The sequence below is a fragment of the Variovorax boronicumulans genome (assembly GCF_040544675.1).
Classification (GTDB): Bacteria; Pseudomonadota; Gammaproteobacteria; order Burkholderiales; family Burkholderiaceae_C; genus Variovorax; species Variovorax boronicumulans_D.
Map to the genome: position 1 here is coordinate 223,883 of NZ_JBEPKK010000001.1, position 54,872 is coordinate 278,754.

Below are 54,872 nucleotides of genomic sequence, written 5' to 3' on the forward strand. Positions count from 1 at the left end.
CGGTCAGGGCCGCGAGCAAGGCCAGGCCCAGCGACAGCCGGGCCGCATGCGCGAGGCGCGCGAGCACGCTGCGGCCCAGCACATCGGTGCCCAGCCAGTGCGCGGCACCGGGCGGCTGCAGCGTGTCGGCGAGCGTCTGGCGGGCGGGGTCGATGCCGATGAGCTCGGGGCCGAACAGCGAAAACACCGCGACCAGCGCGAGGATGCCAAGGCCTGCACGGCGGCGGTTGGCCGTGCGGCGCGCGCCGCGTTCGGCGAGGCTGGGCATGTCGATGAGGCTGCCGTTCATGCGCTGGCTCCCATGCGCCGACGCGGGTCGAGCGCGAGGCAGGCCGCGTCCACCAGCAGGTTGAACGCCACGAACAACACGCCCATGCACAAGGCCGCGCCCTGGATCATCGGCACGTCGCGCCCGAACACCGCATGCACCAGCGCATGGCCGATGCCGGGCCACGCGAACAGGGTTTCGACCACCACCGCGCCTTCGACCAGAAACACCGCATGCACGCCGAGGTAGGCCACCACCGGCGTGGCCGCCTGGCGCAGGCCGTGGCGGATCAGCGCCTGCCGGTCGCTCAGTCCCTTGGTGCGGGCGAATTCGAAAGAAGCCGAAGCCGCCGCCTCGCGCATGGCCGAGCGGGCCACGCGCGCCAGGCCCGCGGCCAGCCCCAGGCCCAGCGTCAGCGCAGGCAGGAGCAGGCTGCCGCCGTGGTCGTCGCCCGCCACCGGCACGGCCCCGAGCCGCACCGCGACCACCACCATCAGCAGCACGGCGAGCAGAAAGGGCGGCACCGCGCGCAGCACCACGGCCAGCGCCAGCGTGAGGCGGTCGATCCATCCGCCCGCATGCAGGCCCGACCAGATGCCCAGCGGAAGGCCGACGACCGCCGCGACGAACACCGACGCCACCGCCAGTTCGATGGTGGCGCCCAGCTGATGCGCCACCTCCAGCCACACCGCATGGCCGGTGACCAGCGAGGTGCCCAGGTCGAGCCGCGCGATTTCTCCCCACCAGTGCAGCAGTGCGAGCCACAGGGGCCGGTCGAGTCCGAGTTCGAGGCGCACGGCATCGGCCGCCGCGTTGTTCACCAGGTCGTAGCCGTAGCGCCCCGCGGCGATGCGGGTGGCCATGTCGCCCGGAAGCGACCGGGCCATGAAGAAGCACACGGTGCCCACCAGGAGGCCCAGCGCGACGATCTGGAAGGCGCGGCGCAGCAGCATGGCGGTCCAGGCGGTGCGTTGGCGGGAGGCTTGGGGGTTCATGTTGTCGATGCTGTCGTTCATGTGCGCCACCTCACGGCGGTGAGGCGGTAGGAGCGTTCCAGCGGATCGAGGCTGACGTCCTCGATGCGCCGGCCCACGGCCACTTGCTGGCGGTACCAGGTGACGGGAATCACCGGCAGCTCGGCCTGGAGCACCGTGGTCACTTGCGTTCGCAGTACCGCGGCGCGTTCGGCCGACGAAGCGCCGCGCGACAGCTCGGCCAGCGCGCGGGCGACCGCATCGCTGCGCCAGCCCATGGCGCCCCAGTCGCCGCCCGACGTGCCGAAGTCCTGCATCAGCGTGCCGGTGGGATCGGGCACGGTCGCGTAGTTGCGCGCGGCCAGGCCCAGTTGCAGGCTGCCGTCGCGGTGGCCCAGCGGAATGTCGCCAGAGTTGCCGATGCTGACCTGCACCGCGATGCCGGCCTGCCGCCATTGCTCCTGCAGCGCCGACGCGATGAGCGGCAGCTCGGGCCGGTCGGGAAAGGTGCGCAGCGCAAGGCGCAGCGGCTGTCCGGACGCGTCGCGCAGGCCGTCGGAGGCGCGCCGCCAGCCGGCTTCGGCCAGGAGCCTCGCGGCGGCTTCGGGGTCTTGCCGCAACGGCGGCAACGCGCCGTTGTGCCAGGTTTTCATGGTGGGCGGAAAGAGCTGCGTGGCCGCCAGCTCGGGGTCGCGCAGCAGCGCCTTGGCGATGCCGGCCCGGTCGATCGCGAGGCTCAGCGCCTGACGCACGCGCAGGTCCGCGAGCGCGGGCAGCCCGGCGTTGACCTTGAGGATCACGGTGCGCGGCAGCGTGACGGTGTCTACCCGTACCTGGCCGCGCTTGCGCAGCCGCACCAGGCTCGCCGGGTCCAGGCCGTAGGCCAGGTCGGCTTGCCCGCCTTCGGCCATCAGCGCGCGGGTTTCGGAGCGGCCGGCCGCCAGATACCGGACGCGTTCGATGGCGGGCCTGGGCCCGTCATAACCCTCGAAGATGGCCGCCTCCACATGCTGCGGCGGCGTCATCGACACCACGCGGTACGGCCCGCTGCCGACGATGCTGCGCACGGCGCCGTCCGGCCCATAGCTTGCGGGCGCGAGCACCATCGTGCTGCTGTGCGCGAGCAGTGCGGGCAGCGCGGCGTAGGGCGTGGTCAGGCGGATCACGACCACGCCCGTGCCCTCGGCCTCCACCGAGCGGATCGGCGCTTGGCTCAGCAGGGCAGGCGCCACGCGCGCGGCCTGCAGGCAGCGCACCACGGTGGCAGCCGTGACGGCCGTGCCCTCATGAAAGCGCGCGGCCGGGCGCAGCGTGAAGTGCCACACGAGCCCGTCGTCCGACACCCGCCAGCGCGCGGCCAGGCCGGGCAGCGGCATGCCGTCGTCGCTGGCGTTCATCAGCGTTTCGGCGATCTGCATGCGCGTGAACACATGGCCGCTGCTGGCGGGGGAAAGGCCGGCAATCTCCCAGGGGCCGACGATTTGCAGCGGCGCGCGCGGCTGCGCACGCAAGGCCGTCGATGCTGCAGCGGCGGGGCCGGCGGCGGCCAGCAGCTGGAGCGCGCGGCGGCGCGTGAAGTCCGGGGGCAATGTCATTTCAGAACTTGGCCTGCAGGCCGACGGTGATGCTGCGCGGGCTTCCGGGCGTGACCCACACGCGGCTGTATGAGCTGGTGTAGTAGGTCTTGTCGAACAGGTTGTCGACGTCCAGGGTCAGGCGCAGCGTGGGGTTGATTCGCCAGTAGGCGACCAGCTTGGCGGTGGTGTAGGCCGGCAGGTCGAACGCGGGCGTGCCGGCCTTGGCCTCGGCCTGCGTGCGGGCCTCGCCCAGGCGCTTGCCCATGTGCGTGAGCCCGCCGCCGATGCCGTAGCGCTGGCCGTTGGCCAAGCCGTCTTCGTACACCGCCAGCACGCTGCCGTTGACGCGCGGCACATTGAGCAGCCGGCCGCCGACTTCGAGCGTGTTGTCTTTGGCGATCTCCACATCGTTGAGCACCAGGCTGGCGGTCAGGCGCCAGTGCTTCGACAGCTGCCCCGAGAAGTCGAACTCCAGGCCCCGGCTGCGTATTTCTCCAGCCGCCACCGAGTAGCCCGCGTTGGCGGGGTCGGAGGTGAGCACGTTGCGCTTGCGGATGTCGAACAGCGCGGCGGTGGCGCCCATGCGCTGGTCGGCGCTCTCCCACTTGGTGCCCAGCTCCAGCGCACGGCCGGTCTCCGGCGCGAAGCCGTTGGAGGCCACGTCGGTGCCGGTGTTCGGCCTGAACGAGCGGCCCGCGTTGGCGTACACCGTCCACTGCGGCGTCGGCAGCCAGCTCACGCCGATGCGCGGCGAGGTGGACGAGGGCTCCTGGCGGGCCGTGGTGCCGTTTCTGCGGTTCAGCAGCGACTGGCTGTAGTTGTCGGCACGCACGCCCGCCACCAGGCGCCACTCGGGCGAGAGCTTGATCGCGTCCTGCACATAGAACGCGGTGTTCTTCTGGTGCTCCAGCGTGTCGGTGTTGGCGGTGGGCACCGGTTGGCGCTGGCCGTAGACCGGGTTGTAGATGTTGATGGCGTAGGGCCGTGCCGCGGTCGGGCTGGCGCGCAGCATCACGGTGTCCATGTCGAAGCGGAAGCTCTCCACGCCGAACAGCAGTTCGTGTTCGACGGCGCCGGTCTTCACGTTGCCCTGCAACTCGGCCTGCAGCGCGATGTCGTCGGAGTTGAAGTCGCGATAGCGCCGCTGCCGCGTGAGGCTGCTGTCGGCCCGCAAGGCGGTGGGTTCGGTGGAGAAACCGTTCACCGAGGTCTCGCGGTACGACACGCCCACGCGGCTGCGCCAGGCGGAGTTCCATTCGTGCGACAGGATGAACTGGTGCGTCTGGTTCTTCACCGTCACGTCGCTGTCGGCCGGCTCGCCGAGAAAGCGTTCGCGCGGCACCGCGCCCAGGCGGTTGTTGACGGCCACCACGCCGCGGTCCAGCGGCGTGGCATGGCGCAGGTACTCGCCCGAATACTCCAGCACCGTGTCGCGGCCCAGCTTCCAGGTGAAGGCGGGCGCCACCACTTCGCGCCGGGCGCCCACGTGGTCGCGAAAGCTGTCGCGGTCTTCCACCGCCACGTTCAGGCGATAGGCGAAGTTCTCGCCGATCGGCCCGGTGCTGTCGAGCGCGCCGCGCTTGAGGCCCTGGCTGCCGGCATAGGCCTCCACGGCGTGGGCCGATTTCCACAGCGGCCGCTTGGACACGATGTTCAGCGTGCCGCCGGGTTCGCTGCTGCCGTAGAGCGCGGCGGCCGAGCCCTTGAGGAACTCGATGCGCTCCACGCCCGCCAGGTCGCGCGGCGCATTGAAGCCGCGGTTCGACGAGAAGCCGTTGAGCAGCGTCGCCATGCCGGTGTTCTCGTTGCCCGGAAGCCCGCGGATGGCGATGTTGTCCCAGAGCCCGCCGAAGTTGTTCTGGCGCGAGACGCCGCCCACGTAGTCGAGCACATCGTCCAGCTTGGTGGCGCCCAGGTCGTCGATGGCCTGGCGCGTGACGATGCGCACCGACTGCGGCAGCTCGCGCAGCGGGAGGTCGGTCTTGGCGCCGGCGGCTTCGTCCGCGTGGTAGGCGCCAGACTCGGTGCGGCCGACCACTTCGACGGTGGTGAGTTGCGCTTGTGCTGTGGCGGTAGGTGCGGCAGATGCTGGGGGCGCATCGTCCGCCTGGGCCATGGCTTGCCCGGCAAAGAGCGCCGAGGCGGCCAGCGCGAGCGGAAGGCGGTGAAACAGGGGAGCGCGGTTGTCCGCGCTTGGGAGGGAAATGCGGGTCATGAATGGCAATCGACTGCGCGCTGTTGCCGCCGTCCATTCGAAGAGGCCGGCCGCAGCGCAAGAACAAAACAAGCGGAATGTCGTCAGGTCGATGCGTTCGGAGGATCGCGCGAGGCGAAGGGCCAGCGGCCCGCGGAGGGCACGAAGGCGGGGCCGGGCGGCGCGCGTGGCAGCGCCGTGCCCTGCACCACTTCGAGCGCGGCCAAAAGCCGCGCTGGCGCTGCGGCGAAATGCACATGGGCCAGGCACCATTCGCATGCGCCGTGGGCTTCGTGGGCGTCATGCGCCGGGGAGACTGCGTCCGCAGCGCCTTCAGAGGCCGCGTCGGCGACGGCGTCCAGGGCAGCCGCCTGCGCCGCGCCTTCCACAGCCTCCCGCAAATGGCCGGCTTCGTGCAAAGGCATGCCGACGGCCGCGTTGAAGAACACGGCCAGCAGCAGGAGACGGATAAGGCGTTGGAGCCGGAGGGGGCGAAGCGGCATGGGGAGGGGCGGAATGATACCGGCCCCGTCTTCGTCGGAAGCGAGTGAAGAGGCGCGTATGCAGGCGCGCCTTGTTTGGTTTTGTCGGACGTGTCGCAGTCTGGCTACGACAACACCAACAAATCCAAATCTCGCATTCGCTCAGGAACGGATGGCGCAAGTGCCATCACACTGCGGCCAAGCACGCCTCACCGCTGCGGCATGTCCTTCACCGAATACCCCAGACTCACCGCCGCATCCTCCGGAATCGCCGGCATCGTCGCATTCCACGTCAGCCAGTCCGCACGCATCGCGGCGAGCCGCTCGGGCTCCTTCTTGCCGAGGTTCGCGCGCTCGCGTTCATCGGCCGGAATGTTGAACAGGTACTCGTTGCCGTCCACTTGCAGGTACTTCCAGTCGCCGTCGCGCAGCGCCTGCTGGCCGCGGTGGTTCATGCGCCAGTGCAGCGGGCGGCGGAAGCTGTGCCTGGCGTCCTTCAGCACGGGCATGAGCGAGACGCCGTCCAGCGGATAGGCCGCATCGGCCTGCACACCGGCGGCTTCGAGCATGGTGGCGGACCAGTCCATCGTCATGCACAGCTGCGCGCTCTCGCCGCCCTTGGCGATCACCGCGGGCCAGTGTGCGATCCATGGCACGCGGATGCCGCCTTCGGTCAGGTCCATCTTGCCGCCCACCAGCGGCCAGTTGTCCGAGAAGCGCTCGCCGCCGTTGTCGCTGGTGAACACCACCAGCGTGTTGTCGGCCATGCCGTGCTTTTCGAGCGCGGCCATGATCCAGCCGATGCCTTCGTCCATGTGATGGATCATGCGGCGGTAGACATGGATGTTGCCGCCGGCCAGGTCGAAGAGGTTGTCCTTGATGGCCGGCGCCTTCTCGGCGTCGTCGCGGGTTTCCCAGGGCCAGTGCGGGGCGGTGTAGTGCAGGCTCATGAAGAAGGGCGCCTCTTCTTCTTTCTTCTGCAGTTCGGCCATGCGCTCCACGTAGTCCACGGCGCGTCTGGAGAGGATGTCGGTGAGGTAGCCGTCTTCCTTCTTGTCTTCCTCGCCGAACCACAGGTCGTGCTGGCCGGCGGAGTCGCAGTGGGTGAAGTAGTCCACGCCGCCCGACATGGGCCCGAAGAATTCGTCGTAGCCCGAGCGCAGCGGGCCGAAGCTGGGCGGGTAGCCCAGGTGCCATTTGCCGATGAGCGCGGTCTGGTAGCCGCTGGCCTTCAGCAGCGAGGGCAGGGTGGGGTGGTCGGTCGGAAGGCCCAGCGTGGTGCTGCCGCGGCTGCTGCTTCTGATCGGCTCTTCGGCCGCGCCGCGCAGGCGGTACTGGTAGCGCGCGGTGATCATCGCAAAGCGCGTGGGCGAACACACGGGCGAGTTCGCGTAGCCCTGGGTGAGCTTCAGGCCGTTGGCGGCCAGGCCGTCGAGCACGGGCGACACGGGGCCGAAGGCGGCGTCGCGCCCGCCGTAGCAGCCGAGGTCGGCATAGCCGAGGTCGTCGGCGACGATGAAGATGATGTTGGGTCTGCGGGTCATGTCTTTGCGGAGGCTCAAGGCTGGTAGCCGGACTTCTGCACCACGGGCGCCCACTGCGTCTTGTACGCCTTGAGCATCGCCATGGTCTGCGCCTGGGTGCTGACCACCGGCGTCATGCCGGAGTCCTTGAACTTGCGCTGGGTGTCCGGGTCCTGCATGACTTCGCGGATCGCCGTGGCCAGGCGATCGACCCTGTCCTTGGGCATGCTGGCCGGCGCAAAGAAGGTGTTCCAGCCGGTGGCCGAAAGGTCCAGGCCCGCTTCCTTGAAGGTCGGGATGTTCGGCGCGAAGGGCGAGCGCTTGTCGCCCGACAGCGCCAGGATGCGCAGCTTGCCGGCGTTGTGCTGCGGCAGCACCACGTCTTCGGTGTCGATGGCAATGGGCACCTGTCCGCCGATGAGGTCGTTCAGGAGCGGCGCCGAGCCGCGATAACCGATGACCTGCGTCTGCACCTTGGCCTTCTCGCCGACCATCAGGCCGAAAAAGTGCGGCAGGCTGCCGGTGGCCGGCACGCCCACGTTGGCCTGCTGCGGGTTGGCGCGCATCCAGGCGAGCAGGTGGTTCAGCTCGCGCACCGGCAGGTGGGGCGAGACCGACAGCGCAAAGTCGTAGGCGTTGACGTGCGACACGGGCACGAAGTCGCGCTCGGGGTCGTAGTTGTTGTCCTTGAAGACCAGGGGCGCGACCACCATCACGGCGGGGTTGGCGAGCATCAGCACGTTCTGGTTGGCGGGCGTGAGCTTGACCTGCTGCGCCGCCAGGCGTCCGCCCGCGCCGGGCTTGTTGTCGACGATGACCGGCACGCCCAGCTTGGTGCCCAGCTTCTCGCCGACGATGCGCGCCACGCGGTCGGTGGCGCCGCCGGGGGCGTAGCCGACGACGATGTGCAGGGGCGTCTCGAGCTTGATCTGCGCGTTGGCGGCGGTGGGCAGCGTGGCGATCGACGCCATGAGCCCGGCGGCGGCGAGCAGGCCGGCAAGGCGGCGGGTGATGGGGCGGTTCGGGTTCGGCATGGTGTGGGTTCCTCCTCGTTCAGTTGTTCAGTCGTTGGCCTGGAAATTCACGGCTTTCATGATGCCGGCCCAGCGCGCCGTATCGTCGCGCATGGTCTTCAAAAGGGCTTGGCTGTCGTCGGCCACGGGGTACATGCCGTTCTGCAGCAGCTGCTGGCGCACCTCGCGGGTGTTCACGGCGCGGGTGAGCTCGGCGCGCAGCTTGTCGACGGTGGCCTGCGGGGTCTTCAGCGGCGCGTAGTACGCGAACCAGGCGGTGGCGACCACGTCCTTGTAGCCGGCTTCCACGAAGCACGGCAGCGCGGGCATGAGCGGCGAGCGCTTCTCGCCGCTGGTGGCCAGCACCTTCACGCGGCCCGAGGGCAGCATCTGCTGCGCGCCGCCGACGGTGTCGAAGTACACGGGAATGGTGCCGCCCATCACGTCCTGCCGCGCGGGCGTGGAGCCGCGGTAGGGCACATGCACCATCTTCAGGCCGGCCGCGCGGTTGAGCATTTCGCCCAGAAAGTGCGAGGGCGTGCCCGCGCCGTAGGACCCGAAGCTCAGCTTGTCGCCCTGCGCCTTGGCCCAGGTGATGAACTCGGGCAGCGTGTTGGCGGGCACGTCCTTGTGCACGGTCAGCGCCAGCTCGAAGCGGGCGGCGTTGACGAGGGGAATGAAGTCCTTCACCGGGTCGTACGAGAGGTTGCGGTAAGCGCTCGGAAACATGGTCATCATGCTGGCCGTGCCCAGCAGCAGGGTGTGGCCGTCGGGCGGCGCGGTCTTCACCGCCTCGACCGCGATGCGGCCCGCCGCGCCGGAGCGGTTGTCCACGATGAGCGGTCCGAGCGAGTCGCGCACTTCCTGGGCGATGGCGCGCGTCAGCACATCCTGCGTGCCGCCGGCGGGCACGCCGATGAGCACCTTGATGGGCTGGCCGGGCACAAAGGCCTGCTGGGCGCGCGCGAGCGGAGCCCATGCAAGGCCGGCCAGGGACCCGAGGGCTGCGATGGCATGGCGGCGGTCGAAGGCGAGGCGGTCGGGCATGGGGGGCTCCTGGGTTCTCGTTCGGTGTATCGAACGATTCTGTAGACGCTACAGTCGATTGATCTAATCAACCATCCCCCGGACTAACCCCAGATGACCGCCGCGCCACACCGCCCGCTGGACGACCTGCTGTTGTACCGGCTGTCGCGCCTGCTGTCGGTCGCCGGGGGCATGGTGATCCGGCTGTGCGAGGGGCGTTTCGGCATCACGCGGCGCGAATGGCGCCTGATCGCGGTGCTGGCCAGCCGCGGGGAGCTCGGGTCTTCGGCGCTGGCCGAGCATGCGCAGCTGGACCGCGCCCGAACCTCCAAGGCGGTGGGGTCGCTGGTCGCAAAGCAGTTGATCTCGCGGGTGGCGCGGGCGGGCGACCGGCGGCAGGTGCAGCTGCGCCTTACCGCGGCGGGGCAAGCGTTGTACGAAGAGCTCTTTCCGCTGGTCACGCAAATCAATGCCGAGCTGCTGCACGCACTGGATGCCGGCGATGCAGGCAATGCGTCGCGCTTCGATGCCTCGCTGAACCTGCTGCAGGCCAAGGCCGAGCGCATGGTCGAGGAAGCGGTGCTGCCCAAGGCAGACAGGGGCCGCCGCGGCGCGGGCGGCAGCGTCAATCCGCCTTCTTCCCGGTCGCCCTGACGAGGCGGCCCCGGTGCGGCAGCAACCCGCTGCGCGGCAGGTCGCGCATGAAGGGCGGGACCGACAGCGCCAGCAGCAGCGCCGCCAGCGGCACCACGCACACGAAGCCCACGTACTTGAAACCCAGCGCACCCACGACCCCGCCGAGCACGAACATGCCGATGAGCCCGGCGGCCCTGTGCATGCGGCTGCGGTCGTGGCGCACCGCGGGGGCCGGCGCGGCGCCGGCGGCCGCGCTGCGGTTCCAGTACAGCAGCTTGCCGATCTCCATGCCCAGGTCGGTGATGTTGCCGGTCATGTGCGTGGTGCGGATGCTGCCGCCGGAGGTCTTGGAGGCGACCGCGTTCTGCAGGCCCATGATGAAAGACAGCAGCAGCACCGTGAGCGGCACGGCGAACGGCGTGGCCCAGGTGAGCGTCACGGCGCCCATCAGGCCGAAGGGCAGCATGAGCGCGGCTTCCAGCAGCAGCGGCAGCGCATAGACGCTGTGCAGCCGGCGTTGGCGGCCCCAGTTCACCAGCACCGCGCACACGGCCGCGCCACAGAGAAACGCCAGCACGGCCCCCAGCGCATTGAGCAGCAACCGGCTGTTGCCCAGCACCAGCCCGTCGGCCAGCTGCGACGCGAAGCCGGTCATGTGCGAGGTGTACATGTGCAGCACCAGAAACCCGCCCGCATTCACTGCGCCGGCGTTGAAAGCCAGCAGCAGGCCCAGCGCCCGGTTGGTGGAGGGCGCGCGGTGCCGGCTGGTGAGAAAGCGCAGTCTTCGCATGATGGAGTGGAGGTTCGCGTGACCGAGGGGGCCATTGTCTGCCTGGCTGTCCTTGCGGGGCCGCGGCCTCTGCTGTGCGACGGGCCGTGCGCGCCCATGGACTACGTGCGGGGCACTGTGCGGGTGCTAGAAGTTGACGATCCGTTCCATCAATCAACCCAACATCCATTCATGCAGGCGCGCACACGCACATCAGTGTGGGTGCGCGCGCGGCGGCCGAGAAAGTCGGCAAGTCGGCTGGCGGCGCTCAGCCGCGCTGCTTGGCCGCGGACTGCCCTTTGGCGGTGACCCGCATGACCGTCGCCTGCCCCGCATGGACGTTGCGCCCCCGTTGGTGAAAAACAGGTGGCATGTCGGCCTCGATCAGCTCGGCGGCAAGAAGCACTTCGCATTTTTCGATGTCCAGTGGCTCGCTCAGCTGGATGGGGAGGCGCGCGCAGCACAGGGCGACCAGCAGCTTCATCGGCATTCAGTGGTCCTCCGGGCTGGGGCCGTCTGCGGCCGTGGCCGCCAACGCAGTCATGGCCTGTGCCTGGCCCCCAAGCGAGATCGAGACCGCGTGGTTGTCGATGTCGTTCGTCAGCGTGTCGTCGAGCAGGAGCAGCTTGCCGCTGGAAACCCGCCGCTCGACCGCCCACACGATGGCGCGATACAGCAGGTCGGGCATCGTCCGCCCGCACAGGTACGCCTGCACGGCGGCTTCGGCTGCGAGCTCGGACGGGCCGTTCGGCGGATGCATGGTGTTTCGTTGGTGAAAAAGGAGGTTTGGAACCACGCTACCGGCAAATCGCCGGGGCTACCGTGCGCCAGCGCACGGAGGCAAGAAGAAAGAAAGTCCCCACCCTGTGTGCGGCAGCGCACAGACGCCGGGGCATCGGTCGCAGAATGATCCGAACTTTGAAATCCGATTGCGTCATGGCAGCGTCCCCCCCTCTTTTCTCTTCGCGCACGGGCGTGCAGGGGCCGCGCAACAGCCTTCTGGAAGTCATGCCGCCCAGGGTGCTGGAAGGCCTGATGCCGCTGCTCGAGCATGTGCCGCTCAAGCTGGGCGAGGTGCTTTATGAATCGGGCGTGGTGCAGCAGTTTGTGTACTTTCCGACCGACTGCATCGTTTCGCTGCTCTACGTGCTGGAGAACGGCCAGTCGGCCGAGATCGCCGTCGTGGGGTTGGAGGGCATGGTCGGCGTGTCGCTGCTCATGGGCGGCGGCAGCACGCCCAACCGCGCGGTGGTGCAGAGCGCGGGCCACGCCTTTCGCCTGAGCGCGGGCCACATCAAGCAACTGACCGACAACGGCGGACCGCTGCTGCACCTGCTGCTGCGCTACACGCAATCGCTCATCACGCAAATGTCGCAGACGGCGGTATGCAACCGGCACCATTCGCTGGAGCAGCAACTGTGCCGCTGGCTGCTGCTGAGCCTGGACCGCCTGCCCGGCAACGAGCTGGTGATGACCCAGGAGCTGATCGCCAACATGCTGGGCGTGCGGCGCGAAGGCGTGACGGAAGCCGCCGGCAAGCTGCAGCGCCTGAACCTCATCAGATATTCGCGCGGCCGCATCACGGTGCTGGACCGGCCGGGCCTGGAGCAGCAGGTGTGCGAGTGCTACGAGGTGGTCAAGCGCGAGACGGACCGGCTGCTGCCGCGCGAAGTCGCGACCTGAGCCGGCCCTGGTAGTGCCGCCCTCGGTGCGGCTGCGCACAGACCGGAGCGTGACGGCGGGCAACAATGCGCCCGGTTGCGCATTTCCGCGCTGGTTCTCTCCAACAGGCGGATCCGTGACACCCCACCCGACCCGCCCCGTTCTCAATCGCTTGCTCGAAGCGCTGCCCCCCGCGGACAAGGCCCATCTGCTCGAACGCTGCGATAGCGTTCGGCTGGAGCCGGCGCAGATCCTCTACGAGCCGGGCGACGTGATTCACCACATTCACTTTCCCACGAGCGCATTCGTCTCGCTGGTGTCGACCGCGGACGGCCACGACGGCCTGCAGACGGGCCTGGTGGGCAACGAGGGCGCACTGGGCTACGAGCTCTCGCTGGACGTGCAGAGCGCGCCGCTGCGGGCGCTGGTGCAGGGGGCGGGCATGGCCTGGCGACTGACGGCGCAATCGTTCACCCAGGAGCTGGCGCAGAACTCGACGCTCAAGTGCATTCTCAACCGCTATGTGTGCGTGCTCCTGATCGAGTTCGGCCGCTCGGGCATGTGCAACCGCTTCCACATGATCGAGGAGCGCCTCGCGCGCTGGCTGCTGACCACACAGGACTGCGCACATTCGACGCACCTGGCGCTCACGCACGAGGTTCTGGGCCGCATGCTGGGGGTGCGCCGGGTCGGCATTACCAATGCGGCGACGGCGCTGCACACGCGCAAGCTCATCGACTACCGCCGCGGCGTCATCACCATCACCGACCGCGAAGGGCTGGAGAACGCGGCCTGCGATTGCTACCGCGCCAACCGGCGCAGCTACGCGCATCTGATCGCGTAGCGGGCTATTGCCCTGGGGGTTTTTTCAGGCGGGCGTGCGCAGGTCGTTCTCGCGCAGCATCACCGGCTCGGTCGAGCCGCCTGCCACGCGGCGGCGGACGGCGGCGTCCATGTCGTCGGTGTGCAGGCCGAAGGTGTTGAGCGGGTCGGCGTCTTCGGCGGTGCGGTAGTGGTAGCGCAGTATTTCGCGGCCGATGCTTGCGCCTACGGGCTGCCCCTCCACCGTGACTGAAAACCGTACCGTGCCTGAAGCGTCGTGAAAGAAGGGTGTGTCAGCCATGGCGCAGTCTGGGCCATGGCGCGGCGCGTGTCTGTGCGCTGGCGTACCTTGGGGCGGCGGGCTTCCGCCAGACGTTCGCCCTGAACCTTGTCAGGCCGCCACCGCGCCCTGGTGCGGATTGCCCGAAGCCATCGCCGGATCGGCCTCGATGCGCATCTTCGGCAGGAACTGCGGGTATTCGCGCTGCATGAAGTCGATGACGCCTTCGCGCACGCTGCAGCGCAGGTCGAAGGCCAGGCCCGAGGTGGCCGCGGTGCAGAGCACGCGGACCTGCATGGCGCGCTCGGTGGCGTCGGTCACGCGCATGTTGAAGAAGCGGCCGTCCCACTCGGGCGCGGCCTTCACGATGCGCTCCACCTCTTCGCGCAGCGGCGCGAGCGGCATGCCGTAGTCGACGTACACGAACACCGAGCCCAGCAGCTGCGCCGAGTGGCGCGTCCAGTTCTGGAACGGCTTCTCGATGAAGTAGGTGAGCGGCAAGATCAGGCGCCGGTCGTCCCAGATGCGCACCACCACGAAGGTGCCGGTGATCTCTTCGACGCGGCCCCATTCGCCCTCGACCACCAGCACGTCGTCGATGCGGATCGGCTGGGCCAGCGCAATCTGCAGCCCCGCGATGAGGTTGCTGAAGACCGGCTTGGCCGCAAGACCCGCCACGATGCCGATCACGCCGGCCGAGGCCAGCAGGCTTGCACCCACCTGGCGCGCGCCGGGAAATGTCATGAGCATCATCGCGCCGCCGGCCACCACCACCACCGACATGGCGGTGCGCGCGAGCACGCGGGTTTGCGTGAGCACGCGGCGGGCCTGCAGGTTGTCGGCCGCGTCGGCGGGGTGCTGCGCCAGCACGCCGTCGGCGAATCCGCTGATGGCCCGCATGATGAGCCAGGTGGCGGCGGCAATGAGCATCAGGCCGTTGAAGTGCCGCACGCTGCCGATGAAGCGCAGGTCGTCGGGCGCCGCCTGGAAGACGAGCAGCAGCGCCACCAGCGGCAGCACCAGCTGCGCGGGCGGCCGGATGTTGAGCACCATCGCATGCACCGCGGGCGCGGGGCGGGTGATGCGCCGCAGGACGAGGCCGCCTATGCGATGAACCAGAAGAGCGAGCGGGACGGCGATGAGAGCGGCAAGCCAGGTGCCGAACCAGGGGTGGGCGAATATCTCTTGGGTCATCAGGCGGTGTTTGTCGGGGCTGTTGTCTCGTTCAGGGGTTGAAGAATGCGCGCCGCGTCGTCGCGCAGCTGCGTGGCAAGCGCCGTGGCCAGGTCGAGCCGGCGCAGCAGCCAGGGGCTGATGTCGTTCTCGAACGGATCGGGCAGGGGAATCGGGCCACCCACGGTGGTGGCGCCGGTGTTCTCGGGATGAGAGGGGCCGGTGGTCGGCGCAGTTCCGATAGCCGCTTCGATGCGTTGCGCGGTGCGCAGCAGCGGCCCTTCGACTTCGCCTGGCGTGAGGCGGTCGCGCCGCAGCACCAGCATCGACTTGACCGCGCTCAACTGCGCGAGCAACTGGTAGCTGTGGGCCTGCAGGTGTTCGAGCGGCTCCAGCGGCGGCTGCACCGCGCGGGGCTCGGAGAGCGCACGTTGCGTGGCCTGCACCAGCGCCGAGAGGCTGTCGTAGGCCTCGCGGCGCGCCAGGCGCCATTCGAGCTCGGGGCTGCTGTCGATGGCCTGCAGCTGGCCCAGGCCCAGCGCCAGCCGCGCATGCCGCGCCTGCGCGGTGAGCACGCGCGCCACCAGCGCCGGGAGCTGCGTGCGTTCCCACGAGGGCAGCACGTAGCAGAAGCCCCAGGCCAGCGCGGCGCCGATCAGCGTGTCGGCGATGCGCTCGAAGAGCGCGAAGATCGGCGCCACGCCCACGTTCAGCATGTGGGCCTGCACCAGGCCGAGCACCGTGGCCGCCACCGCGGTGATGAGGTAGCGCCGCACCGCGAAGCTGTGGGCGATGGCCTGCGAGGCCGTCACCGCCAGCAGCAGCATCAGCGCCGAGGGGTGCGCCGAGAGCAGGCCCACCGCGAGCACGCAGCCCAGCAGCGTGCCGGCGACGCGGGCGTTGCGGCGCTCCAGCGTTTGCGAGAGGCTGCCGCGCAGCACCACCACGATGGTCAGCAGGATCCAGTAGTCGTGCGAACCCCAGGGCATCGACACCGCGATGGCGTAGCCCGCGGCGATGGCCAGCGCGGCGCGGATCGCATGGCGCAGCGGCGGCTGGTCCCAGCGCCACAGCGTGAGGAAGGGACGCCACGACCAGTCGGTCGGGCTCACGAAGAGCTGCCAGTTGGCGCGCACCACGGCCAGGTTGGGCTCGGCATCGCCGCGCGCCATGGCCGACAGGCGCAGCACTTCGTCGTTGATGTGGCCGATGCGGCTGGCCAGGCCGCGCGCCAGCATGGCGGCGGTGGGGCCGGCCTGGGCAAGGCCCTCGTCGGTGGAGACGTGGATGGCGGCCAGGCGCGGGCGGCGGTCCAGCACTGCGGCGGGGTGGCGGCCCATCAGGAGCGCGTCGGCCAGGGCGACGGTTTCCTCGGCCAGCTCTTCGAGCACGCGGCGCATTTCGATGAGGGCCTCGGCGTGCGCGGGGTGGGTGCGCAGCGCGTCCAGGTCGAGCTCGCTGGCCAGCAGCTGGTCGCGCATTTCGAGCACGATCACCAGCATCGCGGCCAGGCGCTGGCGGCGCGGGGTGCGGGGCGACTCGAGCACGATGTCGCGCGTGGCCTGCAGCTGGTCGGCCAGCGCGGCCTGTTCACGCAGCAGCCGGCCCAGCAGCGGGGCGGGGGTGTCGCGGATATCGCGCGTCTCGTCCTGCGGCGTGAACTGGCAGGCCTCGGTGCGCATGAGCGCGGCCAGCGAATACAGCACGTCGGCGATCGATTGCGTGCGAAGGCGCCCGTTGAGCGCAAGGTTGGCGAGCGTGGCCCACACCACGTAGAGGCCCGCGCCCAGCCCGAAGTGCCAGGTGCGCTCGACGGCCTCGGCCAGGCTGCCCGGCGCCGGCGTGGCCATCGAGAAGATCATCGAGAACATCACCGCGATCGCGATGGGAATGCCGCGCTTGCCCCAGGCCATGGCCACGAAGGCCATGAAGGTGGCGGGCACCAGCAGCAGGCCCAGCCGTATGGGGGCGCCGTGCAGCAGCTGCACCGCGAAGAACAGCGGCAGGCCGATGAGCGGCGCCGGCAGCATCTGGAAGAACTTGCCGCGGCGCGGGCCGGGCAGGTCGGGGGGCGCGGTGACGATCACGCCCACCGCCGCGGCCGAGGCGGCAACGGTGCCCAGCCACAGGTGCACGCCCCCCGAAATGAAGAGCAGGCCCAGCGCGACGGTCAGCCCGCTCGCGACGTAGTGGCTGAGCGCAATGCGCAGCGCAGCCCTGACCCGTTCGGCGGCGCGGGGCCCCAACATCACTTGGCGGAAGCGTCGCCCTCGGAGGGGCTGCTGGAACCGTTGGCGCCGGGCGCGTCGCGGCGAATGCGCGTGAGCTTGCGCGGTGCCGCCTTGGCGACGGCGGCGGGCGCTTCGCCTTCAGCCGACTCGTCGGCGAAATCGGCGACGGTGCTGCGGGCGTACAGGTCGACCGACGCATCGGCGTTCGGCTTGGTCGAGGCGGACACGGCGCGCACGCGATCGCTGGCGCGCAGCTTGTCGTCCACGTTGGCGAACTTGGAGTACTTGGCCAGCAGCGGCACCAGTTGGCCGTAGATGCGCGGTGCACCGGCCAGGCATTCGCGCTGCTCCAGGAAGTCGGGCTCGCCGGTGAAGTTGCCCATCAGGCCGCCGGCCTCGGTGACCAGCAGCGAACCCGCGGCCACATCCCAGGGGTTGAGGCCGGTTTCGAAGAAGCCGTCGGTGAAGCCCGCGGCCACGTAGGCCAGGTCGAGCGCTGCCGCGCCGGGGCGGCGCAGGCCCGCCATGCGGGGCATCATGTCCGACATGATGGCCAGGTACTGCTTGAAGTTGTCGCCGGTGCGGAACGGAAAGCCCGTGGAAATCAGGCACTCGCTGAGCTTGGTGCGCTTGGAGACGCGGATGCGCCGGTCGTTCATGTAGGCGCCGCGGCCCTTGGTGGCGGTGAACAGGTCGTTGCGGCTCGGGTCGAAGATGACCGCCTGCTCGATCTTGCCGCGCACCGACAGCGCGATGGACACGCAGTACACCGGGAAGCCGTGGATGAAGTTGGTGGTGCCGTCGAGCGGATCGATGATCCAGACGTAATCGGAGTCTTGCGCACCGTGTTCGGTGCCCGATTCTTCGGCCAGGATGCCGTGCCCCGGGTATGCGCCAAGCAAGGTCTCGATGATGACCTTCTCGCTGGCGTGATCGACTTCGGTGACGAAGTCGTTGACCTGCTTTTGCGAGATGCGCACGGCCTCGACGTCGAGGGCGGCGCGGTTGATGATGGCGCCGGCGGCGCGTGCGGCCTTGACGGCCACATTGAGCATGGGATGCAGGTTGGGGGACGACATTCTGGATTGTGAGAAGAACGGTGGGAATGGTCCCCAAGATGCGATCTCTTGGCGACCCTGCGGCCCGGCGATGCGGGCGGCGAGAATCGGGCATTTTACCGGCTCTCGCCCGTTTGTGTCTCCCAACCCGCCATGCGCACCCGTTTCATCCTGATCCAGACCAGCCACGCCGGCAATGTGGGCGCCGCCGCCCGCGCCATGAAAACCATGGGTTTCGACGACCTCGTGCTGGTGGCGCCCCGCTGGGCCAACGTGCTGCGGCGCGAGGAAACCATCCAGCGCGCGAGCGGCGCCCTGGACGTGCTGACCAATGCCCGCATCGTCGAGACGCTGGACGAAGCGCTCGACGGCGTGACGCACCTTTGCGCCACCGCGATGATCCCGCGCGACTTCGGCCCGCCCACGCGCACGCCCCGCGAGCACCTGGCGCCGCTGGGCAAGCAGGGCGACCAGCACGTCGCCTTCCTGTTCGGCTCCGAGCGTTTCGGCATGCGCAACGAAGACGTGTATCGCTGCAACGTGGCGCTGAGCATTCCCACCGACCCGAAATTCGGCTCGCTGAACCTGGGCGCCGCCATCCAGGTGATCGCCTACGAATGGCGCCTGGCCATCGGCGGCTACGAGGTGCGCGACGCCACGCCCCCGCCGCCGGCAGCCGATGCGCAGGCCGTGGCCGGCATGCTCGACCACTGGGAGCGTTCGCTGGTGGACATCGGATTCCTGGACCCGGCCGCGCCCAAGAAGCTGATGCCCCGGCTGCAGCAGCTGTTCAACCGGGCGCAGCCCACGCCCGAGGAAATCCACATCCTGCGCGGCATCGCCAAGGCCATGACCGACGCCACCCGCGCACCCAGGGACGGCTCCGGCGGCTAAGAAACCCCATCGGAAGTACGCGAAGCACCCGGCTTTAGACTGCCCGGCCCCTATCGATATAACGACAACAAAGGCAGCGATGTTCTCTCGACTGCGCGCCGACATCCGGTGCATCCTCGAACGCGACCCGGCCGCCCGCAGTGCCTGGGAGGTGATCACGGTCTACCCCGGGTTCCATGCCGTGGTGCTGCATCGCTGGGCGCACGCCTGCTGGACGCACGGTTTCAAGTGGCCCGCCCGCTTCATCGCGCACTGGGCGCGCTGGATGACCGGCATCGAGATCCATCCCGCGGCCAAGATCGGCGAGCGGGTGTTCTTCGACCATGCGATGGGCGTGGTGGTGGGCGAAACCGCCGAGATCGGCGACGGCTGCACCATCTACCAGGGCGTGACGCTGGGCGGCACCTCGCTCTACAAGGGCACCAAGCGCCATCCGACGCTGGGAAAGAACGTGGTGGTGAGCGCGGGCGCCAAGGTGCTGGGCGGCTTCGTGGTGGGCGACGGCGCCAAGATCGGCAGCAACGCGGTGGTCATCAAGCCGGTGCCGGCGGGCGCCACCGCAGTGGGCATTCCGGCCCGCATCATCCCCTCGAAGGAGGGCGAGAGCGCCGACGTGGCCGCGCCGCAAAAGTTTTCGGCCTACGGCATCACGCAGGACGACGATCCGCTGAGCCAGGCCATGCGCGGGTTGATCGACAACGCATCGAGCCAGGAACACCAGATCGCGCTGCTGTGGCAGGCGATCGAGAAGCTGTCGGCGCACCCGGGCACCAGGGACTGCGTTCCGGGCGATGCGGCGCGCGATGAGTGCTTCGAGGCGGAGAAGCTGACGCAGTTGGTGGGCAAGTAGCGGGGCTTCGGCCAGGCATTCACCTGGCCTTCGAAAATGTGGTTATGGCTGCTTGACGCCCGCGGCGCGCCGCTCGGCAAAAAGCTCGGACAAGACCTGTGACGCCCGAATCGCCTTCGGGAAGCCTGCCGGCACCGTCACCATGTAGATGACTTCCTTCAGTTCATCCTCGCTCACGCCGATGTTCAGCGCGTAGCCGGCGTGGACCTTCATGAACACCGTTTCGCCGATCGCCGCGAATGCGGCAACCGCCGCCAACTGGCGTGTGCGGCTGTCGAGTTCCGTGCGCGACCACACGTCGCCCAAGGCGTAGGCCTCGGTCGCCTCGGCCAGGAACGGGAACTCTCGCCGCATGCGCTCCAGGGTCGATTGCGTCTGCCCGTTGTTCAGGCGTTGGACAGTGGCATCGCCACGCTGCACACGCTCCTGCACCGTCTGGGAGGCAGCCGATGTGGGCAGGGTGGAGAGGGCCAGCGCGGCGATTGCTGCGAACGGGAGGGCGAGGATGCGGATGTTCATGAACAAGCCTTTCAAACAATGGCGGCAGGACACACGGCGATCTCGTTCGTGTCGCCGTCTGCGGTTGTGCGATCAGGTCTCTGGTCATGGCTTCGTCGATGCCGCTGCCGGCAGCGGTGATCCGGATGACTTTGTTTGAATCGATCGGCTGAATCCCTCGGCCGGATGCTAGGCAATGCAGGGAAAAGGGGCGGATCGATTCCTCCACGATCGTTGCCTATTCCTGTCGGGCGGCCTATGCGTGTGTTCCTCACGCTCGGTATCGGCGTGGTCCTGGTCAGCGCGGTGCGTGCGTCGCGCCAGGCCGTGATCCCGCTGTGGTCCGACCACCTGATGCGCGCGCCCTCGATGGCCTCGCTGATCTACGGCCTGGCGGGTGGGATCGACATGCTGGTGTTCGCCGCGACCGGACTGATCGCCTTTGCTGCGGCGCTGACTGAATCATTGACCGACCACCTTAACCCCGCGTTCGAGATAACTGGTTGCGGCAGCATCCCTTGTCGGAAGCACGGTAACATTCTGTAGTCATCCGACACCTCACCCTGGTCGGATCAATACGAGAACGGCGACAACCCAGGGTGTCACCCGAATGGAGCGTCTCAATGTGGAGCATCTTGGTCGATCTGTGCATCGGCTTCTTCGACCTTGTTCTGGATGTCTTGATGTTCAGGCGTCAGCGCAGCAAGCACGGTCGCAATCCCCGCAGCGTTGCCGAAGATACGTTCGAGGTCGCGCGCTTCAGTTTCGTCACGTTAACTTTCATCGGGCTGGCCTGTGCCGGGTTGATGCTGCTCCTGGCCTTCGGGTTTGGGTTGTCGGTCGGCTTGAGCGTCGGGATCGGCATCGCCGTGGGAGCAATCTGGGGACTCTGGCAATACGCCCAATTGGTTCGTGAGCGGTGAGCGCATCGCGGCGCTGACCCTACCCCCGAACTAAGACCGCCTTCGCTGACGGCATATGCATCGTCAGCGAAGTTTCGCAGCTCAAAAAAATCCGTACCACTCCAGCCGAGCAACTTGGCAAGCGGATTGAGGACGAAATTGGATGGCTGCGCGACCAGCTGCAGTGGGCCCGTTGTTGACTTCTGCCTCTCGTCCCCGAAGTCCGCTTTGCGTTAAAAAGCGGCCGCCGTAAGGTACGGCGACCCTCTCGCGGACACCAACCAAGTCACCGAAGGACCATCTGCACAGACGGCTCAGGGCCTGGTCTAGGGGCCGGCCTGATAAAGCGCCATGTCAGAAGCTCAAGCCCAAGCTATCGCCTGAAGCAGTCGCTCGAAAGTGCATCGTGCTCTTCACCCTGGTCGTCGACCAGCTCGATCCTCTATTTACGCGCGTTCGATTTCTTGGCAAAAAGTCGCTCGCACAAACCCCGCAGCCAGCGATTCGCGGGGTCCTGGTTGTAGCGCGCATGCCAGTGCTGCTTGACGGTGAAGGGCGGCACGGGCACCGGGCAATCGAATACCGCGAGCCCGTTGGAGCGGGCCAGCGTCTCGCCAATCTGGCGGGGCACGGTGGCCACGAGGTCGGTGGTCGAGACGATGGCGGCCAGGCCCAGGAAGCCGGGTAGCTCCAGCAAGATACGCCGTTCGACGCGGTGCCGCAGCAGCGCCGCCTCCAGCAATTGCACGCCCGTGCCGCCGACGATGCCGATGTGCGCCTCGGCCCTGTAGTCGCGCAGGCCCATGCCCTTCGAGCCGACGCGCGGATGCCGGGCATTCACCAGGCACACCCAATCCTGCGGATACAACACCTGTTGGTAGAAGCCTGATTCGAGCCAGGGCACCAGTCCGATCGCCAGGTCGGCCTGGCCGGACTGCAGCGCCTGCCCGGTCTGATCGTCGATGCGCGCAGCCTCCAGGCGAATGCCGGGGCCCACCGCGCGCACATGCGCCAGCAGTTGCGGCAGCAGCGTGATGTGGCTGGCATCGGTCATGCAGATACGAAAGCGCCGTGTGGCGCTCGACGGATCGAACACGTCCTGCGGCGCGGCCACGCGGCGCAGCGCCGCCAGTGCCTCTCGCGCCGGAACGATCAGTTCGTCCGCACGCGGCGTCGGCTGCATGCCTGCCGCAGTGCGCACGAACAGCTCGTCGCCCAGGTGCCTGCGCAGTCGGCCCAGCCAGTTGCTCACCGTCGGCTGGCTCTGGCCGAGCTGGTCGGCCGCGCGCGTCACGCTCTGCGTGGTGTAGATCAGGTCGAACAGACGCAGCAGCTTGAGGCTGAGCAGGCCCGTGCCCGCATCGGGGTTGTCGTCGTCGGCGTTCATCTCAAAACGAAATGTAGACCATTCGCCCCATGTCATGGACGAGATGTTCCTCCCAACCTATCTTCAAGGCATTCCTTCGAGACACTCCTTCGAGAGACAGGCATGAAGATCTATTTCCTGGGCGCTGGCGCCCTCGGCTGTGCCATCGGCGGCACGCTCGCCGCCGGCGGGTCGGACGTCACGCTCATCGACCCGTTCCAGGCGCACGTCGACGCCATCCAGCGCGACGGCCTCCTCATGAAGGAAGGCGACTCGGAACGCCGCGTCAAGGTGCGCGCATCGACCGGCGTCGAGGGCCTGCCGCCGGCCGACCTGGTGATCGTGCTGGTCAAGTCCTTCCACACGCGCTCGGCCATCGAAGGCGCGCTGTCGATCGTCGGACCCGACACCGCGCTGATGTCGCTGCAGAACGGGATGGGCCACGAGGAAATCCTGGCCGATGTCGCCGGCCGCAAGCATGTGCTGGCCGGCAAGACCTATGTTGGCGGCGTTCTGCTCGGCCCGGGCCACATCATTGCCGGCACGCGTGGCAAACGCACGGTGATCGGCGAGCTCGACGGTAACCTGAGCGACCGCGCCAAAGCCATCGCAGCCGAGTTCGAGCGTGCTGGGCTGCCTTGCGAGGTCAGCGACAACATCATGGGCGTTATGTGGGACAAGCTGCTCATCAACGTTTCGACCGGCGCACTGAGCGGCATCACCGGCCAGGTGTACGGCAGCCTCTACGCGGTGCCCGAGATCGAGGCCACGGCCATCGCGGCCGTGGCCGAGGCGATGGCCGTCGCGCAGGCCATCGGCGTGAAGCTGTCGATCAAGGCCCCGCGCGATGCATGGGTGATGGCGGCCGAGGGCCTGCCCCATGAATTCAAGACCTCCATGTTGCAGAGCCTGGAGAAAGGCTCCATCACCGAGATCGACTTCATCAACGGCGCGGTGGTGCGCGCCGGGCGCCAGCACAAGGTGCCGACGCCGGTGAACCAGACGCTGGTTGCCGCCATCAAGGGCATCGAACGCCGGCTGGAGGCGAGATGAGCACGCCGCGCGCCTATGTGGAGCATGTCGCCATCTGGGTAAAGGACATCCACTGGCACATCAAGTTCTTCCACGACGTCTGCGGCATGAGGATGCGCGAAGTACAGGGAACGCTCGAAGACCCGGTGCAGTACTGGACCCTCGGCGGCATGCAGTTCATGGCCAAGCCGGACTACGCAGGGCCTGAAGGGCGCCTGGGCCATCTCGGCGTGATGTGCGAAGACCTCGAAGCCGCACTCGCCGCCGCGCAGGCCTTCGGCGTGACCGAAATGCCGCAGGGCCGCAACTGGCTGCGCCTGCCGGACGGCCTGGCCGTCGAATTTATCCAGGCCAGCGCAGGCGCCGTGGCGCGCGCGCTCGCCATCGATCCCCGCGCCTGAAGAACCGCTTCTCTATACAGAGACACGCACCAATGACCGCCTTGACCATCGAAGACAAGTACTGGGACGACGCCGTCGTCGGCCAGGAGTGCATCAGCCCGCCCTATGAAGTGACGGAGGCGCGCGTGATGGCATACGCAGACCTCACCGGCGACCACACCCCCGTACACACCGACGAAGCCTATGCACGCACCACGCCTTTCGGCACCCGCGTGGCGCACGGGCTGTTCGGCCTGTCGGTGGCCGACGGGCTCAAGACGAAGAGCGACATGCGCTTCATGCCGGGCATGTCGCTCGGCTGGGAATGGAGCTTCGTAGCCCCCATCAAGCTCGGCGACACGGTGCGCGTGAAGTTCTACGTCGGCAGCAAGCGCGAATCGAAGAGCAAGCCGGGCTGGGGCATCATCGTGCTGCCGTCCGAACTCATCAACCAGCGCGACGAGGTCGTGCAAAAAGGCGAGCACCGCGTGATGGTGCCGAGGAAGGCGGCATGAGCACGTCACCGAAACAGGCGCTTCCGCTGGCCGGCTTCCGCGTCGTCGACTACAGCCACTTTCTGGCCGGCCCCTATGTCGGCCGCTGCCTTGCCGCGCTCGGTGCGGAAGTCATCAAGGTCGAGCGTCCCGGCACGGGCGACGCGGGGCGTCAGCATGCGTGGTTCGTCGGCGACCACAGCGGCTACTTCCTGCAGCAGAACATGGGCAAGAAGGGGCTCAGCGTGAACACGAAGGACTCACGCGGCCGGGCGCTGATGAAGAAGCTGGTCGACAGTGCCGACGTGTTCGTCGAGAACTACCGTCCCGGTGCGCTCGACAAGCTGGGCCTGGGCTATGCCGAACTCGCGCAGACCAACCCCGGCCTCGTGTACTGCTCCATCTCGGCATACGGCCACACCGGCCCCGACTCGCACCGTGCCGGCTTCGGCCTCATCGCCGAAGCCAAGAGCGGCATCATGCAGATGGTCGGCAACCCGGGCGAAGCACCGCCGCTGCTGCGCATCTCCCTGGGCGACATGTACACCGGCATCCATGCGGTCGCCGCAATCAACGCCGCGCTGCTGGGGCGCGTGAAGTCCGCCCGCGGACAGCACATCGACATGGCGCTGTACGACACGCTGGTGTCCATGCACGAGTACGCGGTGCAGTGCTACACGCTCTCCAACGGGCAAGAGGTGCCGGTGCAGACCGGGCACGACATGCCCAATTCCACGCTCTATGGCGTGTTCCGCGCGCAGGACGGCGACATCGTGATCGCCGCGCAGGTGGACGACGCCTGGAAGCGCTTTGCCGCGCTGGTCGAGCAGAACGGCGGCCCCGCGGGTTTCGGCAGCGACACGCGGCTGCACGCATCGGCCGGGCGCAATGCCCATCGCGCCGAGATCCTCGAAGTGGTGAAGCCTTGGGTTGCGGGGCAGCCGGTCGCACAGGTGCTGAAGATGCTGGACGGCATCGACGTGCCTGCCGCCAAGGTTCAGCGCATCGACGAAGTGCTGGCCGACCCGCAGATCCGCGCGCGCGGCATGGTGATCGAGCAGGAGCATCCGGTCCTCGGAAAGATCCGCCTGCCGAACCTGCCCTTCCACATGTCGGGCTGCGACACCTCGATCACGCAGGTGGCGCCCGAGCTGGGCGAGCACAACGCGGAAATCGCGGCGAGCCTCGGCTTCGACGCCGCACAGATCGCCGACATGCAGGCCGATGGCGTGCTCTACAGCAAGTAAGGAGACAGCGATGACCGACAAGTACGCCGTGATCGGCAACCCGATAGGACACACCAAGTCGCCGATGATCCACGGCAGCTTCGCGCAGGCGACCGGCCAGGACATCGACTACAGCGCGATCGAAGGCTCGCTCGAACGCTTCGCCGACGACGTGCACGCATTTCGCAAGGCAGGCGGGCGAGGAATGAACGTCACTGCGCCCTTCAAGCTGCAGGCCTATGCGCTGGCCACCGAGCGGCTCGAACGCGCCGAACTCGCCGGCGCCACCAATGCGCTCAAGTTCGAGGGCGACCGCATCGTTGCCGACAACTTCGACGGCGTGGGCCTGACCAACGACATCCAGCGCAACCTGAGCTTCTCGCTCAAGGGGGCGCGCATGTTGGTGATCGGCGCAGGCGGTGCGGTGCGTGGCGCACTGTTGCCGTTTCTCGCGCAACAACCGGCCGTGGTGGTGCTGGCGAACCGCACGCAGGCCAAGGCCATCGACCTCGCGAAACAGTTTGCCGGCCACGGCCACGTGCAAGGCTGCGGCTATGGCGATCTGGCAGGCGAGCGATTCGACATCGTCATCAACGGCACCTCGGCGAGCCTCAGGGCCGAGTTGCCGCCACTGCCCGCGCAGGCGCTGCAGGGTGCGCAACTGGCCTACGAGCTCGCCTACGGCAAGGGCCTGACGCCCTTCCTGCGCCTGGCGCAGAACGCCGGCGTGCCGAAGCTGGCCGACGGCGTCGGCATGCTCGTGGAACAGGCGGCGGAAGCCTTCCTGTGGTGGCGCGGCGTGCGGCCCGACACGCGCAGTCTCATCGACCGCATGAGCATTCCCCTGGTCTGACTCGACGACACGCAGGCACTCCCATGAAGATACTCATGCTGCACGGCATCAACCACGACATGTTCGGCAAGCGCGACCCGAAGCAATACGGCACGGTGACGCTGGCCGAGATCGACGCGCAGTTGCAGGCACTCGGCAAGGAGCTCGGCACCGAGGTCGAGAGCTTCCAGACCAATTGCGAAGGCGCGATGTGCGAGCGCATCCACCGCGGCTTCACCGAGGGCGTGGACGCGGTGCTCATCAATGCCGGTGCCTGGACGCACTACAGCCACGGCATTCGCGATGCGCTGGCGATCCTCACCGTGCCTGTGGTCGAGTTGCATATGTCGAACATCCATGCGCGCGAGACGTTTCGCCATCACTCGGTGTTTGCCGAGATCGTGAAAGGACAGATCTGCGGCTTTGGCGTGGACAGCTACCTGCTCGGCCTGCGTGCCGCGGTATCGGCCGCCGCGCACGCGCAATGATGTTCATGTCGGTTGATGCGTCGGCCTTCGTCTGTCACCGTCACGCGGATCCCTCATGAGGAGCCGTCTTTCCAGACGCCCGTCGGGCCGCGAGATTTTCTGCAACACGGGGTGGCCACGTCAGCGGTCGAGGTGCGTGGCTGACGCAGCTTCAACCGACGGCTCAGGTACTCAGATGACTGCTATTGCGCCTGAAACAGGCATAAGGCCGTGGCGACATGAATGGCTGGTCATGGCCGATTGTGTTGAAAAACTCCCTCATGACATTTCAAGCGCGTTTCCAGGGGTACTCGAACCCTTGACCACATCACGATCGTCGATCTTGGAGCGATCTGAGAGGTCGACTTTTCTCGCGAGGAACCGAGCGCAGTAACGGCGGAGTTTTTCAACACAATCGGCCGACTGTAGCCGGTCGCGTCGCCTTCCTGAACGGGGCGCAGAGCAGCCATCCCGAACACATACCCTATCGATCCGGAACGCTATCGCACGGACCGATCGACGATTGAGTCGGCACGATCCCTTGAATCATCTCGCCCTCAACCCGACCGCTTTCCCGCCGTGTTGTGCAACGACCCATGCACATGCCCCGCGTGCCCCGCGGCGGTCTGGTGCGCGAGTGCGGCGGTGTCCAGCTCCTGCAGGATGCCGCAGGCATTCGCCGATTCGGGCCCGCCGCACTGCAGGCGCAGCGCCTTCAATTGCTTTTCGAGCGTCTTCAGTTCGGCGATGCGCGCGGCCACGTGGCCGATGTGGTCGTCCAGCAACTGGTTGACCTCGCCGCAGTCGTCCTGCGGCGCATCGCGGAATTTGAGCAGGCTGCGGATCTCGTCGAGCGTCATGCCCAGCGAGCGGCAACGCCGGATGAAGCCCAGGCGCTGGGCGTGCTCGTCGTCGTAGATGCGGTAGTTGCCATCGGTGCGTGCGGGCTCGGGCAGCAGTTGCTCTCGCTCGTAGTACCGGATGGTTTCGACGGGCGTGTTCGCGGCCTTGGCCAGTTCACCGATTTTCATGATGCGGCAAATCCGTAGTGAAGGAATTCTGCGTTTGACTCTACACCTGCTTCAGGGTTTCCAATGGACTTCATGACGAACCAGAACGCTTTGAAACCGCTGACGCCGGCCCTCGATTCGCACGACCACGACCACGGTCAGGGTCAAGACCACGCGCATGGGCACTCGCACGCGCATGCCCCGGTGGAAACGTCTTGCTGCGGCAGCCCGGTCTGCGGCTCGGCACCCGACGCGGACACCGCCGACATCCCCAAGGGCGCCTTGCTCTTTCGCATTCCGACGATGGATTGCGCCGTCGAGGAATCGGAAATCCGTCGCGCCCTCGAACCGGTCGCGGGTGTCAAAGGGCTGCGCTTTCGCCTCGGCGAGCGCACGATGGCCATCACGGCCGACGACACGGCCTTGCCCCAGGCGCTCGACGCGATCCGCAAGGCTGGCTTCAAGCCCGAGCCACTCGGCGATGCGAGCGCTCCGGCCACCGGCGCAGCAGCAGCTCCCGCACGCATCGCGGGCATGAGCACCGGCCTCGCGCGCCTCATCGCCGCACTGGTGCTGGCCATAGCGGCCGAGTCGATCTCCTTTCTCGCGCTCGAAGGCAAGGGCTTCATGGCCGCCGAGATGGTGCTTGCACTCGCCGCCATCGGCCTGGCGGGCCTGGACACCTACAAGAAGGGCTTCGGCGCACTGGTGCGCGGCCGCCTCAACATCAACGCCCTGATGGCCGTTGCCGTGACGGGCGCCTTCATCATCGGCCAGTGGCCCGAAGCCGCGATGGTGATGGCGCTCTACGCGATTGCCGAACTCATCGAAGCCCGCGCCGTCGACCGTGCCCGCAACGCCATTCAAAGCCTGCTGGCCCTCGCGCCCGAGCAAGCCGAAGTCAGGCAGCCCGACGGCAGCTGGCAGACCGTGATGGCCGATGCGGTGCCGCTGGACACCATCGCACGCATCCGCCCCGGCGCGCGCGTGCCGCTCGACGGCGTGGTCACCGCGGGCCTGAGCGCCATCGACCAAGCGCCGGTCACGGGCGAGAGCATCCCGGTCGACAAGACCATCGGCGACCCGGTCTTCGCGGGCACCATCAACCAGACGTCCGCGCTCGAATTCCGCGTGACGGCGGTGGCGGCCAACACCACGCTCGCGCGCATCATCCATGCGGTCGAAGAGGCGCAGGGCACGCGCGCCCCCACGCAGCGCTTCGTCGACAAGTTCGCATCGATCTACACGCCGGCGGTCTTTGCGATGGCGGTGGCAATCGCGCTGTTCACGCCCCTGTTCATGGATTGGACCTGGCTGCAGGCCCTCTACAAGGCGCTGGTGCTGCTGGTCATCGCGTGCCCGTGCGCGCTGGTCATCTCCACGCCCGTCACGGTGGTGAGCGCGCTCGCATCGGCCGCGCGGCGCGGCATCCTGATCAAGGGCGGCACGTACCTTGAAGAGGCGCGCAAGCTCAAGGCGGTGGCACTCGACAAGACGGGCACCATCACCGAAGGCAAGCCGAAGCTGGTCGAATCCACGCTGCTGGATGCATCGGGCAACGAGTCCGCCGTGTTCGCGATGGCCGCGAGCATCGCGGGGCGCTCGGACCATCCGGTGTCCAAGGCCATCGCCGAAGGACTGAAAGGCGCGCGCGAAGAAGTCGGCGATTTCACCGCGCTGCCCGGACGCGGCGTGCAGGCCACGCTGGCGGGGCAGATCTACATGCTCGGCAACCACCGCCTGATCGAGGAAAAGGGCCTGTGCACCCCCGCGCTCGAAGCCGAACTCAAGCGCCACGAAGAGTCCGGCCGCACCGTGACGCTTCTGGCATCCGAGCGGGCCGTGCTCGCACTCTTCGCCGTGGCCGACACGATCAAGGAATCGTCGCAAGCTGCCGTGGCCGAGCTGCGCGCCCTGGGCGTGGTGCCCGTCATGCTCACCGGCGACAACGCCGCGACGGCCAGGACCATCGGCGCTCACGCCGGCATCGACGATGTGCGCGGCAACCTGCTGCCCGAGGAAAAGCTGGGCGCCATCAAGGCCATGCAGGAGCGCTATGGCGCGGTCGCGATGACCGGCGACGGCATCAACGACGCCCCGGCGCTCGCACAGGCCGACATCGGCTTCGCCATGGGCGGCGCGGGCACCGACACCGCGATGGAAGCCGCCGACGTGGTCATCATGAACGACGACCTGCGCCGCATTCCAGAGACCATCCGCCTCTCGCGCCGCGCACACGCGGTGCTGTGGCAGAACATCACGCTGGCGCTCGGCATCAAGGGCGTGTTCTTCGTGCTCGCGGTGTTCGGCAGCGCAACGATGTGGATGGCGGTGTTCGCGGACATGGGGGCGAGTCTGCTGGTGGTGGCGAATGGGCTGCGGTTGATGCGCGCTGAAAAGCAGGCTTAGCGCACGGCAGATCAGTCGGTGTCGGAGAAGAGCATGTGAAAGATGCGATCCCAAGGCTCCTTGCCGAGGCAGTACTCATAAGGCCTGATGCCTTCAGGGACTCGCTCGCTTGCTTCCTCCGTGGAGATGACACGATAGCCTGCCGCCTCGACGAGCGAGAAGACAGAGCGCTCGAACTCCGATACGAGGTCGCTTGAGGCCAGGAGTTCTTCGGGTTCAAGGCCACTGCGGGCGAACGACGTTGGGGTGATGTGAGCGCTTTTTCGCCCGATCGCCGCGAAAGGACCCAGCAGGCTCATGTTGACCTGCAGGCCTTCGATCTTTCCGTAGTCTCCGCGGCGAGCGTGGACAAAGACGGCGGCGTAGTTGGAGAGGCCGCCGTTGGCAATCACCAGAACCTGAGATAGGGGCGGCGCCTGGAGTTCGGAAATCAGGGGGGCCACGATCCTGTCGAAGAAGTTGGCCTCATGCCCGAATCCCGGAGCGATGGGTTGCCAATCCTGGAGCTTCAGAAGGTCTTCGTGCGAGAACATGGGTTGTGGGGCAATAAAGGCGATGTGGAACGAGCCGCTTTCTAGCACGCACCCTCGCCGCGCCGGCCCGATTGAACCGGAGTCTGCGCAGCACTAACATCGGCGGCTGTCGCCCCATCTGGCCCCGATTCCTATGTCCGTCACCACCCTGCTGCTGCAACTCGTCGTCATCCTCACCACCGCGCGCGTTTGCGGCTGGCTGCTTCGCTACCTCGGCCAGCCCAGCGTGGTGGGCGAAATGGCCGCGGGCCTGATGCTCGGGCCGGCGGTGATGGGGGCGCTGTTCCCGTTGCTGCACGCGCAGCTGTTCGCCAAGGAGCTGCTGCAGGGCCTGTCGTCGCTGTCGACCGTGGGGCTGGTGCTGTTCATGTTCGTCGTGGGCCTGGAGCTGCGCTCCTCGCAGAACATGCGCGCGCAGCTCAAGGCCGCCGGCGCGGTGGGCGTGCTCAGCGTGGTCGTGCCGCTGGCGCTGGGCCTGGCGATTTCGCCGACGCTGTATCCCGCGCTCGCGCCGGCCGGCGTGGCGTTCTGGCCCTTCGCGCTGTTCATGGCGGCGGCGCTGTCGATCACGGCCTTTCCGGTCATGGCCCGCATCCTCAAAGACCGCGGCATGACGCGCACGCCGTTCGGCCAGCTGTCGCTCAGCGCCGCGGCGGTGGTCGATGTGTTCGCCTGGATCCTGCTCGCCTTCGTGGTGGCCATGGTGGGCGCGGGCGAGGGCTACACGGGCCTCATCAAGATCACGGTCGGTGTGGTGGTGATGCTGGCCTTTTTGTTCTTCGGGCTGAAGCCGGCGTTTGCCTGGCTGCTGCGCGTGAAGGCGCCCGACGGCGAGCCCTCGACCACGGTGATGGCCTCGCTGATGATCGGCCTGCTGGTCACCTCGCTGCTGACCGAATGGCTGCACCTGCACGCGGTGTTCGGCGCTTTCCTGTTCGGTGCCTGCCTGCCGCGCGACGACCGCCTGCTGCGCTCGCTGAGCGAGCGCATCGAACCAATCTCCATCGTGGTGCTGATGCCGCTGTTCTTCGCGCTCGCCGGGCTGGGCACCACCGCCAGCGCCTTCAACGGTGCGAGCCTGGGCGCGATGCTGCTGATCATCGGCGTGGCCACCTTTGGCAAGATCGCCGGCGGCGCGGCCGGTGCGCGCATGGCCGGCTACAGCTGGCGCGACAGCATGGCCACCGGCTCGCTGATGAATGCGCGCGGCCTGATGGAGCTGATCGTCATCAAGATCGGCTTCGACGTGGGCCTCATCGGCCCCGAGCTGTTCACGATGCTGCTGGTGATGGCGCTCGCCACCACCGCGATGACCGGGCCGCTGATGACGCTGTGCATCGGCCGCAAGACCAAGCCGGTTGCCGCCGATGTGGCGGCGCTGGTCGATGCCGAGGCGCACGCCAAGCCCTGAGGCCCCTTGCTTCCGTAAAAGGATCCATTCACGCTGAGCTTGTCGAAGCGCGGCGCAAGGCTTCGACAGGCTCAGCCCGAACGGTGGTGACTACCTCGGCCCGAACGGTTGGTGTGGTCTCGCCTCAGCCGTTGCGGCGCACGCTAAATCCGATGCGCGTCTCGCCGCCCTGGCTGTGCGCGAACACCTCGCCGCCGTGCATGCGCGCGATGGCCTCGACGATGGCCAGGCCCAGACCGTGGTGCCGGGTCGAGCCGTCCCGGGCCTCTGCCGCGCGGTAGAAGCGCTCGAACAGGCGGGGCAGGGCGACCGCATCTATCGCCTCGCCGCGGTTCACGACAGAGAGAGTGAAGGCTTCGTTGTCCTCGGCGATGACGATCGCCACGGTCGAGGCTGGCGCCGCAAAGCGGATCGCATTGCCCAGCAGGTTGGAGAGCGCGCGGCGGATCAGCGCGGCATCCACATCGGCCATCGCGTCGCCGGTGACTTCGGCCTTCAGTCCCGCCTCGTCGAGCATCGCGTCGTAGAAATCGACGACGTCGCGCGCCTGCGCCGCAAGGCTCACGACCGAGCGCGAGCGTGTCGAGGTGCCGCGGTCGGCCTTCGACAGAAACAGCATGTCGGTGACGATGCCCGAGAGCCGGGCGATCTCCTCGAGGTTCGATGTCAGCACGCCGTGCAGTTCGTCGTTGGAACGCTGCCGCGTCAGCGCGAGTTCGGTGGAGCCGATGAGGTTGGCCAGCGGCGTGCGCAGCTCGTGCGCCACGTCGGCATTGAAGGATTCGAGCTGCACGTAGGCGCGCTGCACCCGCAGCAGCAGGGCATTGAACTGGGTGATCCAGGGGCGCAGTTCTTCGGCGAAGGCCATCGCATCGATGGGCGGGTTGGCCCTGTCGGGCGCCATGGCCGCCGTCTGCCGGGTCAGCGCCTTCAGCGGCCGCAACCCGCGCCGCACCAGCCACGTGCCCGTGAGCGACACCAGCGCCGTGCCCAGCACCACCGCGCCGAGCAGCGTCCAGGCCAGGCGTTGGAGCAGGCGCGCTTCCTGCGCCATGTTCACGCCCAATTGCACCTGCAGGTCCGTCGTCAGCGCGCCTTGCTGCCAGGGCACGACCAGGTCGCGCCGCATCCAGCGGCCGCCCGTGGTGGGCCGCGATTGAAAGAGCGGCTTGCCCGCATGCGAGATCGACAGGCTCACATCGTCCTGCATCGAGAAGAAGTCGTCGAGCTTGTGCCGCAGAAAGACCAGGTCGCCGCCTTTCTCGGCCTCCTTGAGCAGGTGCTGCACCAGCAGCGACTTGCCGTCGAGTTCGTCCGCCTGCTTCTCGCCGAAGTTCCACGCGGTGACCAGGTAGATGGAAAGGCAGATCACGCTGAGGCCGAACAGCGTCTGTGCGGCGAACCAGAGCGAGAGGCGGCGCTGGATCGAGTTCGAGCGAGGCCGGGGGCTCATGCCCAGGATCGGTCTTCCAGCACGTAGCCCATGCCGCGCACGGTGTGCAGCAGCTTCACTTCGAACGGGTCGTCGATCTTGCTGCGCAGGCGCCGGATGGCCACCTCGACCACGTTGGTGTCGCTGTCGAAGTTCATGTCCCACACCTGCTCGGCCAGCGTGGTGCGCGAGAGGATCTGTCCGCGCCGGCGCAGCAGCACCACCAGCAGCGTGAACTCCTTGGCGGTGAGCTCCAGCCGCTCGCGGTTGCGAAACACCTTGCGGCTGGCCATGTCCAGCTCCAGGTCGGCCAGGCGCAGCACGGTCGAGTCTTGTGCCTGGCCGCGCCGCAGGAGCGCCTGCACGCGTGCCAGTAGTTCGGAGAAAGAGAAGGGCTTGACCAGGTAGTCGTCGGCGCCTTGCTGCAGGCCCTGCACCCGGTCTTCGACCTTGTCGCGCGCGGTGAGCACCAGCACGGGCACGGTCTTCGTGCGCCGTATGGCCTGCAGCACCGCAAAGCCGTCGATGCCGGGGAGCATCACGTCGAGCAGGACCAGTGCGTAATCCCCCTCGGTGGCGAGGTAGCGGCCCTCGATGCCGTCACGCGCTATGTCGACGACATAACCGTTTTCTTCGAGCCCCTTTTTGAGGTAGTCGCCCAGTTTGGGTTCGTCTTCGATGACAAGAATGCGCATCGGCAGATCGTACTCAACCGCTCTTGAAATGCTGGTTACCGTTTGGTAATCCTGTTGACGGACAAGGCGCCGCCTTCAGGTCGTACATTGCGCCGGGCCCTCGATTTGCAGGACTTTGCCGCAGCCGCTTCAAGAGGCCGTCGATATACTTTTTGCACCCATGCGTCGCTGGCTCCTCATTTTTCTGCTGCTCCTGCTTCCGTTCCAGCTCAGCTGGGCGGCGTCGGCGGCGTATTGCGAGCACGAGCGCGACACGCAGCCCGGGCACTGGGGCCATCACGAGGACGAGCCCCACGGCACCGACCGCACGCACACCGGCGATGGTGCCAAGAAGAACACCACCACCCAGCCCAACGCGGCAGTGGGCCATTGCATGGTGGGCCACTTCGGTTGTGCCCAGCATGTGAACGTGGTGCCCGCCAAAGCGGACGCCGCACCGCGGCTGCCGCAGCTTGTGCAAGCCCTGCTGGAAGAGCGTTTCGTTTCCCACGTCTCCGAAGTGCCGGTGCGCCCCGCACGGTCTCTCGCCCTTTGATTCGGCGAGAGAACACCCAAACCCACTGATCCTTTCCATCAGCTGAGCTCTCGCCGAATTCGTCCGTCCGTTGTTTTGCAACCCAGGAGAATTCGATGCGCACGCTCTTCGTGCCGCTGGCCGTGTTGGCCTTGGCGGTACCCCCGGCCCATTCACAGATTGCACAGATTGCGCAGCCGGCACAGTCCACACATACCGATGGCCGGTCCCTGTCTTCTTCATCCCGCCCGGCCGCCAGAACGCTGGAGCCCGCGGGCCCGCTGACCCTGCGCAGCGCCGTTGCAATGGTGCTGCAGTCCAACCCCAGTCTTTCCGCGGCCTCGCGCGAGCAGGACGCCACCGAGGGCGCCGTCGTCCAGGCGGGCGCCTGGCCCAACCCGGTGCTCGACGCGCAGCTGGAAGACTTGCGCCGCGACAACCGCACCACCACGCTACAGCTGAGCCAGCCCATCGAGCTGGGCGGCAAGCGCGCGGCCCGCGTCACCGCCGCCGAGCGCGCGCGGGACCAGGCCGCGTCGGCACTCGTTGCGCGCCGCTCGGAGTTGCGCGCGGCGACCGTCACGCTGTTCCTCGAGGTGCTCACGGCGCAAGAGCGCCTGCGGCTCGCGCAGGATGCCGTGGGGCTCGCGCAGTTGGCGACCAGGGCGGCCACCAACCGCGTGACGGCGGGCAAGGTCTCGCCGTTGGAAGAGACCCGGTCGCGCGTGGCCGAGGCCGGCGTGCGCGTCGAGCTGCTGCAGGCTGAGGGCACGCTGCGCGCGGCGCGCCAGCAATTGGCTGCACTGTGGGGCAACCCCAGCCCGCGCTTCACGCAGGCCGACGGCGCGGTCGACCAGTTGCCGGCGATGGCTTCGGAGCAGGACGTGGCAGGTCGTCTCTTCGCCGCGCCCGTGCTGCGGCAGGCCCGGCTCGAGGTCGAGCGGCGCGAGGCGCTCTCCAGCCTGGAGCAGGCCAAGCGCATCCCCGACATCACCGTGTCGCTGGGCGCCAAGCGTGTGCCGGCTTCCAACGACAGCGAGGGCACGAGCAGCCGCCGCAACCAGGTCGTCGTCGGCCTCTCGGTGCCGCTGCCGATCTTCGACACCAACCGCGGCAACCTCGCGGAAGCCTTGAGCCGCGAAGAGAAGGCGCGCGACGACCTCGCCGCCGCCGAGCTGCAACTGGGCGCCGATGTGGCGCAGGCCACCGAGCGCCTGCGTTCGGCACGCGCCACCGCCCAGATGCTGCAGCGCGACGCGCTCCCCGGCGCCGAGACCGCCTACAGGGCCGCGACCAAGGGCTTCGAACTGGGCAAGTTCAGCTTTCTGGAAGCGCTCGATGCGCAGCGCACGCTGTTCCAGGTGCGCAACCAGTACCTGCTGGCGTTGGCCGATGCGCACCGCGCGGCCGGCGAACTGGCGCGACTGCTCGGCACCGACGGCGAAGAAAGCTGACAAGGACACCTTCACATCATGAACACACAAGAACGCAAGACCGTCGCCGAGCGCATCGGCAAGAAGCAGTGGATGGCCATCGTGGCCGTCCTGGTCGTGGGGCTCGTTGCCGGCGCGCTGATCCTGCGCACCGCGCCGGCCAAGCCCGAAGCGGCGGGCCATTCGGAAGCCGGGGGGCATGCCGACGGCGAGCACCACGAAGAAGGGAAGGCCGAAGACAAGGACCATGGCCATGACCACGGTCATGAAGAGGCCAAGGGCCATGGCGACAAGGAGCACCATGGCGATGAAGCCAAGGAGAAGGGCACTGCTGGTGAAGCGAAGGCCGCGTCAAATGAACACAAGGAGGGGGAGGAAGAAAAGATTCCTTTCACCGACGAGCAGATCAAGTCTGCCGGCCTCACGCTCGAAAGCGCCGGCCCCGCGCGCATCAAGACCTCGCTGCAACTGCCCGGCGAGATCAAGTTCAACGAAGACCGCACGGCCCATGTGGTGCCGCGCGTGGCTGGCGTGGTCGACAGCGTGTCGGCCAACCTGGGCCAGGAGGTCAAGCGCGGACAGGTGCTCGCGGTGCTATCGAGCCCGGGGCTCTCGGAGCAGCGCAGCGCCTTGCAAACGGCGCAGCGTCGGCTGGAGCTGGCCCGCTCCACCTACGAGCGCGAGAAGAAACTGTGGGAAGAAAAGATCTCCCCCCAGCAGGACTACCTGCAGGCCCAGCAGGCCATGCAGGAAGCGCAGATCGCCGTCGCCAACGCCAACCAGAAGCTGCTGGCGCTGGGCGCCACGCCGGGCTCCGCCGCGCTCGGCCGCTACGAGCTGCGCGCGCCCTTCGACGGCATGGTGGTCGAGAAGCACATTTCTCTCGGCGAATCGGTGGGCGAGGCGGTCAACGTGTTCACCATCTCCGATCTCTCGACGGTGTGGGCCGAGATCAGCGTGGCGGCCAACAACCTGAACCTGGTGCGCATCGGCGAGGCGGTGACCATCCGTTCGACCGCGTTCGACCAGACCGCGAGCGGCACCGTGTCGTACGTGGGCTCGCTCATCGGCGCGCAGACGCGCACCGCCACGGCGCGCGTCACGCTGACCAATCCGCAGCGCGTGTGGCGCCCGGGCCTTTTCGTGAACGTGGAGCTGGTGGCGTCCGAGGCGGATGCGCCCGTCACCGTGTCGGCCGAAGCTGTGCAGACGGTGGAGGAGAAACCCACCGTCTTCCTCAAGGTGCCCGGCGGCTTCCTGCCGCAGCATGTGCAGATGGGCCGCAGCGACGGCAAGCGCATCGAGATCGTGGGCGGCCTGAAGCCCGGCGCCCCTTACGCGGCCAGCGGCAGCTTCCTCGTGAAATCGCAGCAGGGCAAGAGCTCTGCCACGCACACCCACTGAGGACGCCGCATGTTCGAACGAATCATCGGGTTCTCCATCGCGCAGCGCTGGCTGGTGCTGCTCGCCGTGCTCGGCATGGCCGCGCTCGGCGTCTTCAGCTACCAGAAGCTGCCCATCGACGCGGTGCCCGACATCACCAACGTGCAGGTGCAGATCAACACCGCCGCGCCCGGCTATTCGCCGCTCGAAGCCGAGCAGCGCGTGACCTATCCCATCGAGACGGTGATGTCGGGCCTGCCGGGCCTGCAGCAGACCCGCTCGCTCTCGCGCTACGGTCTCTCGCAGGTGACGGTGATCTTCGAGGACGGCACCGACATCTACTTCGCGCGGCAACTCGTGAACGAGCGCATCCAGTCGGCGCGCGAGAGCATGCCCAGCGGGATCTCGCCGGTGATCGGGCCGATCTCGACGGGCCTCGGAGAAATCTACCTCTGGACCGTCGAAGCGGAAGAGGGCGCGAAGAAGCCCGACGGCAAGCCCTACACGCCCACCGACCTGCGCGAGATCCAGGACTGGATCATCAAGCCGCAGCTGCGCAACGTGAAGGGCGTGACCGAGATCAACTCCATCGGCGGCTACGCCAAGGAGTTCCAGATCGCGCCCGATCCGGCCAAGCTCCTGGCCCACGGCCTCACGATGACCGACCTGGTCACCGCGCTGGAGCGCAACAACGCCAACGTGGGCGCGGGCTACATCGAGAAGCGCGGCGAGCAGTACCTCATTCGCGCGCCGGGGCAGGTGAAGTCGGTGGAGGACATCGGCAACGTCATTCTTGGCAACGCAGGCGGCATTCCGCTGCGGGTGCAGGACGTGGCGCAAGTCGGCATCGGACAGGAGTTGCGCACGGGTGCCGCTACCGACAACGGCCGCGAGGTGGTGCTGGGCACCGTCTTCATGCTGATCGGCGAGAACAGCCGCACCGTGTCGCAGGCGGTCGACAGGAAGATGCAGGAGGTCAACCGCACGCTGCCCGCGGGCGTGAAGGCGGTGACGGTGTACGACCGCACGGTGCTGGTGGACAAGGCCATCGCCACGGTGAAGAAGAACCTCTTCGAGGGCGCGGTGCTGGTGATTGCGATCCTGTTCCTCTTTCTGGGCAACATCCGCGCGGCGCTGATCACCGCACTGGTGATTCCGCTGTCGATGCTCTTCACCTTCACCGGCATGGTGAACCAGAAGGTCAGCGCCAATCTCATGAGCCTGGGCGCGCTGGACTTCGGCATCATCATCGACGGGGCGGTGGTGATCGTGGAGAACTGCGTGCGGCGTCTCGCGCATGCGCAGGCCAAACATGGCCGTCCGCTCACGCGCAGCGAGCGCTTTCATGAAGTGTTCGCCGCCTCGCAGGAGGCGCGGCGTCCGCTGCTGTTCGGGCAGCTGATCATCATGATCGTGTACCTGCCGATCTTTGCGCTCACGGGCGTGGAGGGAAAGCTCTTCCACCCGATGGCCTTCACCGTGGTGATCGCGCTGCTGGGCGCGATGATCCTGTCGATCACCTTCATTCCCGCGGCCGTGGCGCTTTTCATCGGCAACAAGGTCAGCGAAAAAGAAAACCGCCTGATGGTGTGGGCCAAGCGCGGCTACGAGCCGATGCTGGCGCGCGCGATGGCGGCCAAGCCGCTGGTCATCACGACGGCGGCGGTGGCGGTGCTGCTCTCGGGCCTGCTGGCCACGCGCCTGGGGACCGAGTTCGTGCCCAGCCTCGGCGAAGGCGACTTCGCGGTGCAGGCATTGCGCATTCCGGGCACCAGCCTCACGCAGTCTGTCGAAATGCAGAAGCAGCTCGAGCGCACGCTGAAGGCCAAGTTTCCGGAGATCGAGCGCGTGTTCGCGCGCACCGGCACGGCCGAGATCGCGTCGGACCCGATGCCGCCCAACATCTCCGACGGCTACATCATGTTGAAGCCCGAGAGCGAATGGCCCGCGCCGAAACGCACACGCGCAGAGCTGCTGACGGCGGTGCAGGAAGAGGTCGAGAAACTGCCGGGCAACAACTACGAGTTCTCGCAACCGATCCAGCTGCGCTTCAACGAGCTCATCTCGGGCGTGCGCAGCGACGTGGCCGTGAAGATCTTCGGCGACGACATGGCGGTGCTCGACCGGACGGCGGCCGAGGTGTCGACGGTGCTTTCGGGCATCTCCGGCGCGGCCGAAGTGAAGGTCGAGCAGACCACGGGCCTGCCGATGCTCACGGTGAACATCGACCGCCAGAAGACCGCGCGCTACGGCCTGAACGTGGGCGACGTGCAGGACGCGATTTCCATCGCGGTCGGCGGCCGCGAGGCCGGCACGCTGTTCGACGGCGACCGGCGCTTCGACATCCTCGTGCGCCTGCCCGAGAGCCTGCGCACCGACCTGGAGGCGATCAAGCGCCTGCCGGTGGCCTTGCCCAAGGGGGCTGGCGCCGAAGTGCAACGCACCAGCTTCATTCCGCTGGGCGAAATCGCCACGCTGGAGCTTGCGCCGGGCCCGAACCAGGTGAGCCGTGAGAACGGCAAGCGCCGCATCGTGGTGAGCGCCAACGTGCGCGGCCGCGACCTCGGCTCCTTCGTGGCCGAAGCCGAAGAAGCGATGCGCAAGGTGAGCATTCCGGCGGGCTATTGGACCGTGTGGGGCGGACAGTACGAGAACCTCGCCTCCGCCACCGAGCGGCTGCAGGTGGTGGTGCCGGTGTCGCTGCTGCTGGTGTTCACGCTGCTGTTCGCGATGTTCGGCAACCTGAAGGACGGCCTGCTGGTGTTCACCGGCATCCCATTCGCGCTCACCGGCGGCATCGTCGCGCTGTGGATGCGCGGCATCCCGCTGTCGATCTCGGCGGCGGTGGGTTTCATCGCGCTCTCGGGCGTGGCGGTGCTCAACGGGCTGGTGATGATCTCGTTCATCCGCAACCTGCGCGAGGGCGGACTGCCGCTTGACGAGGCGATCCGCGAAGGCGCGCTCACCCGCCTGCGGCCGGTGCTGATGACGGCGCTGGTGGCGTCGCTGGGCTTCGTGCCGATGGCGATCGCCACCGGCACCGGTGCCGAGGTGCAGCGGCCGCTGGCGACGGTGGTGATCGGCGGGATTCTGTCTTCGACGGCGTTGACTCTGCTGGTGCTGCCGCTGCTGTATCGCATCGCGCATCGGCGGGGTGAAGACGAGGCGCTGGAGGACGCCGGCGAGCGGCAGCACGGCGCATCGCTGGATCCGGCGCAAGGAGTGACGACCCAGGGCACATGAGCCTCGGCCGGCCTGGCGTCCTGGTTCAGGCCAGCGGCGCCGATCCAGAAAATTTCGATCCCGGTGTCACAAACGCCCCCCACTGGACGTCTTGCCTGCATGGACGCCCACGGGGGGCGTTTCTTTTGACTCCCTTACCGAGGAATCGACCATGAAGATCGTCATCATCGGAGGCTCCGGCCTCATCGGCTCCAGGCTCGCCACGCGCCTTCGCGAGGCGGGCCACGAGGTCATCGCCGCCTCGCCCTCCACGGGCGTCGACACGCTCACCGGCGAAGGCCTGCAAGAGGCGCTGGCAGGCGCCCAGGTCGTCGTCGACGTGGCGAACTCGCCTTCGTTCGAGGATGCGGCCGCGCTCCACTTCTTCGACACGGCCGGGCGCAACTTGCTGGCTGCCGAGGCGGAGGCCGGCGTGGCGCACCACATCGCGCTGTCGGTGGTCGGCACCGAGCGCCTGCTGGCCAGTGGCTATTTCCGAGCCAAGCAGCGGCAGGAAGAGCTGATCGAAGCCTCGCCCGTGCCCTGGACCATCGTGCGGGCCACGCAGTTCTTCGAGTTCGTGGCTGGCATCGCCGACGGCAGCATGCGGGACGGCGAAGTGCGGCTGTCGAACGCGCTGATCCAGCCGATGGCGGCGGACGACGTGGCCGCCGCGCTCGCCGCCGTGGTGGCCGAGCCGCCAGCCAAAGGGCGCATCGAGATCGCGGGGCCCGAGGCGCTGCCGCTCGATGCGCTGGTGCGCCGCCTGTTCGCCGCCACCGGCGACAAGCGGTCGGTCGTCACCGATGCAGAGGCCAGCTACTTCGGCGTGCAGCTCGACGATCGCTCGCTGACGCCCGGCACCGCCCCGCGCCTCGGGACCACCCGCTTCGCGGACTGGCTGGCGCAGCGCGCGCGAGCCTGAGCCGCTGCTATCCGGTTCTTTTCATTCACCCAAGGCCCGCGCTGCGGGCCGGAAGGACAACCCATGACCCGTTTCCAGAAGACCTGCATTTCTCTCGGCCTCGCGCTCGGCGTGTTCGCCGCGATGCCCGCCCAGGCGGCACCCGGAGCCGCCGCGACCGTTCTCATGACCAAGGACCTGTCGGACATGCCCGGCAAGGAGGCGGTCTCGTTCATCGTCGATTTTCCGCCGGGCTCCGTCGATCCCGTTCACCGCCACGACGCCCACGCCTTCATCTACGTGCTCGAAGGATCGATCGTGATGGGCGTGAAGGGCGGCAAGGAAGTCACGCTGACCCCGGGCCAGACCTTCTATGAAGGCCCTGGCGACATCCACACGGTCGGGCGCAACGCCAGCAAGATCAGGCCCGCCAAGTTCCTCGTGACCATGGTGAAGGACAAGGGCGCGCCGTTGCTGACGCTGGTCAAGTAGCCAGCGGGAAAGCGCTCAGCGCGCGGGCCGGATCGCCGACTTGGGCCGGAAAGCCTTGCAGACCGCGTCGTCGGTCTCCAGATACGGCCCGCCGATCAGGTCGATGCAGTAGGGCACCGCCGCGAAGATGCCCGGCACCAGCTGGGTACCGTCGGCATCCTTCAACCCTTCGAGCGTTTCCGCGATCGCCTTGGGCTGGCCGGGCAGGTTGATGACGAGGCTCTTGTCGCGGATCACCGCCACCTGGCGCGAGAGTATCGCGGTCGGCACGAAGCGCAGGCTGATCTGGCGCATCTGCTCGCCGAAGCCTGGCATTTCCTTGTGGGCGACGGCCAGCGTGGCTTCGGGCGTCACGTCGCGCAGCGCGGGGCCGGTGCCGCCGGTGGTGAGCACCAGCGAGCAGCCCGCGTCGACCAGTTCGATCAGCGTGGCGCTGATCCGGGCTGTTTCGTCGGGAATCAGCCGGGGCTCGAATTCGATGGGGTTCTTCAGCGCGCGGGACAGCCATTCCTTCAGTGCGGGCAGGCCCTTGTCCTCGTAGGTGCCGCTGGAGGCGCGGTCGCTGACGGAGACGATGCCGATGCGGACGGGGTCGGGTGTGTTCATGGCTTTGGCGTTGCTCATTCCCCCGCTGGGGGAAGGTTGGGATGGGGGCATGCAGAGCGCCCGATGGATCCGCCGCGTGCCCCCACCCCGGCCCTCCCCCAGCGGGGGAGGGAGAAATACAGGGCACTCATGCGTCCTCTTCTCGGTCCTGCACAGCGGCGGCAGCGGCGTGGTCGTCGCCGCCATGTACCGCCAGTTGCTCGCGCACCAGCTGGAAGATCTCGCGGTAGGCCTTGCCCTGGCGGGGTGCCTCGCCGGCGGGGCCGGTCTTCATGTCTTTTCGCGCCTGGCGCACCAGAGCGCGCAGTTGCTGCGAATCGGTGGCGGGGTGCGTTTCGATCCAGCCGCCGAGCGCGTCGTCGTCGGCAATCAGCCGGTCACGCCAGCGCTCGGCCTCGTGCAGCGCGGCGGTTTCGGCGGCTGGCGTGCTGTTCTGTTCGGTCAGGGCGAGCTTGACGGCCTCCAGCACCTCGGGTTCGAGTTTGCGCATCAGCTTGCCGATGAACTGCATCTGGCGGCGCTTGCCCTCGAAATTGGTGATGCGCTTGGCCTCCGCGACGGCGTCGACCAGTTTTTCGTCCAGCGGGAGGGCGTCGAACAGCGCGGCGCGCAGGCCGAGCAGTTCGGTGCCCAGCTTTTGCAACTCATCGCTCTCGCGCTTGAGGTCGGTGCGGCTGGCGTCGTCGGTGCCCTTGAGCTCGCGCTTGAGCTCCAGGTCGAGTTCGCTGCCTTCGGCGACGAATTGGCCACGGACGTAGTAGCCTTTTTTGGGTTTGCGGGACATGGGTGGATTCTGGGCCGCGCCGTGCGGTGTTGCAACGCGTGCAATGCGTGCAGTACGCACTGGGAAGCTGGGGGAAAACGGAAAATGGGGTGCGCAAGTATCATAGCCACCACATGACGACATCTTCCTCGCGCGCCGATTCCGGCTTCGCCTACAGCCGCTCCTTCTTCGAAAACCTGGTCGACACGGCCCTGGCCCACGCCAAAAAGCTCGGAGCCACCGATGCCGGCGCCGAGGCCTCCGAGGGCTGCGGCCTCAGTGTCTCGGTCCGCAAGGGCGAACTCGAGAACGTGGAGCGCAACCGCGACAAGTCGCTGGGCATCACCGTCTACGTGGGCCACCGCCGCGGCAACGCCAGCACCTCCGATTTTTCCGAAGGCGCCATCAAGCAGACGGTGCAGGCCGCCTACGACATCGCCCGCTTCACCGCCGAAGACCCGGTCAGCGGCCTTCCGGACGAGGCGGACATCGCCAAGGAACACCCCGAGCTCGACCTGTTCCACCCCTGGGACGTGACCAGCGAACAGGCCGCCAAGCTGGCCCTGGAGTGCGAAGCGGCAGCCCTGTCGACCGACAAGCGCATCACCAACAGCGAAGGCGCGGGCGTCTCGGCCCAGCAGAGCCACTTCTTCAGTGCCCACACGCACGGGTTCCGCGGCGGCTACGCCAGCTCGCGGCACTCGATTTCGGTGGCGCCCATCGCCGGCAAGGGCGACAACATGCAGCGCGACGCCTGGTACAGCTCCATGCGCTCGGCCGACGAGCTGGCCAGCCCCCAGGCCGTGGGCCGCTACGCCGCCGAACGGGCGCTCAGCCGCCTGAAGTCGCGAAAGATCAAGACCACCGAATGCCCGGTACTGTTCGAGTCGCCGCTGGCCGTCGGCCTCCTGGGCGGGCTGGTGCAGGCAGTGAGCGGCGGGGCGCTCTACCGCAAGAGCACCTTTTTGCTCGATTCGCTGGGCAAGCCGGTGCTGCCCAAGCACATCGACATCGCCGAAGACCCGCATGTGATCCGCGGCAAGGGCAGCTCGCCCTTCGACGACGAAGGCGTGACCACGCGCGCCCGCAAGGTGGTCGATGCCGGCCGGCTCGAAGGCTACTTTCTCTCGACCTACTCGGCCCGCAAGCTCGGCATGAAGACCACCGGCAACGCCGGCGGCTCGCACAACCTGACGCTGAGCTCGCGCCTCACAAAGCACGGCGACGACCTGGACGCCATGCTCGCCAAACTGGGCACCGGCCTCTTCGTGATCGAGCTGATGGGGCAGGGCGTGAACTACGTCACCGGCGACTACTCGCGCGGCGCCAGCGGCTTCTGGGTCGAGAAGGGCCGCATCGCCTTCCCGGTGCAGGAGATCACCATCGCCGGCAACCTGAAAGACATGTTGATGGGCATCGAGGCCATCGGCGCCGATGCCTACACCTTCGGCGCCAAGACCACGGGGTCGATCCTGGTCAACCGGATGAAGGTGGCCGGGGCCTGACAAGGCGCGAAGACAGCCGCCGCTGCCCGACGCCCCGCTCCGAACGATCCCGGCCCAACCTCCAGGGAAACGTCATGAGCAGATCCCACGCCGCGCGCAAGCCCGAACTGGAGCATGAACTGCTGCGCGACCCCCGGCTCGGTTTCGAGCCGGCGGGCGGCAGCTCGGTGCGCTGCCTGCAGCACGGCGTGCCCTGGCCCTTCGACTGCTGGCATTACCACGACGAGTACGAGCTGCAGATCATCAACCGCAGCAGCGGCGATGCCTATGTCGGCAACCACATCGGCCGCTTCGAGTCGGGCTATGTGGCCCTTGTCGGCGGGCGGCTGCCGCACACATGGATCTCCCACGACGTGCCGCCCGAGGGCATCGCCGACCGCAGCATGGTCATCCACTTTCGCGACGAGCCGCTGCGCAAGGCCGTGGACCTGTTTCGCGAACTGGAGGCGGTGCTGCCGATGCTCGAGCGCGCCAGGCTCGGCGTCGAGTTCTTCGGCATTCACGAGCGGATGCGCGAGCGCTTCGTGCGCGTGCAGGCCCAGGAAGGCATGGCCCGGCTTGCCGAATTCATCGGTCTGCTGCACGAGCTGGCAAACTGGAAAGACTGGCGCCAGATCTCCAGCGCGGCCGGGCCGCTGGATGAAGACCCGAGCGCCAACACCCGCATGCGCCGTGTGCTCGACTACCTCGATGCGCACCTGACCGAAGAACTCTCGCTCCCTGCCGTGTGCGCGGTGGCCAACATGGCCGAGAGCAGCTTCTCGCGCTATTTCCACAAGCACATGGGCAGCACATTCACCGACTTCGTCACGCGGCTCCGTATCTCCAAGGCCTGCGAGATGCTGCAGGTGTCGGACCGGCGGGTGAGCGACATCTGCTACGACGTGGGCTTTTCGAACCTCGCGAACTTCAACCGGCGCTTCCTGCAGCTCAAGGGCATGACGCCCTCGGCCTACCGGCACCAGGCGCAAGACCGCTTCGGCCTGCGCACCTAGGCAAAACCCCGAGCCGGCTGGTCATGGAAATACCAGTCCCCCGGTGCGCGTGTACGCGGCGCCGGCCTGCGTCTGAATACGCTTCGTCCCTCGCACAACAAGTACCGAAGGAGACAAGCGATGACGAACCGAACCACTCGCCACGCCCGGGGGCGCATGACGGCCGGCGCGCTGTTGCTGGCCGCGTTGGCCGCCGCAACGGGGCAGGCGCAGGCCCAGGCCTGCAAGGACGATGTGCGCGTGCTGTCCCAGCCGCGCGACGGCCTCACCTTGCTCGAAAAGTACAAGGACGAGTTCAAGGGCCTGAGCGGCGCCTCGTTCACTATCGACAACCTCAACGAGAACGACCGCCGCACCAAGACGCGCGCCGACGCATCGACCGTCGGCAAGTACAACGTGTACTACGTCGACGAGGCCAACGTGCCGCTGTTCGCGCAGTCCAGGTGGATCGTTCCGCTCGCCAGGTACTACCCCGCCGACTACGACTACGCCGACTTCGACCCCGGCCGCCAGAAGGTCGCGACCTTCGCGGGCGAGGCATGGTTCGCGCCACTCACCGGCGGCGGTGACCTGCTGGTCTACCGCAAGGACCTGCTTGAGAAGGCCGGCATCAAGCCGCCGACCACGCTCGAGGAATTCGTAGCCGCCGCGAGCAAGCTCAACGACCCGGCCAAGGGCATCTACGGCGTGGCCCTGCGCGGCCAGCGCGGCTCGGGCGCCAACGTGTGGCGCTGGATGCCCTTCTTCCGCGGCAACGGCGGCCAGTGGTTCGACGGCGACAAGCCTGTCTTCAACTCACCCGCCGCGGTGAAGGCCACGCAGACCTACCTCGACCTCTTCAAGTACTCCGCGCCCGGCACCAAGACCGGCGGCTGGGACGAGGCCACCGGCGCCTTCCTCGCGGGCAAGGTCGCGATGCTGATCGAGTCGACACCGCTGGCAGGCAACGCGCTGGACCCGAAGATGTCCACCGTCATCGGCAAGGTCGCCTACCTGCCGCCGCCTTCGCCGCTCACCGGCGGTGGCTACGGCCATGGCCTGGCCATCGGCGCCAAGGCCAACAAGACCGAAGAGGCGAAGAAGTGCGCGGGCCTCTTCATCGCGTGGGCCACCTCGAAGAAGCAGGAGCAGCGCCGCCTTGCCGAAGGGCAGTTCGGCGAACTCAACCGCACCAGCGTGTTGGGCAGCCCCGAGTTCGCCAAGCGCTACGGCGCCGACCTGGGCAAGGCGCTCGCCGACACCGGCAAGCTCACGGCGGTCAACTTCTGGCAGGACGCGGCATGGCCCGATCTCGGCGACCGCTGGGGGATCATTCTGGAAGAGCTGATCACGGGGTCCCGCACCGACATCCAGGGCGCGCTCGATGAGCTCGATGCCTACGCCAAGCAGCTGATCGCACGGCGCAAGAAGTGACGAAGGCGCGCAGCAACAAGACGAGGCTGCCGCTCGTCTTCATCGGACCGGGCCTCCTGGTACTGGCGGTGCTCGCCCTGGTGCCCACCCTGTTCGCGATCGGCATCTCGATGCAGGACCGCGAGTTGGGCCAGGCCGATTCGGGTTGGGTCTGGTTCAGCAACTATGTGCAGCTGTTCTCCGACCGGCGCTTTCTGAACTCGGTGCGCGTGTCGCTGGTCTGGGAGGTATTGACCGTCACCTCGACGATGGCGGTGGCCGTGCTCCTGGGCGTGCTGCTGTTCCAGAACACCACGCCGCGCTGGCGCAACGTGCTTTCGATGCTGTTCATCGTGCCGGTGCTGTTGCCGCGCGTGTCGGCGGCCTTTGTGTGGAAGTTCGCCTTCCATCCGTTGTTCGGCCTGCTCACCTACCCGTACAAGGCCATCACCGGCGAGCCGCTGGACCTCCTGGCCAACCCGCTCACGGCGCTGCTGACGGTGGCCTTCGTGGACGTGTGGCAATGGGGCCTGTTCTTCGCCGTCATCGTGCTCAAGCTGCTCGAAACCCTGCCGCCCCAGCCCTTCGAAGCCGCACGCATGGACCATGCGAAGACCTGGGAGGTCTACGTCTATGTCGCGCTCCCGATGCTCAAGGCGCCGCTCATCAGCCTGACCTTCGTGAAGATGGTCGAGTCGCTGCGGGCCTTCGACCTCATCTATGTGATGACGCGCGGCGGGCCGGGCATTTCCACCGAAACGCTGGACATGTATGCCTTCTCGCAGGGGTTCATCGAATCGGGGCGCATCTCGTACGCGTCGAGCATGGCGGTGCTGATGATGGTCGCATCGACCGTGGCCTTCACCTACATCTGGAAATGGACGCGGCCCTCGTCATGAAGAAGAACGCCTCTCTCTCCATGGGCACGCTGCTCGCTCGGCTGGTGCTCATCGTCGCCGGGCTCTCGGCCCTGGTGCCCGTGCTCTGGACTTTCATCAACTCGTTCAAGAACCGGGTGGACATCGTCTCGGCCGTGCCGAAGTTCATCTTCACGCCCACGCTCGAAAACTACGCCTACGTGCTGGGCCGCGAAGCGGTGGCACAGGGGCTGGTCAACTCGATCCTCGTGGTCGGCGCGGCCGTGGTCATCGGCGCGGTGCTGGGGCTGCCGGCTGCCTATGCGCTGGCCCGCTATCCGCTGCGCTGGGCCGACGACATCCAGTTCTTCGTGCTGTCGATGCGCTTCCTGCCGCCGGTGGCCGTGGCCATTCCGTTGATGGTCATCTGGCTGCAACTGGAGATGTACGACACGCGCTTCGCGCTCATCGTCACCTACACGCTGCTCACGCTCTCCACTGTGATCTGGCTTGCCATTCCGGCGTTCAAGGCGGTGCCCAAGGAGGTGGAAGAGGCCGGCAGGGTCGATGGCTACGGGCCCTACGCGATCTTCTTTCGCGTGTCGCTGCCGATTGCCGCGCGCTCGCTCGTCGGCGCCATCGCCTTCGGCTTCGTGCTGGTGTGGAACGAATTCCTCATCGCGTTGATGCTCACCACCTCCGATGCCAAGACGCTGCCCATCGTGGCCTCCGAGCTCAGCCAGCTGGGGCGCGACGTGCCCTGGGGCATCTTGAATGCCTCGGTCATCCTGCTGTCGGTACCGCCTCTGCTGATGGTCGGTGTGCTCAGCGGTTTCCTCAATGCCGCGTTCAAGCGCAAACGGGAGGTCGCATGAGCCGTGCCGACTCCTCTTCTCCAGAACAAAAAATGTCTGCAATCAGCTGTCACAACATCATCAAGCGCTATGGGGATACGCAGGTCGTCCACGAGTTCGATCTCGACGTGGCCGACAACGAGTTCGTCGTGTTCCTCGGCCCTTCGGGCTGCGGCAAGTCGACCATCCTGCGCATGCTCGCGGGATTGGAAGACATCAGCGGCGGCGACCTGCACATCGGCGGCCGGCGCGTCAACGACCTGCCGCCGCAGGAGCGCGGCATTGCCATGGTGTTTCAGAACTACGCGCTCTACCCGCACATGACCGTGCGCGACAACATCGCCTTCGGCCTCAAGCGGCTGAAGGTGCCCAAGGCCGAGATCGACAGCCGCATCAAGGAGGTGTCGGACACCCTTGGACTGGAGCGCTACCTGCAGCGCAAGCCCACCGAGCTCTCGGGCGGCCAGCAGCAGCGCGTGGCGATCGCGCGCGCGATGATCAAGACGCCCAAGGTGTTCCTGTTCGACGAGCCGCTGTCGAACCTCGACGCCAAGCTGCGCAATCACATGCGCATCGAGATCGCAAAGCTGCACCAGGCACTCAAGACCACCACGGTCTACGTCACGCACGACCAGCACGAGGCGATGACGCTGGCCGACCGCATCGTGCTGCTGCGCGACGGGCGCATCGAGCAGGTGGGCTCGCCCAGGGAAATCTTCGAGCGCCCGCGCTCGGCCTTCGTGGCTGGCTTCATCGGTACGCCGCCCATGAATCTGGTGGAGATGTCGGTCAAGGATGCAGGCAGCCATTTCGAGCTCAGCGGACGGGGTGGCACGGTGCACGTGGAACCGCATCGGTTTGCGCTCAGCGGCCGCGAGCGGGTGACGCTGGGCATCCGCCCCGCGCACCTGCAGGCGGACACCGAAGACGGCCGCAGCGGCAGCTTTCGCGGCACGGTGCAGCTCATCGAATACCTGGGCAATGAAGTGCTGGTGAGCTTCGGCGGGGACGACAGCGGCGGCGGAGAGATCTCCGCGTTGATGCCCTCGGCCCAAGGTCCGCGGCTGCACGAGCCCGTGCGCTTCGTGGCTGACCCGCGGCAGGTGCACCTGTTCGACATCGACACCGGCGCCTCGCTGCTGCCCGACAGCAACCCTTTTCACTGAACCCCGAAACAGCCCTTGAGCAAAAGACCGATATGAGAGCACTTGTCCTGGAAAAGGCGCACGAACTCACGCTGCGCGACGTCGACGTTCCCCTGCATATGGGCCCGCGCGACGTGAAGATCCGCATGCACACCGTGGGCGTCTGCGGCAGCGACGTTCACTACTACCAGCACGGCGGTATCGGGCCCTTCGTTGTGAACGAGCCGATGATCCTGGGCCACGAGGCCTCCGGCGTGGTCGCCGAGGTGGGCGCCGAAGTCACGCACCTGAAGCCCGGCGACCGCGTGTGCATGGAACCCGGCATCCCCGAGATGGATTCGCGCGCCACCCGTGAAGGCATCTACAACCTCGACCCCGCCGTGCGCTTCTGGGCCACGCCGCCGATCCACGGCTGTCTCACGCCTTTCGTGGTGCACCCGGCGGCCTTCACTTTCCGCATGCCCGACAACGTGAGCTTCGGCGAGGGCGCCATCGTCGAGCCGCTGGCCATCGGCCTGCAGGCCGCGAAGAAGGCTGCGCTGAAGCCTGGCGATGTGGCGGTGGTCATCGGCGCCGGCACCATTGGCGCGATGACCGCTCTGGCCGCGCTCGCGGGCGGAGCGGCCCGCGTGATCCTCGCGGACCTCGTGCCCGAGAAGCTGGCCCTCTTTGCCGATAACCCGGCCGTGACGACAGTGAATGTGCGCGACACGAACCTCGCCGAGACCGTGAAGACGCTGACCGACGGCTGGGGCGCCAACGTGGTCTTTGAAGCCAGCGGCAGCACGCGCGCCTACGACAACATCTTCGAGCTGCCGTGCCCCGGTGGCTGCGTCGTGATCGTGGGCTGTCCGCCGGCCAAGGTCGCGTTCGACATCGTCGCGATCCAGGCGAAGGAACTGCGCATCGAGTCGGTGTTCCGCTACGCGAACATCTTTCCGCGTGCGCTCGCGCTGATTGCCTCGGGACAAGTGAACGTAAACCCCTTCATTTCGCGCACCTTCGCGTTCGAGGACGGCATCAAGGCGTTCGAGGAAGCTGCGGCGGGGAGGGCGAGCGACGTGAAGATCCAGATCGAGTTTCCGGCCTCTTCCGCAGCCTCTGCCGCGGTCTGAGCCGCTTCGGCGTCATCCGCCCAGAGGCAGCGGGGCAAGGGGAAACGCTGGGAGGCGCCGCGACGATGCGCGGCTACAGTGGCTGCGCCCTGCCACTCGCAGCCTCATCGCCCCATGCCCCTGCCGTTTCGCAACGTCGTCCTCACCGGAGCCTGTGGTGGCCTCGGCCAGGCACTGGCGCGCGAACTGATCGATGGCGGTGCACAGGTGGCGCTGGTCGGGCTCGACACGGCGAAGCTCGAAGCACTCGCTGCGCTGGCACCTGGGCGTTGCGCGGTCTACACGCCCGATGTGTCGAACAGCGCGGCGATGCAGTCCATGGCCACCGACTGGATGGCCAGGGCCGGTGTGCCGGACCTCGTGATTGCCAACGCAGGCGTGGCGGGTGGCTTCGACACGGCCGAGGCCGATGACCTCGCCGTGCTGCGCCGCATGCTGGAGATCAACCTGCTCGGCGCGGCCACCACCTTTCAGCCTTTCGTGAAGCCGTTGCGCGCGCAGCAGCAGCAGCGCGGCGCGTTGGTCGGCGTGGCCAGCATCGCGGGCTGGCGCGGCATGCCGGGCAACGGTGCGTACTGCGCGAGCAAGGCAGGGTTGATCCGCTATCTCGAAAGCCTGCGTGCGGAGTTGCGCGAGACGGGCGTGACCGTGCACACCGTCAGCCCTGGCTACATCCGCACGGCGCTCACCGCCGGCAACCGTTTTGCGATGCCGGGGTTGCTCGAAGCGGATGCTGCAGCTCATCAGTTGCTTGCCGGGGTGAGCGCGGGGCGCGAACAGATCGTGCTGCCGCGCCGCATCGGCTGGCTCTCGAAGTTGCTGAACCTGCTGCCCGAGAAGCTGCACGACCGCGTGCTGCGCGGGCAGCCTCGCAAGCCGCGCGTGGGCGAGGCGGGCGCCACGGCCATTCCTGGCCTCTGCGACAAACATCCTCACCACTGATGGCAGACAACGCACCCACCCACGAGAAGATCGCCCTCATTGGCGCCGGCCCTTCCGGCCTCGCCGGGGCGCGCAACCTGCAAAAGCACGGCGTGCCCTTCCAGGGCTTCGAGGCGCACAGCGACGTGGGCGGGCTGTGGGACATCGACAACCCGCGCTCCACGGTCTATCACTCGGCGCACCTGATCTCCAGCAAGCGCACCACCGAGTTCGCCGAATTCCCGATGGCCGACACGGTGGCCGACTATCCGAGCCATCGCGAGCTGCGCCGCTACTTCATCGACTTTGCGGACCGCTTCGGGTTGCGGCAGCACTTTCGCTTCAACACGCGCGTGCTGCGCGTGGAGCCCGTGAGCGATGCGCCGGACACGCGCTGGCGCGTGAGCATCGACGCTGGCGAAGGCCGCACCGAAACCGCCGACTACAAGGGCGTGGTCATCGCCAACGGCACGCTCGCCGAACCCAAGCGCCCGCAGTTCGAAGGCCGCTTCGATGGCGAGCTTCTGCACACCAGCGACTACAAGCACCCCGAACTCTTCAAGGACAAGCGCGTGCTGATCGTCGGCGCGGGCAACTCGGGCTGCGACATCGCGGTCGATGCGGTGCACTACGCCAGGAGCGTCGACATCTCGGTGCGGCGCGGCTATTACTTCGTGCCCAAGTACGTGTTCGGCAAGCCGGCCGACACGCTCGGCGGCAAGCGGCCGCTGCCGCCCTGGCTCAAGCAGCGGGTCGATGCGACGGTGCTCAAGTGGTTCACCGGCGATCCGGTGCGCTTCGGTTTTCCGAAGCCCGACTACAGGATGTACGAGTCGCACCCCATCGTGAATTCGCTGGTGCTGCACCACGTGGGCCATGGCGACATCGGCGTGCGCGGCGACATCGCGCGGCTCGACGGGCATACGGTGCACTTCAAGGATGGCAGCGCGCGCGACTACGACCTGATCCTGGCCGCGACGGGCTATGCGCTGCATTACCCGTTCATCGACCGCGACCTGCTCAACTGGCAGGGCATGGCACCGCGCCTGTACCTCAACATCTTCTCGCCGCGCTTCGAAAACATCGGTGTGCTCGGAATGATCGAGGCGAGCGGCATCGGCTGGCAGGGGCGCTACGAGCAGGCCGAGCTGCTGGCGCGCTACTTCCGCGCGAAGGCGGCCGGCTCGCCCCAGGCCGCGGCGTTGCGCGCGGCGGTGCAGGGGCCGCCGCCGGACCTCTCGGGCGGCTACAAGTACCTGCAGCTGGAGCGCATGGCGTACTACGTGCACAAGGACACCTACCGCGCGGCGGTGCGCAGCGCTTCCGCGGCGCTGGCCGACCCACCCTGAACGAGGTCACCACACCCATGCTGCCCGTCGACGAAATCCGCCTCAACTTCAACCCCGCCTCGCTGGTGCTGCTCAACGTGGTGCTGGGCTTCCTGATGTTCGGCATTGCGCTGGACACGCGCATCGACGACTTCAAGCGCGTGGCGCGCATGCCCGGCGCGATGGCGGTAGGCATTGGCGCACAGTTCATCGTGCTGCCGGCCGTGACCTTCGCGCTCACGCTGATCCTGAAGCCGGGGCCCAGCATCGCGCTGGGCATGATCCTGGTGGCGTGCTGCCCGCCGGGCAACATTTCGCAGATCCTTACGCACCGCGCGGGCGGCAACGTGGCGCTGTCGGTGTCGATGACGGCGATCTCGAACGCGCTTTCGATCGTGCTCATGCCGCTGAACTTCGCGTTCTGGGGCGGGCTGCATCCGACGGCTTCGGCGCTGCTCAAGACCATTGCGCTGGACCCACTCGACATGCTGGGCCACATCGTGATGATCATCGGCATTCCATTCGTGCTGGGCGTGGCCTGCGCGCACCAGCTGCCGCGGCTCACCGCGCGCATCAAGAAGCCGGCGCGCATCCTGAGCTTTCTCGCGCTGATCGCTTTCATCGTCGGCGCGATCGCGGGCAACTGGCGCTTCTTTCTGGACTACGTAGGGCTGGTGCTGCTGGCGGTCGTCATTCACGACGCGCTGGCCTTCGGCACCGGCTACCTGTGCGCGCGGCTCTCGGGGCTGGGCGACTACGACCGGCGCGCGGTGGCCATCGAAGTGGGCATCCGCAATGCGGGGCTCGGGCTGGTGCTGATCTTCAGCTTCTTCGGCGGATTGGGCGGCATGGCGGTGGTGGCCGGCGTGTGGGGCTTCTGGGACATCATCGCGGGCCTTGCGCTCGCGACCTGGTGGGGGCGCAAGCCCGCGACGCCATGAGCGCGCGCCGCGTGCTCGTGACGGGTGGTGACGGGTTTCTTGGGCGCGGCGTGCTGGCCGCGCTGGTGGGGAAACCGCTTGAAGTTCTGGTGGCACTCGATGTGCGCGAGGTGCCGGCGGAGCGGCAACTGCCGGGCGTGGTCTATCGCCAGCAGGATGTGCGTGATGCGGGCATCGGCGACACGCTGGCCGAGCACGCCATCGACACGGTCGTGCACCTGGCTTCCATCGTCACGCCCGGCAAGGACTCGAATCGCGCCTTCGAGCATTCAGTCGACGTGGGCGGCACCCGCAACGTGCTCGAAGCCTGCGTGGCACAAGGGGTGCGGCACATCGTGGTGTCGTCCAGCGGTGCGGCCTACGGCTACCACGCGGACAACCCG

The 54,872-nt window shown here is 67.5% G+C and carries 55 protein-coding genes (2 of these 55 running past the window's edge); 32 read left to right on the top strand and 23 right to left on the bottom strand.

Annotated features, from left to right (window positions below; all coding sequences use genetic code 11):
• The 8 genes from ABIC90_RS01015 to ABIC90_RS01050 form a co-directional block, all read right to left on the bottom strand.
• Positions 1-289: the start of an ABC transporter permease gene (locus ABIC90_RS01015; protein WP_354352179.1), read on the bottom strand. Its footprint begins 548 nt before the window's first position; only the first 289 of its 837 coding nucleotides appear in the window; the start codon lies at positions 287-289; the stop codon falls past the left edge of the window.
• Positions 286-1,284, bottom strand: a complete 999-nt coding sequence (locus ABIC90_RS01020; RefSeq protein ID WP_354352180.1) for an ABC transporter permease — start codon at positions 1,282-1,284, stop codon at positions 286-288. Before ABIC90_RS01020 ends, ABIC90_RS01015 begins: the two co-directional genes overlap by 4 nt.
• On the bottom strand, positions 1,281-2,837 hold the full coding sequence (locus ABIC90_RS01025) for an ABC transporter substrate-binding protein (RefSeq protein WP_354352181.1): 1,557 nt from the start codon (positions 2,835-2,837) through the stop codon (positions 1,281-1,283). The genes ABIC90_RS01020 and ABIC90_RS01025 overlap by 4 nt, the downstream gene beginning before the upstream one ends.
• A 1-nt stretch (position 2,838) precedes the next feature.
• Positions 2,839-5,034 (bottom strand): TonB-dependent siderophore receptor, encoded by a 2,196-nt coding sequence (locus tag ABIC90_RS01030; protein WP_354352182.1) that lies wholly within the window; start codon positions 5,032-5,034, stop codon positions 2,839-2,841.
• Between the two features lie 83 nt (positions 5,035-5,117).
• Positions 5,118-5,516 carry a DUF2946 family protein gene (locus ABIC90_RS01035; RefSeq protein WP_354352183.1) on the bottom strand — a complete coding sequence of 133 codons (399 nt, stop codon included), beginning with the start codon at positions 5,514-5,516 and terminating at the stop codon, positions 5,118-5,120.
• Between the two features lie 188 nt (positions 5,517-5,704).
• Positions 5,705-7,039 (bottom strand): sulfatase family protein, encoded by a 1,335-nt coding sequence (locus tag ABIC90_RS01040; protein ID WP_354352184.1) that lies wholly within the window; start codon positions 7,037-7,039, stop codon positions 5,705-5,707.
• A gap of 14 nt (positions 7,040-7,053) precedes the next feature.
• Entirely contained in the window at positions 7,054-8,052 is a 999-nt protein-coding gene (locus ABIC90_RS01045) for a Bug family tripartite tricarboxylate transporter substrate binding protein (protein ID WP_354352185.1), read from the bottom strand.
• Between the two features lie 27 nt (positions 8,053-8,079).
• Positions 8,080-9,078, bottom strand: a complete 999-nt coding sequence (locus ABIC90_RS01050; protein WP_354352186.1) for a Bug family tripartite tricarboxylate transporter substrate binding protein — start codon at positions 9,076-9,078, stop codon at positions 8,080-8,082.
• 93 nt (positions 9,079-9,171) lie between these two features.
• Here ABIC90_RS01050 and ABIC90_RS01055 point away from each other — a divergent pair, with 93 nt between their 5' ends.
• Entirely contained in the window at positions 9,172-9,711 is a 540-nt protein-coding gene (locus ABIC90_RS01055; protein ID WP_354352187.1) for a MarR family winged helix-turn-helix transcriptional regulator, read from the top strand.
• Here ABIC90_RS01055 and ABIC90_RS01060 read toward each other — a convergent pair.
• The 3 genes from ABIC90_RS01060 to ABIC90_RS01070 form a co-directional block, all read right to left on the bottom strand.
• Positions 9,683-10,483 carry a YoaK family protein gene (locus ABIC90_RS01060; RefSeq protein ID WP_354352188.1) on the bottom strand — a complete coding sequence of 267 codons (801 nt, stop codon included), beginning with the start codon at positions 10,481-10,483 and terminating at the stop codon, positions 9,683-9,685. The two genes, ABIC90_RS01055 and ABIC90_RS01060, sit on opposite strands and share 29 nt — an antisense overlap.
• Before the next feature lie 247 nt (positions 10,484-10,730).
• Positions 10,731-10,952, bottom strand: a complete 222-nt coding sequence (locus ABIC90_RS01065) for a hypothetical protein (RefSeq protein ID WP_354352189.1) — start codon at positions 10,950-10,952, stop codon at positions 10,731-10,733.
• Complete coding sequence (locus ABIC90_RS01070) at positions 10,953-11,222, bottom strand: hypothetical protein (protein ID WP_354352190.1); 270 nt, start codon at positions 11,220-11,222, stop codon at positions 10,953-10,955.
• 176 nt (positions 11,223-11,398) lie between these two features.
• On the opposite strand from ABIC90_RS01070, the gene ABIC90_RS01075 reads away from it, so the two are divergent.
• Positions 11,399-12,145: a Crp/Fnr family transcriptional regulator gene (locus ABIC90_RS01075; protein ID WP_436318155.1), complete on the top strand. Its 747-nt coding sequence runs from the start codon at positions 11,399-11,401 to the stop codon at positions 12,143-12,145.
• 115 nt (positions 12,146-12,260) lie between these two features.
• Positions 12,261-12,968, top strand: a complete 708-nt coding sequence (locus ABIC90_RS01080) for a Crp/Fnr family transcriptional regulator (protein WP_354352191.1) — start codon at positions 12,261-12,263, stop codon at positions 12,966-12,968.
• A 24-nt stretch (positions 12,969-12,992) separates the two neighbouring features.
• Here the strand turns inward: ABIC90_RS01080 and ABIC90_RS01085 are convergent, their stop codons facing one another.
• From ABIC90_RS01085 to ABIC90_RS01100, 4 genes are all read right to left on the bottom strand, one after another.
• Positions 12,993-13,247, bottom strand: coding sequence for a DUF1488 family protein (locus ABIC90_RS01085; protein ID WP_354352192.1), 255 nt, complete (start codon positions 13,245-13,247; stop codon positions 12,993-12,995).
• 90 nt (positions 13,248-13,337) lie between these two features.
• Complete coding sequence (locus tag ABIC90_RS01090; protein WP_354352193.1) at positions 13,338-14,420, bottom strand: mechanosensitive ion channel family protein; 1,083 nt, start codon at positions 14,418-14,420, stop codon at positions 13,338-13,340.
• On the bottom strand, positions 14,420-16,648 hold the full coding sequence (locus ABIC90_RS01095; RefSeq protein WP_354352194.1) for an FUSC family protein: 2,229 nt from the start codon (positions 16,646-16,648) through the stop codon (positions 14,420-14,422). Before ABIC90_RS01095 ends, ABIC90_RS01090 begins: the two co-directional genes overlap by 1 nt.
• A complete protein-coding gene (locus tag ABIC90_RS01100) occupies positions 16,648-17,709 on the bottom strand; it encodes an inositol monophosphatase family protein (protein ID WP_354352195.1) in 1,062 nt (353 codons plus the stop codon). The genes ABIC90_RS01095 and ABIC90_RS01100 overlap by 1 nt, the downstream gene beginning before the upstream one ends.
• 132 nt (positions 17,710-17,841) lie before the next feature.
• On the opposite strand from ABIC90_RS01100, the gene ABIC90_RS01105 reads away from it, so the two are divergent.
• The gene (locus ABIC90_RS01105; RefSeq protein ID WP_354352196.1) at positions 17,842-18,582 is read left to right on the top strand and encodes an RNA methyltransferase; all 741 of its coding nucleotides are present in this window, start codon (positions 17,842-17,844) and stop codon (positions 18,580-18,582) included.
• 58 nt (positions 18,583-18,640) lie between these two features.
• On the top strand, positions 18,641-19,432 hold the full coding sequence (gene cysE, locus ABIC90_RS01110; protein ID WP_354352600.1) for a serine O-acetyltransferase: 792 nt from the start codon (positions 18,641-18,643) through the stop codon (positions 19,430-19,432).
• A gap of 42 nt (positions 19,433-19,474) precedes the next feature.
• Here the strand turns inward: cysE and ABIC90_RS01115 are convergent, their stop codons facing one another.
• Positions 19,475-19,951 (bottom strand): carboxymuconolactone decarboxylase family protein, encoded by a 477-nt coding sequence (locus ABIC90_RS01115; protein ID WP_354352197.1) that lies wholly within the window; start codon positions 19,949-19,951, stop codon positions 19,475-19,477.
• 237 nt (positions 19,952-20,188) lie between these two features.
• Here ABIC90_RS01115 and ABIC90_RS27375 point away from each other — a divergent pair, with 237 nt between their 5' ends.
• Complete coding sequence (locus tag ABIC90_RS27375; protein ID WP_436318156.1) at positions 20,189-20,476, top strand: hypothetical protein; 288 nt, start codon at positions 20,189-20,191, stop codon at positions 20,474-20,476.
• Positions 20,477-20,553: 77 nt separating this feature from the next.
• Complete coding sequence (locus tag ABIC90_RS01125) at positions 20,554-20,853, top strand: hypothetical protein (RefSeq protein WP_354352198.1); 300 nt, start codon at positions 20,554-20,556, stop codon at positions 20,851-20,853.
• A gap of 421 nt (positions 20,854-21,274) precedes the next feature.
• Here ABIC90_RS01125 and ABIC90_RS01130 read toward each other — a convergent pair whose 3' ends face one another.
• Positions 21,275-22,219: a LysR family transcriptional regulator gene (locus tag ABIC90_RS01130; protein ID WP_354352199.1), complete on the bottom strand. Its 945-nt coding sequence runs from the start codon at positions 22,217-22,219 to the stop codon at positions 21,275-21,277.
• Between the two features lie 102 nt (positions 22,220-22,321).
• On the opposite strand from ABIC90_RS01130, the gene ABIC90_RS01135 reads away from it, so the two are divergent.
• The 6 genes from ABIC90_RS01135 to aroQ are packed head-to-tail and all read left to right on the top strand — an operon-like array spanning position 22,322 to position 26,650.
• The gene (locus tag ABIC90_RS01135) at positions 22,322-23,251 is read left to right on the top strand and encodes a ketopantoate reductase family protein (protein WP_354352200.1); all 930 of its coding nucleotides are present in this window, start codon (positions 22,322-22,324) and stop codon (positions 23,249-23,251) included.
• Positions 23,248-23,631 carry a VOC family protein gene (locus ABIC90_RS01140; RefSeq protein WP_354352201.1) on the top strand — a complete coding sequence of 128 codons (384 nt, stop codon included), beginning with the start codon at positions 23,248-23,250 and terminating at the stop codon, positions 23,629-23,631. Before ABIC90_RS01135 ends, ABIC90_RS01140 begins: the two co-directional genes overlap by 4 nt.
• Before the next feature lie 41 nt (positions 23,632-23,672).
• Positions 23,673-24,125 carry a MaoC family dehydratase gene (locus tag ABIC90_RS01145; RefSeq protein ID WP_354352601.1) on the top strand — a complete coding sequence of 151 codons (453 nt, stop codon included), beginning with the start codon at positions 23,673-23,675 and terminating at the stop codon, positions 24,123-24,125.
• Complete coding sequence (locus tag ABIC90_RS01150; RefSeq protein WP_354352202.1) at positions 24,122-25,351, top strand: CaiB/BaiF CoA transferase family protein; 1,230 nt, start codon at positions 24,122-24,124, stop codon at positions 25,349-25,351. The genes ABIC90_RS01145 and ABIC90_RS01150 overlap by 4 nt, the downstream gene beginning before the upstream one ends.
• A gap of 10 nt (positions 25,352-25,361) precedes the next feature.
• The gene (gene aroE, locus ABIC90_RS01155) at positions 25,362-26,183 is read left to right on the top strand and encodes a shikimate dehydrogenase (RefSeq protein ID WP_354352203.1); all 822 of its coding nucleotides are present in this window, start codon (positions 25,362-25,364) and stop codon (positions 26,181-26,183) included.
• 23 nt (positions 26,184-26,206) lie between these two features.
• Positions 26,207-26,650 (top strand): type II 3-dehydroquinate dehydratase, encoded by a 444-nt coding sequence (gene aroQ / locus ABIC90_RS01160; RefSeq protein ID WP_354352204.1) that lies wholly within the window; start codon positions 26,207-26,209, stop codon positions 26,648-26,650.
• A gap of 536 nt (positions 26,651-27,186) precedes the next feature.
• Here aroQ and cadR read toward each other — a convergent pair.
• Positions 27,187-27,660, bottom strand: a complete 474-nt coding sequence (gene cadR, locus ABIC90_RS01165; protein WP_354352205.1) for a Cd(II)/Pb(II)-responsive transcriptional regulator — start codon at positions 27,658-27,660, stop codon at positions 27,187-27,189.
• Between the two features lie 72 nt (positions 27,661-27,732).
• Between cadR and ABIC90_RS01170 the strand changes: the two genes are divergently transcribed.
• Positions 27,733-30,048: a heavy metal translocating P-type ATPase gene (locus ABIC90_RS01170; protein ID WP_354352206.1), complete on the top strand. Its 2,316-nt coding sequence runs from the start codon at positions 27,733-27,735 to the stop codon at positions 30,046-30,048.
• Between the two features lie 11 nt (positions 30,049-30,059).
• Here the strand turns inward: ABIC90_RS01170 and ABIC90_RS01175 are convergent, their stop codons facing one another.
• Positions 30,060-30,581, bottom strand: coding sequence for a hypothetical protein (locus tag ABIC90_RS01175; RefSeq protein ID WP_354352207.1), 522 nt, complete (start codon positions 30,579-30,581; stop codon positions 30,060-30,062).
• Between the two features lie 133 nt (positions 30,582-30,714).
• Between ABIC90_RS01175 and ABIC90_RS01180 the strand changes: the two genes are divergently transcribed.
• Positions 30,715-31,992 (top strand): cation:proton antiporter, encoded by a 1,278-nt coding sequence (locus ABIC90_RS01180; protein ID WP_354352208.1) that lies wholly within the window; start codon positions 30,715-30,717, stop codon positions 31,990-31,992.
• Between the two features lie 124 nt (positions 31,993-32,116).
• Here the strand turns inward: ABIC90_RS01180 and ABIC90_RS01185 are convergent, their stop codons facing one another.
• Together ABIC90_RS01185 and ABIC90_RS01190 are read right to left on the bottom strand one after the other, a co-directional pair.
• Positions 32,117-33,445 (bottom strand): heavy metal sensor histidine kinase, encoded by a 1,329-nt coding sequence (locus ABIC90_RS01185; protein ID WP_354352209.1) that lies wholly within the window; start codon positions 33,443-33,445, stop codon positions 32,117-32,119.
• Positions 33,442-34,119 carry a heavy metal response regulator transcription factor gene (locus ABIC90_RS01190; protein ID WP_354352210.1) on the bottom strand — a complete coding sequence of 226 codons (678 nt, stop codon included), beginning with the start codon at positions 34,117-34,119 and terminating at the stop codon, positions 33,442-33,444. The genes ABIC90_RS01185 and ABIC90_RS01190 overlap by 4 nt, the downstream gene beginning before the upstream one ends.
• A 160-nt stretch (positions 34,120-34,279) precedes the next feature.
• On the opposite strand from ABIC90_RS01190, the gene ABIC90_RS01195 reads away from it, so the two are divergent.
• From ABIC90_RS01195 to ABIC90_RS01220, 6 genes are all read left to right on the top strand, one after another.
• Positions 34,280-34,654 carry a hypothetical protein gene (locus ABIC90_RS01195; RefSeq protein ID WP_354352211.1) on the top strand — a complete coding sequence of 125 codons (375 nt, stop codon included), beginning with the start codon at positions 34,280-34,282 and terminating at the stop codon, positions 34,652-34,654.
• A gap of 95 nt (positions 34,655-34,749) precedes the next feature.
• Positions 34,750-36,087 carry a TolC family protein gene (locus tag ABIC90_RS01200; RefSeq protein ID WP_354352212.1) on the top strand — a complete coding sequence of 446 codons (1,338 nt, stop codon included), beginning with the start codon at positions 34,750-34,752 and terminating at the stop codon, positions 36,085-36,087.
• An 18-nt stretch (positions 36,088-36,105) separates the two neighbouring features.
• Positions 36,106-37,470 (top strand): efflux RND transporter periplasmic adaptor subunit, encoded by a 1,365-nt coding sequence (locus ABIC90_RS01205; RefSeq protein ID WP_354352213.1) that lies wholly within the window; start codon positions 36,106-36,108, stop codon positions 37,468-37,470.
• Between the two features lie 9 nt (positions 37,471-37,479).
• On the top strand, positions 37,480-40,692 hold the full coding sequence (locus tag ABIC90_RS01210; RefSeq protein WP_354352214.1) for a CusA/CzcA family heavy metal efflux RND transporter: 3,213 nt from the start codon (positions 37,480-37,482) through the stop codon (positions 40,690-40,692).
• A 151-nt stretch (positions 40,693-40,843) separates the two neighbouring features.
• Positions 40,844-41,596, top strand: coding sequence for an SDR family oxidoreductase (locus ABIC90_RS01215; protein WP_354352215.1), 753 nt, complete (start codon positions 40,844-40,846; stop codon positions 41,594-41,596).
• Between the two features lie 63 nt (positions 41,597-41,659).
• Positions 41,660-42,067, top strand: a complete 408-nt coding sequence (locus ABIC90_RS01220) for a cupin domain-containing protein (RefSeq protein WP_354352216.1) — start codon at positions 41,660-41,662, stop codon at positions 42,065-42,067.
• Positions 42,068-42,082: 15 nt separating this feature from the next.
• Here ABIC90_RS01220 and mog read toward each other — a convergent pair whose 3' ends face one another.
• Both mog and yjgA read right to left on the bottom strand, forming a co-directional pair.
• Positions 42,083-42,673 carry a molybdopterin adenylyltransferase gene (gene mog / locus ABIC90_RS01225; RefSeq protein WP_436318157.1) on the bottom strand — a complete coding sequence of 197 codons (591 nt, stop codon included), beginning with the start codon at positions 42,671-42,673 and terminating at the stop codon, positions 42,083-42,085.
• A gap of 127 nt (positions 42,674-42,800) precedes the next feature.
• On the bottom strand, positions 42,801-43,457 hold the full coding sequence (gene yjgA / locus ABIC90_RS01230; RefSeq protein ID WP_354352218.1) for a ribosome biogenesis factor YjgA: 657 nt from the start codon (positions 43,455-43,457) through the stop codon (positions 42,801-42,803).
• 113 nt (positions 43,458-43,570) lie between these two features.
• Between yjgA and pmbA the strand changes: the two genes are divergently transcribed.
• The 11 genes from pmbA to ABIC90_RS01285 form a co-directional block, all read left to right on the top strand.
• On the top strand, positions 43,571-44,941 hold the full coding sequence (gene pmbA, locus ABIC90_RS01235) for a metalloprotease PmbA (RefSeq protein WP_354352219.1): 1,371 nt from the start codon (positions 43,571-43,573) through the stop codon (positions 44,939-44,941).
• Positions 44,942-45,015: 74 nt separating this feature from the next.
• On the top strand, positions 45,016-45,936 hold the full coding sequence (locus ABIC90_RS01240; RefSeq protein ID WP_354352220.1) for an AraC family transcriptional regulator: 921 nt from the start codon (positions 45,016-45,018) through the stop codon (positions 45,934-45,936).
• Positions 45,937-46,056: 120 nt separating this feature from the next.
• Complete coding sequence (locus tag ABIC90_RS01245) at positions 46,057-47,349, top strand: ABC transporter substrate-binding protein (RefSeq protein WP_354352221.1); 1,293 nt, start codon at positions 46,057-46,059, stop codon at positions 47,347-47,349.
• On the top strand, positions 47,346-48,227 hold the full coding sequence (locus ABIC90_RS01250; protein WP_354352222.1) for a carbohydrate ABC transporter permease: 882 nt from the start codon (positions 47,346-47,348) through the stop codon (positions 48,225-48,227). The genes ABIC90_RS01245 and ABIC90_RS01250 overlap by 4 nt, the downstream gene beginning before the upstream one ends.
• A gap of 20 nt (positions 48,228-48,247) precedes the next feature.
• The gene (locus ABIC90_RS01255) at positions 48,248-49,060 is read left to right on the top strand and encodes a carbohydrate ABC transporter permease (RefSeq protein WP_354352602.1); all 813 of its coding nucleotides are present in this window, start codon (positions 48,248-48,250) and stop codon (positions 49,058-49,060) included.
• A 32-nt stretch (positions 49,061-49,092) separates the two neighbouring features.
• Positions 49,093-50,205, top strand: a complete 1,113-nt coding sequence (locus ABIC90_RS01260; RefSeq protein WP_354352223.1) for an ABC transporter ATP-binding protein — start codon at positions 49,093-49,095, stop codon at positions 50,203-50,205.
• A 32-nt stretch (positions 50,206-50,237) separates the two neighbouring features.
• The gene (locus ABIC90_RS01265; protein ID WP_354352224.1) at positions 50,238-51,299 is read left to right on the top strand and encodes an NAD(P)-dependent alcohol dehydrogenase; all 1,062 of its coding nucleotides are present in this window, start codon (positions 50,238-50,240) and stop codon (positions 51,297-51,299) included.
• 114 nt (positions 51,300-51,413) lie between these two features.
• On the top strand, positions 51,414-52,241 hold the full coding sequence (locus ABIC90_RS01270) for an SDR family oxidoreductase (protein WP_354352225.1): 828 nt from the start codon (positions 51,414-51,416) through the stop codon (positions 52,239-52,241).
• Positions 52,241-53,569, top strand: a complete 1,329-nt coding sequence (locus ABIC90_RS01275) for a flavin-containing monooxygenase (RefSeq protein WP_354352226.1) — start codon at positions 52,241-52,243, stop codon at positions 53,567-53,569. Before ABIC90_RS01270 ends, ABIC90_RS01275 begins: the two co-directional genes overlap by 1 nt.
• 17 nt (positions 53,570-53,586) lie before the next feature.
• On the top strand, positions 53,587-54,489 hold the full coding sequence (locus ABIC90_RS01280) for a bile acid:sodium symporter family protein (RefSeq protein ID WP_354352227.1): 903 nt from the start codon (positions 53,587-53,589) through the stop codon (positions 54,487-54,489).
• On the top strand, positions 54,486-54,872 hold the 5' end (the start) of the coding sequence (locus tag ABIC90_RS01285) for an SDR family oxidoreductase (RefSeq protein WP_354352228.1). Its footprint extends 591 nt past the window's final position; only the first 387 of its 978 coding nucleotides appear in the window; it begins with the start codon at positions 54,486-54,488; the stop codon falls past the right edge of the window. The genes ABIC90_RS01280 and ABIC90_RS01285 overlap by 4 nt, the downstream gene beginning before the upstream one ends.

What these genes read in the sequence shown, in the direction of transcription:
- ABIC90_RS01020 (WP_354352180.1), bottom strand. Translation starts at nt 1,284, where the DNA reads ATGAACGACAGCATCGACAACATGAACCCCCAAGCCTCCCGCCAACGC.
- ABIC90_RS01025 (WP_354352181.1), bottom strand. Translation starts at nt 2,837, where the DNA reads ATGACATTGCCCCCGGACTTCACGCGCCGCCGCGCGCTCCAGCTGCTG.
- ABIC90_RS01030 (WP_354352182.1), bottom strand. Translation starts at nt 5,034, where the DNA reads ATGACCCGCATTTCCCTCCCAAGCGCGGACAACCGCGCTCCCCTGTTT.
- ABIC90_RS01035 (WP_354352183.1), bottom strand. Translation starts at nt 5,516, where the DNA reads ATGCCGCTTCGCCCCCTCCGGCTCCAACGCCTTATCCGTCTCCTGCTG.
- ABIC90_RS01040 (WP_354352184.1), bottom strand. Translation starts at nt 7,039, where the DNA reads ATGACCCGCAGACCCAACATCATCTTCATCGTCGCCGACGACCTCGGC.
- ABIC90_RS01045 (WP_354352185.1), bottom strand. Translation starts at nt 8,052, where the DNA reads ATGCCGAACCCGAACCGCCCCATCACCCGCCGCCTTGCCGGCCTGCTC.
- ABIC90_RS01050 (WP_354352186.1), bottom strand. Translation starts at nt 9,078, where the DNA reads ATGCCCGACCGCCTCGCCTTCGACCGCCGCCATGCCATCGCAGCCCTC.
- ABIC90_RS01055 (WP_354352187.1), top strand. Translation starts at nt 9,172, where the DNA reads ATGACCGCCGCGCCACACCGCCCGCTGGACGACCTGCTGTTGTACCGG.
- ABIC90_RS01060 (WP_354352188.1), bottom strand. Translation starts at nt 10,483, where the DNA reads ATGCGAAGACTGCGCTTTCTCACCAGCCGGCACCGCGCGCCCTCCACC.
- ABIC90_RS01065 (WP_354352189.1), bottom strand. Translation starts at nt 10,952, where the DNA reads ATGCCGATGAAGCTGCTGGTCGCCCTGTGCTGCGCGCGCCTCCCCATC.
- ABIC90_RS01070 (WP_354352190.1), bottom strand. Translation starts at nt 11,222, where the DNA reads ATGCATCCGCCGAACGGCCCGTCCGAGCTCGCAGCCGAAGCCGCCGTG.
- ABIC90_RS01075 (WP_436318155.1), top strand. Translation starts at nt 11,399, where the DNA reads ATGGCAGCGTCCCCCCCTCTTTTCTCTTCGCGCACGGGCGTGCAGGGG.
- ABIC90_RS01085 (WP_354352192.1), bottom strand. Translation starts at nt 13,247, where the DNA reads ATGGCTGACACACCCTTCTTTCACGACGCTTCAGGCACGGTACGGTTT.
- ABIC90_RS01090 (WP_354352193.1), bottom strand. Translation starts at nt 14,420, where the DNA reads ATGACCCAAGAGATATTCGCCCACCCCTGGTTCGGCACCTGGCTTGCC.
- ABIC90_RS01095 (WP_354352194.1), bottom strand. Translation starts at nt 16,648, where the DNA reads ATGTTGGGGCCCCGCGCCGCCGAACGGGTCAGGGCTGCGCTGCGCATT.
- ABIC90_RS01100 (WP_354352195.1), bottom strand. Translation starts at nt 17,709, where the DNA reads ATGTCGTCCCCCAACCTGCATCCCATGCTCAATGTGGCCGTCAAGGCC.
- ABIC90_RS01105 (WP_354352196.1), top strand. Translation starts at nt 17,842, where the DNA reads ATGCGCACCCGTTTCATCCTGATCCAGACCAGCCACGCCGGCAATGTG.
- ABIC90_RS01115 (WP_354352197.1), bottom strand. Translation starts at nt 19,951, where the DNA reads ATGAACATCCGCATCCTCGCCCTCCCGTTCGCAGCAATCGCCGCGCTG.
- ABIC90_RS27375 (WP_436318156.1), top strand. Translation starts at nt 20,189, where the DNA reads ATGCGTGTGTTCCTCACGCTCGGTATCGGCGTGGTCCTGGTCAGCGCG.
- ABIC90_RS01125 (WP_354352198.1), top strand. Translation starts at nt 20,554, where the DNA reads ATGTGGAGCATCTTGGTCGATCTGTGCATCGGCTTCTTCGACCTTGTT.
- ABIC90_RS01130 (WP_354352199.1), bottom strand. Translation starts at nt 22,219, where the DNA reads ATGAACGCCGACGACGACAACCCCGATGCGGGCACGGGCCTGCTCAGC.
- ABIC90_RS01135 (WP_354352200.1), top strand. Translation starts at nt 22,322, where the DNA reads ATGAAGATCTATTTCCTGGGCGCTGGCGCCCTCGGCTGTGCCATCGGC.
- ABIC90_RS01140 (WP_354352201.1), top strand. Translation starts at nt 23,248, where the DNA reads ATGAGCACGCCGCGCGCCTATGTGGAGCATGTCGCCATCTGGGTAAAG.
- ABIC90_RS01150 (WP_354352202.1), top strand. Translation starts at nt 24,122, where the DNA reads ATGAGCACGTCACCGAAACAGGCGCTTCCGCTGGCCGGCTTCCGCGTC.
- aroE (WP_354352203.1), top strand. Translation starts at nt 25,362, where the DNA reads ATGACCGACAAGTACGCCGTGATCGGCAACCCGATAGGACACACCAAG.
- aroQ (WP_354352204.1), top strand. Translation starts at nt 26,207, where the DNA reads ATGAAGATACTCATGCTGCACGGCATCAACCACGACATGTTCGGCAAG.
- cadR (WP_354352205.1), bottom strand. Translation starts at nt 27,660, where the DNA reads ATGAAAATCGGTGAACTGGCCAAGGCCGCGAACACGCCCGTCGAAACC.
- ABIC90_RS01170 (WP_354352206.1), top strand. Translation starts at nt 27,733, where the DNA reads ATGACGAACCAGAACGCTTTGAAACCGCTGACGCCGGCCCTCGATTCG.
- ABIC90_RS01175 (WP_354352207.1), bottom strand. Translation starts at nt 30,581, where the DNA reads ATGTTCTCGCACGAAGACCTTCTGAAGCTCCAGGATTGGCAACCCATC.
- ABIC90_RS01180 (WP_354352208.1), top strand. Translation starts at nt 30,715, where the DNA reads ATGTCCGTCACCACCCTGCTGCTGCAACTCGTCGTCATCCTCACCACC.
- ABIC90_RS01185 (WP_354352209.1), bottom strand. Translation starts at nt 33,445, where the DNA reads ATGAGCCCCCGGCCTCGCTCGAACTCGATCCAGCGCCGCCTCTCGCTC.
- ABIC90_RS01190 (WP_354352210.1), bottom strand. Translation starts at nt 34,119, where the DNA reads ATGCGCATTCTTGTCATCGAAGACGAACCCAAACTGGGCGACTACCTC.
- ABIC90_RS01195 (WP_354352211.1), top strand. Translation starts at nt 34,280, where the DNA reads ATGCGTCGCTGGCTCCTCATTTTTCTGCTGCTCCTGCTTCCGTTCCAG.
- ABIC90_RS01200 (WP_354352212.1), top strand. Translation starts at nt 34,750, where the DNA reads ATGCGCACGCTCTTCGTGCCGCTGGCCGTGTTGGCCTTGGCGGTACCC.
- ABIC90_RS01205 (WP_354352213.1), top strand. Translation starts at nt 36,106, where the DNA reads ATGAACACACAAGAACGCAAGACCGTCGCCGAGCGCATCGGCAAGAAG.
- ABIC90_RS01210 (WP_354352214.1), top strand. Translation starts at nt 37,480, where the DNA reads ATGTTCGAACGAATCATCGGGTTCTCCATCGCGCAGCGCTGGCTGGTG.
- ABIC90_RS01215 (WP_354352215.1), top strand. Translation starts at nt 40,844, where the DNA reads ATGAAGATCGTCATCATCGGAGGCTCCGGCCTCATCGGCTCCAGGCTC.
- ABIC90_RS01220 (WP_354352216.1), top strand. Translation starts at nt 41,660, where the DNA reads ATGACCCGTTTCCAGAAGACCTGCATTTCTCTCGGCCTCGCGCTCGGC.
- mog (WP_436318157.1), bottom strand. Translation starts at nt 42,673, where the DNA reads ATGAACACACCCGACCCCGTCCGCATCGGCATCGTCTCCGTCAGCGAC.
- yjgA (WP_354352218.1), bottom strand. Translation starts at nt 43,457, where the DNA reads ATGTCCCGCAAACCCAAAAAAGGCTACTACGTCCGTGGCCAATTCGTC.
- pmbA (WP_354352219.1), top strand. Translation starts at nt 43,571, where the DNA reads ATGACGACATCTTCCTCGCGCGCCGATTCCGGCTTCGCCTACAGCCGC.
- ABIC90_RS01240 (WP_354352220.1), top strand. Translation starts at nt 45,016, where the DNA reads ATGAGCAGATCCCACGCCGCGCGCAAGCCCGAACTGGAGCATGAACTG.
- ABIC90_RS01245 (WP_354352221.1), top strand. Translation starts at nt 46,057, where the DNA reads ATGACGAACCGAACCACTCGCCACGCCCGGGGGCGCATGACGGCCGGC.
- ABIC90_RS01255 (WP_354352602.1), top strand. Translation starts at nt 48,248, where the DNA reads ATGGGCACGCTGCTCGCTCGGCTGGTGCTCATCGTCGCCGGGCTCTCG.
- ABIC90_RS01260 (WP_354352223.1), top strand. Translation starts at nt 49,093, where the DNA reads ATGTCTGCAATCAGCTGTCACAACATCATCAAGCGCTATGGGGATACG.
- ABIC90_RS01265 (WP_354352224.1), top strand. Translation starts at nt 50,238, where the DNA reads ATGAGAGCACTTGTCCTGGAAAAGGCGCACGAACTCACGCTGCGCGAC.
- ABIC90_RS01270 (WP_354352225.1), top strand. Translation starts at nt 51,414, where the DNA reads ATGCCCCTGCCGTTTCGCAACGTCGTCCTCACCGGAGCCTGTGGTGGC.
- ABIC90_RS01275 (WP_354352226.1), top strand. Translation starts at nt 52,241, where the DNA reads ATGGCAGACAACGCACCCACCCACGAGAAGATCGCCCTCATTGGCGCC.
- ABIC90_RS01280 (WP_354352227.1), top strand. Translation starts at nt 53,587, where the DNA reads ATGCTGCCCGTCGACGAAATCCGCCTCAACTTCAACCCCGCCTCGCTG.